This window comes from Pseudomonas sp. P4795 (assembly GCF_048822895.1).
In the GTDB taxonomy this organism is placed as follows: Bacteria; Pseudomonadota; Gammaproteobacteria; order Pseudomonadales; family Pseudomonadaceae; genus Aquipseudomonas.
In genome coordinates this window covers 915948-973618 of the sequence record NZ_JBMFBT010000001.1, presented here as the reverse complement: position 1 = coordinate 973618, position 57671 = coordinate 915948, and the positions used below count along the sequence as shown (strand labels likewise).

General features: G+C 60.2%; 42 protein-coding genes and 1 other RNA gene (2 of these 43 cut by a window edge). 27 read left to right on the top strand and 16 right to left on the bottom strand.

Annotated elements, in window-relative coordinates:
* Both acnD and prpF read left to right on the top strand, forming a co-directional pair.
* Positions 1-143, top strand: partial view of a Fe/S-dependent 2-methylisocitrate dehydratase AcnD gene (gene acnD, locus ACOI8A_RS04180; RefSeq protein ID WP_420648818.1) — the end only. The gene continues 2452 nt to the left of window position 1, outside the view; 143 of the gene's 2595 nt are visible here — the last part of the coding sequence; its start codon lies beyond the left edge, outside the window; the stop codon is at positions 141-143.
* A 56-nt stretch (positions 144-199) separates the two neighbouring features.
* A complete protein-coding gene (prpF, locus tag ACOI8A_RS04175) occupies positions 200-1390 on the top strand; it encodes a 2-methylaconitate cis-trans isomerase PrpF (protein ID WP_420648817.1) in 1191 nt (396 codons plus the stop codon).
* A gap of 52 nt (positions 1391-1442) precedes the next feature.
* Here prpF and ppsR read toward each other — a convergent pair whose 3' ends face one another.
* Positions 1443-2261 (bottom strand): pyruvate, water dikinase regulatory protein, encoded by an 819-nt coding sequence (ppsR, locus tag ACOI8A_RS04170; RefSeq protein WP_007951980.1) that lies wholly within the window; start codon positions 2259-2261, stop codon positions 1443-1445.
* Positions 2262-2435: 174 nt separating this feature from the next.
* Here ppsR and ppsA point away from each other — a divergent pair, with 174 nt between their 5' ends.
* From ppsA to ACOI8A_RS04130, 8 genes are all read left to right on the top strand, one after another.
* The gene (gene ppsA / locus ACOI8A_RS04165) at positions 2436-4811 is read left to right on the top strand and encodes a phosphoenolpyruvate synthase (protein WP_420648816.1); all 2376 of its coding nucleotides are present in this window, start codon (positions 2436-2438) and stop codon (positions 4809-4811) included.
* A gap of 94 nt (positions 4812-4905) precedes the next feature.
* Positions 4906-5895: an alpha/beta fold hydrolase gene (locus ACOI8A_RS04160; protein ID WP_420648815.1), complete on the top strand. Its 990-nt coding sequence runs from the start codon at positions 4906-4908 to the stop codon at positions 5893-5895.
* Positions 5896-6090: 195 nt separating this feature from the next.
* Positions 6091-6582: a ribonuclease E activity regulator RraA gene (gene rraA / locus ACOI8A_RS04155; RefSeq protein WP_420648814.1), complete on the top strand. Its 492-nt coding sequence runs from the start codon at positions 6091-6093 to the stop codon at positions 6580-6582.
* A gap of 25 nt (positions 6583-6607) precedes the next feature.
* Positions 6608-7603, top strand: coding sequence for a zinc transporter ZntB (locus ACOI8A_RS04150; protein ID WP_420648813.1), 996 nt, complete (start codon positions 6608-6610; stop codon positions 7601-7603).
* 63 nt (positions 7604-7666) lie between these two features.
* Complete coding sequence (locus tag ACOI8A_RS04145; RefSeq protein ID WP_420648812.1) at positions 7667-7915, top strand: CrfX protein; 249 nt, start codon at positions 7667-7669, stop codon at positions 7913-7915.
* A 2-nt stretch (positions 7916-7917) separates the two neighbouring features.
* Positions 7918-8742 (top strand): mechanosensitive ion channel family protein, encoded by an 825-nt coding sequence (locus ACOI8A_RS04140; RefSeq protein WP_007916401.1) that lies wholly within the window; start codon positions 7918-7920, stop codon positions 8740-8742.
* A gap of 90 nt (positions 8743-8832) precedes the next feature.
* Positions 8833-9423 (top strand): RNA polymerase sigma factor SigX, encoded by a 591-nt coding sequence (sigX, locus tag ACOI8A_RS04135; RefSeq protein WP_420648811.1) that lies wholly within the window; start codon positions 8833-8835, stop codon positions 9421-9423.
* Between the two features lie 107 nt (positions 9424-9530).
* Entirely contained in the window at positions 9531-10565 is a 1035-nt protein-coding gene (locus tag ACOI8A_RS04130; RefSeq protein ID WP_420648810.1) for an OmpA family protein, read from the top strand.
* A gap of 73 nt (positions 10566-10638) precedes the next feature.
* On the opposite strand, the gene cobA is transcribed toward ACOI8A_RS04130, so the two are convergent.
* From cobA to ACOI8A_RS04090, 8 genes are all read right to left on the bottom strand, one after another.
* Positions 10639-11418 carry a uroporphyrinogen-III C-methyltransferase gene (cobA, locus tag ACOI8A_RS04125; RefSeq protein WP_420648809.1) on the bottom strand — a complete coding sequence of 260 codons (780 nt, stop codon included), beginning with the start codon at positions 11416-11418 and terminating at the stop codon, positions 10639-10641.
* A gap of 12 nt (positions 11419-11430) precedes the next feature.
* Positions 11431-14145, bottom strand: coding sequence for a molybdopterin-dependent oxidoreductase (locus tag ACOI8A_RS04120; RefSeq protein WP_420648808.1), 2715 nt, complete (start codon positions 14143-14145; stop codon positions 11431-11433).
* Positions 14145-14462, bottom strand: a complete 318-nt coding sequence (gene nirD, locus ACOI8A_RS04115) for a nitrite reductase small subunit NirD (protein WP_034152866.1) — start codon at positions 14460-14462, stop codon at positions 14145-14147. The genes ACOI8A_RS04120 and nirD overlap by 1 nt, the downstream gene beginning before the upstream one ends.
* Positions 14459-16912 carry a nitrite reductase large subunit NirB gene (nirB, locus tag ACOI8A_RS04110; RefSeq protein WP_420648807.1) on the bottom strand — a complete coding sequence of 818 codons (2454 nt, stop codon included), beginning with the start codon at positions 16910-16912 and terminating at the stop codon, positions 14459-14461. The genes nirD and nirB overlap by 4 nt, the downstream gene beginning before the upstream one ends.
* 299 nt (positions 16913-17211) lie before the next feature.
* Positions 17212-18885 (bottom strand): protein kinase domain-containing protein, encoded by a 1674-nt coding sequence (locus ACOI8A_RS04105; RefSeq protein WP_420648806.1) that lies wholly within the window; start codon positions 18883-18885, stop codon positions 17212-17214.
* Between the two features lie 7 nt (positions 18886-18892).
* Positions 18893-20104, bottom strand: coding sequence for a nitrate/nitrite transporter (locus ACOI8A_RS04100; protein WP_420648805.1), 1212 nt, complete (start codon positions 20102-20104; stop codon positions 18893-18895).
* Positions 20105-20569: 465 nt separating this feature from the next.
* Positions 20570-21145 carry an ANTAR domain-containing response regulator gene (locus tag ACOI8A_RS04095; protein ID WP_420648804.1) on the bottom strand — a complete coding sequence of 192 codons (576 nt, stop codon included), beginning with the start codon at positions 21143-21145 and terminating at the stop codon, positions 20570-20572.
* A gap of 15 nt (positions 21146-21160) precedes the next feature.
* Positions 21161-22372 carry a CmpA/NrtA family ABC transporter substrate-binding protein gene (locus tag ACOI8A_RS04090; protein ID WP_420648803.1) on the bottom strand — a complete coding sequence of 404 codons (1212 nt, stop codon included), beginning with the start codon at positions 22370-22372 and terminating at the stop codon, positions 21161-21163.
* Between the two features lie 143 nt (positions 22373-22515).
* On the opposite strand from ACOI8A_RS04090, the gene ACOI8A_RS04085 reads away from it, so the two are divergent.
* A complete protein-coding gene (locus ACOI8A_RS04085; RefSeq protein WP_420648802.1) occupies positions 22516-23544 on the top strand; it encodes a quinone-dependent dihydroorotate dehydrogenase in 1029 nt (342 codons plus the stop codon).
* Positions 23545-23829: 285 nt separating this feature from the next.
* Here ACOI8A_RS04085 and rmf read toward each other — a convergent pair whose 3' ends face one another.
* Positions 23830-24045 carry a ribosome modulation factor gene (gene rmf, locus ACOI8A_RS04080; protein ID WP_003223300.1) on the bottom strand — a complete coding sequence of 72 codons (216 nt, stop codon included), beginning with the start codon at positions 24043-24045 and terminating at the stop codon, positions 23830-23832.
* A 532-nt stretch (positions 24046-24577) separates the two neighbouring features.
* On the opposite strand from rmf, the gene rlmKL reads away from it, so the two are divergent.
* Both rlmKL and ACOI8A_RS04070 read left to right on the top strand, forming a co-directional pair.
* Entirely contained in the window at positions 24578-26848 is a 2271-nt protein-coding gene (gene rlmKL, locus ACOI8A_RS04075) for a bifunctional 23S rRNA (guanine(2069)-N(7))-methyltransferase RlmK/23S rRNA (guanine(2445)-N(2))-methyltransferase RlmL (protein WP_420648801.1), read from the top strand.
* A 145-nt stretch (positions 26849-26993) separates the two neighbouring features.
* Positions 26994-29378: a sensor domain-containing diguanylate cyclase gene (locus ACOI8A_RS04070; RefSeq protein ID WP_420648800.1), complete on the top strand. Its 2385-nt coding sequence runs from the start codon at positions 26994-26996 to the stop codon at positions 29376-29378.
* A 127-nt stretch (positions 29379-29505) separates the two neighbouring features.
* Here the strand turns inward: ACOI8A_RS04070 and dacB are convergent, their stop codons facing one another.
* Positions 29506-30966, bottom strand: coding sequence for a D-alanyl-D-alanine carboxypeptidase/D-alanyl-D-alanine endopeptidase (gene dacB / locus ACOI8A_RS04065; RefSeq protein ID WP_420648799.1), 1461 nt, complete (start codon positions 30964-30966; stop codon positions 29506-29508).
* Between the two features lie 234 nt (positions 30967-31200).
* Here dacB and ACOI8A_RS04060 point away from each other — a divergent pair, with 234 nt between their 5' ends.
* On the top strand, positions 31201-31545 hold the full coding sequence (locus ACOI8A_RS04060) for a YggL family protein (protein ID WP_420648798.1): 345 nt from the start codon (positions 31201-31203) through the stop codon (positions 31543-31545).
* Between the two features lie 56 nt (positions 31546-31601).
* Here the strand turns inward: ACOI8A_RS04060 and ACOI8A_RS04055 are convergent, their stop codons facing one another.
* Complete coding sequence (locus ACOI8A_RS04055) at positions 31602-32792, bottom strand: benzoate/H(+) symporter BenE family transporter (protein ID WP_420648797.1); 1191 nt, start codon at positions 32790-32792, stop codon at positions 31602-31604.
* A 332-nt stretch (positions 32793-33124) separates the two neighbouring features.
* On the opposite strand from ACOI8A_RS04055, the gene ACOI8A_RS04050 reads away from it, so the two are divergent.
* A complete protein-coding gene (locus ACOI8A_RS04050) occupies positions 33125-33889 on the top strand; it encodes a GntR family transcriptional regulator (protein WP_420648796.1) in 765 nt (254 codons plus the stop codon).
* A 180-nt stretch (positions 33890-34069) separates the two neighbouring features.
* Here the strand turns inward: ACOI8A_RS04050 and guaD are convergent, their stop codons facing one another.
* From guaD to xdhA, 4 genes are all read right to left on the bottom strand, one after another.
* The gene (gene guaD, locus ACOI8A_RS04045; protein ID WP_420648795.1) at positions 34070-35374 is read right to left on the bottom strand and encodes a guanine deaminase; all 1305 of its coding nucleotides are present in this window, start codon (positions 35372-35374) and stop codon (positions 34070-34072) included.
* A 24-nt stretch (positions 35375-35398) separates the two neighbouring features.
* A complete protein-coding gene (gene xdhC / locus ACOI8A_RS04040) occupies positions 35399-36256 on the bottom strand; it encodes a xanthine dehydrogenase accessory protein XdhC (protein ID WP_420648794.1) in 858 nt (285 codons plus the stop codon).
* Between the two features lie 141 nt (positions 36257-36397).
* A complete protein-coding gene (gene xdhB / locus ACOI8A_RS04035; protein WP_420651329.1) occupies positions 36398-38797 on the bottom strand; it encodes a xanthine dehydrogenase molybdopterin binding subunit in 2400 nt (799 codons plus the stop codon).
* Positions 38790-40244, bottom strand: coding sequence for a xanthine dehydrogenase small subunit (gene xdhA, locus ACOI8A_RS04030; RefSeq protein WP_420648792.1), 1455 nt, complete (start codon positions 40242-40244; stop codon positions 38790-38792). The genes xdhB and xdhA overlap by 8 nt, the downstream gene beginning before the upstream one ends.
* Before the next feature lie 266 nt (positions 40245-40510).
* Between xdhA and ACOI8A_RS04025 the strand changes: the two genes are divergently transcribed.
* From ACOI8A_RS04025 to ACOI8A_RS03970, 12 genes are all read left to right on the top strand, one after another.
* Positions 40511-41170: a GntR family transcriptional regulator gene (locus tag ACOI8A_RS04025; protein WP_420648791.1), complete on the top strand. Its 660-nt coding sequence runs from the start codon at positions 40511-40513 to the stop codon at positions 41168-41170.
* Positions 41171-41172: 2 nt separating this feature from the next.
* On the top strand, positions 41173-44661 hold the full coding sequence (gene smc / locus ACOI8A_RS04020) for a chromosome segregation protein SMC (protein ID WP_420648790.1): 3489 nt from the start codon (positions 41173-41175) through the stop codon (positions 44659-44661).
* 260 nt (positions 44662-44921) lie between these two features.
* Positions 44922-45785, top strand: coding sequence for a cell division protein ZipA (zipA, locus tag ACOI8A_RS04015; RefSeq protein WP_420648789.1), 864 nt, complete (start codon positions 44922-44924; stop codon positions 45783-45785).
* A gap of 167 nt (positions 45786-45952) precedes the next feature.
* Entirely contained in the window at positions 45953-48310 is a 2358-nt protein-coding gene (ligA, locus tag ACOI8A_RS04010; RefSeq protein ID WP_420648788.1) for an NAD-dependent DNA ligase LigA, read from the top strand.
* 151 nt (positions 48311-48461) lie between these two features.
* Entirely contained in the window at positions 48462-49628 is a 1167-nt protein-coding gene (locus ACOI8A_RS04005; protein WP_420648787.1) for a zinc-binding metallopeptidase family protein, read from the top strand.
* A 111-nt stretch (positions 49629-49739) separates the two neighbouring features.
* Positions 49740-49836: signal recognition particle sRNA small type (gene ffs / locus ACOI8A_RS04000), an RNA gene on the top strand.
* Between the two features lie 139 nt (positions 49837-49975).
* The gene (locus ACOI8A_RS03995; protein ID WP_420651330.1) at positions 49976-51943 is read left to right on the top strand and encodes a hypothetical protein; all 1968 of its coding nucleotides are present in this window, start codon (positions 49976-49978) and stop codon (positions 51941-51943) included.
* Between the two features lie 185 nt (positions 51944-52128).
* Entirely contained in the window at positions 52129-54195 is a 2067-nt protein-coding gene (gene dnaX / locus ACOI8A_RS03990) for a DNA polymerase III subunit gamma/tau (protein WP_420648785.1), read from the top strand.
* 67 nt (positions 54196-54262) lie between these two features.
* The gene (locus ACOI8A_RS03985; RefSeq protein WP_420648784.1) at positions 54263-54601 is read left to right on the top strand and encodes a YbaB/EbfC family nucleoid-associated protein; all 339 of its coding nucleotides are present in this window, start codon (positions 54263-54265) and stop codon (positions 54599-54601) included.
* 179 nt (positions 54602-54780) lie between these two features.
* Positions 54781-55815, top strand: coding sequence for an NADP-dependent oxidoreductase (locus ACOI8A_RS03980; RefSeq protein WP_420648783.1), 1035 nt, complete (start codon positions 54781-54783; stop codon positions 55813-55815).
* 66 nt (positions 55816-55881) lie between these two features.
* Positions 55882-56484 (top strand): recombination mediator RecR, encoded by a 603-nt coding sequence (recR, locus tag ACOI8A_RS03975; RefSeq protein WP_420648782.1) that lies wholly within the window; start codon positions 55882-55884, stop codon positions 56482-56484.
* 174 nt (positions 56485-56658) lie between these two features.
* Positions 56659-57671: the 5' portion of an acyl-CoA dehydrogenase family protein gene (locus ACOI8A_RS03970; RefSeq protein ID WP_420648781.1), read on the top strand. 136 nt of this gene lie beyond the right edge of the window; only the first 1013 of its 1149 coding nucleotides appear in the window; it begins with the start codon at positions 56659-56661; the stop codon falls past the right edge of the window.

Below are 57671 nucleotides of genomic sequence, written 5' to 3'. Positions count from 1 at the left end.
TCCACCGCAAGAACGGCGAGCGCGTCGATGTGCCGGTCACCTGCCGCCTCGATACCGCCGAAGAAGTGTCGATCTACGAAGCCGGCGGCGTGTTGCAGCGCTTTGCTCAGGACTTCCTCGAAGAATCGGCGGTTGCCGTTTAAAACAAGTTAAGCGACCAAAGGATGATGAGTCCTTTGGCCGCTTTGAAGGAGCAGTCATGGCTCACGCAGCACAAATCAAAATCCCCGCCACTTATATGCGTGGCGGCACCAGCAAAGGCGTGTTCTTCAGCCTGAAAGATCTGCCAGAAGCCGCACAGGTCGCAGGCCCGGCCCGCGATGCTTTGTTATTGCGCGTGATCGGCAGTCCCGACCCTTACGACAAGCAGATCGACGGCATGGGCGGTGCGACCTCCAGCACCAGCAAAACCGTGATCCTGTCGAAGAGCACCAAGGCCGATCACGATGTGGATTACCTGTTTGGTCAGGTCTCCATCGATAAACCGTTCGTGGACTGGAGCGGCAACTGCGGCAACCTGTCGGCGGCGGTCGGTTCGTTCGCCATCAGCAATGGATTGGTGGATGCCGAGCGCATTCCGCACAACGGCGTCGCCGTGGTGCGCGTGTGGCAGGCCAACATTGGAAAAACCATCATCGCGCACGTGCCGATCACCAACGGCGAAGTGCAGGAAACCGGTGATTTCGAGCTCGACGGCGTGACCTTTCCAGCGGCTGAAGTGCAGGTCGAATTCATGGATCCGGCGGCGGAAGAAGAGGGCGGCGCTGGTTCGATGTTTCCCACCGGCAACCTGATCGATGACCTCGACGTGCCTGGCGTCGGCACCTTCAAAGCGACCATGATCAACGCCGGTATTCCAACGATTTTCGTCAACGCTGAAGACATCGGCTACACCGGCACCGAGCTGCAAGGCGCGATCAACGGTGACCTGAAAGCGCTGGCGATGTTTGAAACCATTCGGGCTCACGGCGCATTGCGCATGGGCCTGATTTCCGATCTCAACGAAGCGGCCAAACGGCAACACACGCCGAAAGTCGCATTCGTCGCCAAGCCTGCGGATTACGTGGCCTCCAGCGGGAAGGCGATTGCGGCGGGGGATGTAGATCTGCTGGTGCGCGCCTTGTCGATGGGCAAGCTGCATCACGCGATGATGGGCACGGCGGCTGTGGCGATTGGCACGGCGGCGGCGATTTCCGGCACCTTGGTGAACCTCGCTGCCGGTGGTGTTGAGCGTAATGCGGTGCGGTTCGGGCATCCGTCCGGAACCCTACGCGTCGGGGCTGAGGCCAGTCTGGAGAACGGCGAATGGGTGGTGAAGAAAGCCATCATGAGCCGTAGTGCGCGGGTGTTGATGGAGGGCTACGTCCGCGTTCCGGGCGATTCCTTCTGACACAACACACCCCGTGTAGGAGCCTGCGGCAGCTCCTACAAGGGGCAATTGGTTATTTGAAGCGCCGCTCGACGCCTTTCTCTACGAGAATTTTCGCGGAAATCTCTTCCACCGAAAAATGCGTGGAATTGATGTTGGGGATGTTCTCGCGGCGGAACAGGTTTTCCACTTCGCGCACTTCGAATTCGCACTGGGCGTAGCTCGAGTAGCGGCTGTTGGGTTTGCGCTCGTTGCGGATCGCAGTAAGGCGATCCGGGTCGATGGTCAGTCCGAACAGCTTGTGTTGATGGGCGCGCAGGGCGGCCGGCAGTTGCAGGCGTTCCATGTCGTCTTCGGTCAGCGGGTAGTTGGCCGCGCGGATGCCGAATTGCATCGCCATGTACAGACACGTCGGCGTCTTACCACAGCGCGACACACCCACTAGTATCAGATCGGCCTTGTCGTAATAGTGGGTGCGGGCGCCGTCGTCGTTGTCCAGGGCGAAGTTCACCGCCTCGATGCGCTCCATGTAATTGGAGTTGTGGCCGATGGAATGCGACTTGCCGACGGTGTAGGAAGAATGCTCGGTCAGTTCCTGCTCAAGCGGTGCAAGAAAGGTCGAGAAAATGTCGATCATGAAACCATTGGACGTTGCGAGAATCTCACGAATGTCCTGATTGACGATGGTGTCGAAGATGATCGGCCGGAAGCCGTCGGTTTCGGCGGCTTTGTTGATTTGTTGTACCATGGCCCGCGCTTTTTCCACGCTGTCGATGTACGGTCGCGTGAATTTGCTGAAGGTAATGTTTTCGAACTGCGCCAGGAGGCTTTGACCCAGGGTTTCGGCAGTAATGCCGGTGCCATCGGAGATAAAGAAAGCAGATCGTTTCATTTGCACCTTGGGCCTTAAGCTAATAGTCATTCTTGGATATGATAGGCGCGATTTGCCGGCCGCCAGTGGCCAGCATTCTCACTTATTTTCCAGGTCCAGGCCATACAGCCGGCCAACGCTCCCCCGAGCAGCCGGTTTCTGAGCTTTTCCAACACAGTTAGTGGAGAGATCACCTTGGTAGAGTACGTAGTTTCCCTCGATAAGCTCGGCAAACACGATGTTGAGCATGTGGGGGGCAAGAACGCATCCCTGGGCGAGATGATCAGCAACCTGGCCGGCGCCGGTGTTTCGGTCCCCGGCGGCTTTGCCACCACCGCGCAGGCCTATCGTGACTTCCTGGAACTGAGCGGTCTGAACCAGCAGATCCACGACGCGCTCGACGCCCTCGACGTTGACGACGTCAACGCCCTGGCCAAGACCGGTGCGCAGATCCGTCAATGGATCATGGACGCCGAATTCCCTGAAAAGCTCAACGCCGAGATCCGCACCGCGTTCGCCGCGCTGTCGGCCGGCAATCCTGACATGGCCGTGGCCGTGCGCTCTTCCGCCACCGCCGAAGACTTGCCGGACGCATCGTTCGCCGGTCAGCAGGAAACCTTCCTGAACATTCGTGGCGTGGAAAACGTTATCCGCGCTGCCAAAGAAGTATTCGCCTCCTTGTTCAACGACCGTGCGATTTCCTACCGCGTGCACCAGGGCTTCGACCACAAACTGGTCGCCTTGTCTGCCGGCGTGCAGCGCATGGTGCGTTCGGAAACCGGTACCGCCGGCGTGATGTTCACCCTCGACACCGAATCCGGTTTCCGTGACGTGGTGTTCATTACCGGCGCTTACGGTCTGGGCGAAACCGTTGTGCAAGGCGCGGTGAACCCGGATGAATTCTACGTCCACAAAGGCACGCTGGAGGCCGGTCGTCCGGCGATCCTGCGCCGTAACCTGGGCAGCAAAGCCATCAAGATGATCTACGGCGAAGTCGCCACGGCCGGCAAATCGGTCAAGACCATCGATGTGGACAAGGCTGATCGCGCGCGTTTCTGTCTGTCCGACGCTGAAGTCAGCGAATTGGCCAAGCAAGCGATGATCATCGAGAAGCACTACGGCTGCCCGATGGACATCGAGTGGGCCAAGGACGGTGACGACGGCAAGCTGTACATCGTGCAGGCGCGTCCGGAAACCGTGAAAAGCCGCACCCAGGCCAACGTCATGGAACGTTACCTGCTGAAAGAAACCGGCACTGTGCTGGTGGAAGGTCGTGCGATCGGCCAGCGCATCGGCGCCGGCAAGGTGCGGATCATCAAGGACGTCTCGGAAATGGACAAGGTCCAGCCGGGCGACGTGCTGGTTTCCGACATGACCGACCCGGACTGGGAACCGGTCATGAAGCGCGCCAGCGCCATCGTCACCAACCGGGGCGGCCGTACCTGCCACGCGGCGATCATCGCCCGCGAGCTGGGTATTCCGGCAGTCGTGGGTTGCGGCAACGCCACTCAGTTGCTGAAAGATGGCCAGGGCGTGACCGTTTCCTGCGCCGAAGGCGACACCGGTTACATCTTCGAAGGTGAGCTTGGCTTCGATATCAAGAAAAACTCCGTGGACGCCATGCCTGATCTGCCGTTCAAGATCATGATGAACGTCGGCAACCCGGACCGCGCCTTCGACTTCGCGCAACTGCCGAACGCCGGTGTGGGCCTGGCCCGCCTGGAGTTCATCATCAACCGCATGATCGGCGTGCACCCGAAAGCACTGCTGAACTACGACGGTCTGCCGCAGGAAATCAAGGACAGCGTCGACAAGCGCATCGCCGGTTACGACGATCCGGTCGGCTTCTATGTCGATAAACTGGTCGAAGGTATCAGCACCCTGGCCGCTGCGTTCACCCCGAAAAAGGTCATCGTGCGTCTGTCGGACTTCAAGTCCAACGAATACGCCAACCTGATCGGCGGCAAGCTGTACGAGCCGGAAGAAGAAAACCCGATGCTGGGTTTCCGTGGCGCTTCGCGTTACATCAGCGAATCGTTCCGTGACTGCTTCGAACTCGAGTGCCGTGCGCTGAAACGTGTGCGCAACGAGATGGGCCTGACCAACGTCGAAATCATGGTGCCGTTCGTTCGAACCTTGGGCGAAGCCAGCCAGGTTGTTGATCTGCTCGCAGAGAACGGCTTGAAGCGCGGCGAGAACGGTCTGCGCGTGATCATGATGTGCGAACTGCCATCCAACGCGATTCTGGCGGAAGAATTCCTCGAATTCTTCGACGGTTTCTCGATCGGCTCCAACGATCTGACTCAACTCACGCTGGGTCTGGATCGCGACTCCGGGATCATCGCGCACCTGTTCGACGAGCGTAATCCAGCGGTCAAGAAGCTGCTGTCGAACGCGATTCAGGCGTGCAACAAGGCTGGCAAGTACATCGGCATCTGCGGTCAGGGTCCTTCGGACCACCCGGATCTGGCGCGCTGGCTGATGGAGCAGGGCATCGAAAGCGTGTCGCTGAACCCGGATTCCGTGCTGGAAACCTGGTTCTTCCTGGCTGAGGGTCAGGCTCAGGCTTGATCGGTGAGTGAAGCGGCCGGTCACTGACCGGTCGCTTTATGATTGAAACAGGGCGGGCTCCTCTGGACGCCGCCCTTTTTTGTGCAAGAGCATTATGCAAAGCAGCAGCAACCTATTTCCTGTCGCCCTGATCAGCGCCGAGCGGCGCGGCGATCTGAGCGAAGACGTGTATCGCCTGAAACCCGGCAACAGCCCCGACTGGTCGGTGGAAATCGCCGTGACCCGTCTGGGCATGGCCGATGAATCGCTGGCGCGCGGCGTGCCGGTGATTCTGCTGCATGGCAGTTTTTCCAATCGACGCTTCTGGTTTTCGCCCAAGGGTCTTGGCCTCGGCGCCTATCTGGCGCGATTGGGCTACGACGTGTGGATTCCGGAAATGCGCGGGCATGGCTTGTCCCAGCGCAACCAGAACTACCGCAAAAACCGCGTCGCCGATTACGCGCGCTACGATCTGCCGGCGATTGCTGCGTTTGTGCGCGAGCAGAGCGGGCAGATTCCGCACTGGATCGGTCACTCGCTGGGCGGCATCACGCTGGCTGCGGCGCTTGGCGGGGAATACCTCGGTGAGCCTGCGGTGGCGTCAGCGGCATTTTTCGGAACGCAGGTCAGCCGCACCTATTGGCCGCTGAAAATCCCGCCGGTGGAGTGGAGCGGGCGCTTCATTCTCAAGCGCTTTGCGCAACTCTCAGGTTCGCGGCTCAAGCGTGGCCCGGAGGACGAGCCGATCGGTCTGGCGCTGGAAAGCATGCGCTGGTACGGCCTGTTCGGGCGTTTCGGCGACAAGGACAAGGACTGGTGGGCGGGTCTGGCCGAGGTTCAGGTGCCGGTACTGGCAGTGAGCGCGGCGGGCGATCATCAGGATCCGACGTGGGCCTGCCAGAAACTGTTCGAGCAGATCGGCTCCGAGCACAAGCAGTTCATCAATCTTGGGCGCGAGCAGGGCTTCAAAGATAATTTTGGCCACGTCGAAATGCTGGTCAGTAAAGCCGCGCAGGCTGAGGTCTGGCCGTTGGTGGCGCGTTGGCTGGCTGATCAGCAGACACCGTTACTAGGTGAGGCGGCGAGTCTGGCGAAAGCTGTTTGAACTGACGAAGGCATTTCGTTCAGGCTTGCTTGCGGCTAAGATATGACGGATTCAGTGGTTCTGGTCATTTTTAGTGGCCATTTGGCTATTACGTTTCAGCGTTTGTTCAGGTGCTGTCGGCGACCATGCCATGGGCTAAGGTGAACAGCGACCGTTCGACATCCTTGATCGTCTTCCTTTGACAGGAGTTTTTCGATGAACCATTACCTTACGCCTGACCTGTGCGATGCGTATCCGGAGCTGGTGCAGGTGCTGGAACCGATGTTCAGCAATTTCGGCGGCCGTGATTCCTTCGGCGGCGAGATCGTGACCATCAAATGCTTCGAAGACAACTCGCTGGTCAAGGAACAAGCGGAACTCAAGGGCAACGGCAAGGTGCTGGTGGTCGACGGCGGCGGTTCCCTGCGTCGGGCGCTGTTGGGCGACCTGATCGCCGAGAAGGCGGCGAAAAACGGCTGGGAAGGGCTGGTGATCTACGGTTGCATCCGTGATGTCGATGTCATCGCTCAGACCGATCTCGGGGTGCAGGCACTGGCCAGCCACCCGATGAAGACTGACAAACGCGGTATCGGCGATCTGAATGTCGCCGTCACCTTTGCCGGTGTGACGTTCCATCCGGGCCACTACATCTATGCGGATAACAATGGCGTGATCATCTCGCCAAGCCCGCTGCAAATGCCTGAATAAATCGCGGTAATCATTAGGGGTGAGGATGTTCGAGGAAGAAAACGCGCAATGGGGGCTGGTGCATGCCCTGGTGCTTGACGGTAAAGGCGGCGCGCGTTCGATAGCCCGGACTGATCTCGACGATTTGCAACTGCAGGCCCACGAGAGCCTGTGGTTGCATTGGGATCGCAGTCACCCGCAAACCCAGACCTGGTTGCGTAAATCCAGTGGGCTAAATGAGTTCACCTGCGACCTGTTGCTGGAAGAAAACACCCGGCCACGCCTGTTGCCGCTGCCGGATTCCGAGCTTTTGCTGTTTTTGCGCGGGGTCAATCTGAACCCCGGCGCTGAGCCGGAAGACATGGTCTCGGTGCGCATTTTTGCCTCGGCGCAGCGAGTTATTTCCCTGCGTTTGCGCCCGTTGCGCGCAACCGATGAGTTGTTGGTGGATTTGGCAGAGGGCAAAGGCCCGAAAACGTCGTCTGAACTGATCCTGTATCTGGCGCAGTTCCTCACCAATAAAGTGCAGGACCTGGTGACTTGCCTCTCGGAAATCGCCGATGAGGAAGAAGAAAAGATGGATGCCGACGAACGGTATACCCCCGAGCATGGCTCGATTTTGCACATCCGTCGTCGGGCTGCCGGGCTGAAGCGTTTCCTCGCTCCGCAACGGGATATTTTCGGCCAACTGACGCGGATAAAACTGCCATGGTTTGTCGACGACGACGCTGACTACTGGAACGAATTGAATAACAGCCTGACGCGCTATCTCGAAGAGCTCGAATTGACTCGAGAGCGCGTGGGGCTTGTGCTGGAGGCCGAAGACCGGCGCTTGAGCGTGCGTATGAACCGCACCATGTACCGCTTCGGGATCATCACCGGGATCTTTTTGCCGATGAGTTTTCTCACCGGTCTGCTGGGCATCAATGTCGGCGGAATACCGTTCTCGGAAAGTCCCTACGGATTCATGCTGGCATGCCTGCTGATGGCCTCGGTGGCACTCGGGCAATGGTGGTTGTTCCGCCGTTTGCGCTGGGTATGAATATGCAGCATGTGACCCGACCAAATTTGCCCGCGTCTTTCACAGACATCACGAGAGGTGCGTATGCACGATCCGTTTGAACAGTCTCTGCGCGACATGCTCAACGCCTCGCCGTCCGCTCGCGACGACGATGCGGCCCTTGGGCGTGTGCTTAAAACCGCCAACCGCCAGGTCGGCGCCGGCGATCTGTTCAGCCTGCTGGGCCGCTGGCTGCCCGCGCTGATGATCGCTTTGAATAATGGATCGGCGCATGTCTCGCCGGTTTCCCGTCTTCGTAAACCTGTTGCTCGCACTGCTGATAAGGCTGATTGAATATGGAACTTGATCTCTGGACTCAGAGCCTCGTCACTGCAATGACTGCGTTGTGGACCAAAGTCGCCAATTTCATCCCGAACCTGTTCGGCGCACTGGTGGTGCTGCTGTTGGGCTTCGTGGTGGCCAAGTTGCTCGACACGTTGCTGTCCAAATTGCTGGCCAAACTCGGTCTTGACCGCTTGATGGGCGGCACCGGTTTGACTAAATTAATGTCCCGTGCGGGGCTGCAAGTACCGATCTCGACGCTGATCGGAAAAATTGTGTATTGGTTCGTTCTGCTGATATTTTTGGTTTCTGCGGCAGAATCCCTTGGCCTTGAGCGAGTTTCAGCTACGCTCGACATGCTGGCGTTGTATTTGCCGAAAGTTTTTGGCGCCGCGCTGGTGTTGTTGGTGGGTGTTCTGCTCGCACAATTGGCCAACGGGCTGGTGCGCGGGGCGGCAGAAGGCGTAGGGCTGGACTACGCTTCAGGACTTGGGCGAATTGCCCAGGGCCTGGTTATCATCATCAGCATCTCGGTCGCGATCAGTCAGCTTGAGGTCAAGACCGACCTGCTGAACCATGTGATTGTCATCGTTTTGATTACCGTTGGTCTGGCAGTTGCGCTGGCCATGGGCTTGGGAAGCCGGGAAATTGCCGGTCAGATTCTTGCGGGAATCTATGTGCGTGAGTTGTATCAGGTTGGGCAACAAGTGCGTGTTGGCGAGGTCGAAGGCCAGATCGAAGAGATCGGCACGGTTAAAACCACATTGCTGACCGATGAGGGTGAGCTAGTCTCTCTTTCCAATCGGATCCTGCTGGAACAGCATGTGAGTAGCCGCTAACCCGGCAAACCCTGCTAATGTATGCCGCCGCGAAATGCCAGCTGATGCTGGTTGCGGCGGACATTGACCTGACTGTCGGCACGACTTGTTTTGAATAAAGCCCATACGCTATCTACGCGCTACGACCCCCGCGAGCTCTCTGATGAGGAGTTGGTCGCGCGCTCGCACACCGAGCTGTTTCACGTGACGCGCGCCTATGAAGAGCTGATGCGGCGTTACCAACGAACATTATTTAACGTTTGTGCGCGATATCTTGGGAACGATCGCGACGCAGACGATGTCTGTCAGGAAGTGATGTTGAAGGTGCTGTACGGCTTGAAGAACTTCGAGGGGAAATCGAAGTTCAAAACCTGGCTGTACAGCATCACTTACAACGAATGCATCACGCAGTATCGGAAGGAACGGCGAAAGCGTCGCTTGATGGACGCATTGAGTCTTGACCCCCTCGAGGAAGCGTCTGAAGAGAAGACGCCGAACCCCGAGGACAAGGGCGGGCTTGATCGCTGGCTGGTGTATGTGAACCCGATTGACCGCGAAATTCTGGTGCTACGATTTGTCGCAGAGCTGGAGTTTCAGGAGATCGCAGACATCATGCACATGGGTTTGAGTGCGACAAAAATGCGTTACAAACGTGCTCTAGATAAATTGCGTGAGAAATTTGCAGGCATTGCTGAAACTTAGTTCGGCGCAAATATCTCTTACGTGTAGGCAAGTTCTGATAGACTTGCCGCCGAGTTGTCCCCCGGTTTGCGGGACTGCTTCACAATCACCAGATGGGGATTTAACGGATGAAACTGAAAAACACCTTGGGCTTGGCCATTGGTTCTTTGATTGCCGCCACTTCGTTCGGCGCTCTGGCACAAGGCCAAGGCGCAGTTGAAATCGAAGGCTTCGCTAAGAAAGAACAATTCGACAGCGCTCGTAACTTCAAGAACAACGGCAACCTGTTCGGCGGCTCTGTTGGTTACTTCCTGACCGACGACGTTGAACTGCGTCTGGGCTACGATGAAGTGCACAACGTACGTGCCAACGACGGCAAGAACGTAAAGGGCGCTAACACCGCTCTGGACGCTCTGTACCACTTCAACAACCCGGGCGACATGCTGCGTCCGTACGTTTCGGCCGGTTTCTCTGACCAGAGCATCGACCAGAACGGTTCGAACGGTCGCAACCGTTCCACCTTCGCCAACGTTGGCGGCGGTGCCAAGCTGTACTTCACCGAGAACTTCTACGCCCGTGCTGGCGTTGAAGCTCAATACAATATCGACCAGGGCGACACCGAGTGGGCTCCTAGCGTTGGTATCGGTGTGAACTTCGGTGGTGGCTCCAAGCCTGCTGCTGCTCCAGTTCCAGCACCAGCTGAAGTCTGCTCCGACAGCGACAACGACGGCGTATGCGACAACGTTGACAAGTGCCCGGACACCCCAGCCAACGTAACTGTTGACGCTGATGGCTGCCCAGCAGTTGCTGAAGTTGTACGTGTAGAGCTGGACGTTAAATTTGACTTCGACAAATCTGTTGTTAAAACCAACAGCTACGGCGACATCAAAAACCTGGCTGACTTCATGAAGCAGTACCCATCCACCACCACTACTGTTGAAGGTCACACTGACTCCGTCGGTCCTGACGCTTACAACCAGAAACTGTCCGAGCGTCGTGCAAACGCCGTTAAGCAAGTTCTGACCAACCAGTACGGTGTTGAATCGTCCCGCGTTCAGTCTGTTGGCTACGGCGAAACTCGCCCAGTTGCTGACAACAAAACTGACGCTGGCCGCGCTGTAAACCGTCGCGTAGAAGCGCAGGTTGAAGCTCAAGCTAAGTAATTAGCTGCCGCTCTGAGGAAAGCCCGGCTTAGGCCGGGCTTTTCTTTGTCTGCGATTTGACTGCCGGTATTTGCTACCGGGCGATCGCGCTCTGAATGTAGGAGCTGCCGCAGGCTCGGGCCGCGATCGGACGATCTTTTGATCCTGCCCGCCAGGCAACGGCACCGATGACCAAAATTGCCGGGCTTTTCAACTGAAATCTGCAAGCATCCTCCTCCATAGCCGTCAGATCACTGCGACATTCGCGCTGCTCCGGCAGGGAAGCGTTTTCGATCATCGCCACCGGCGTAGCCGCCGCCATGCCGCCAGCCAACAGCTGCTCACGAATTTCGCTGAGCTTGGCCACACCCATGTAAATCACCAGTGTCGTCCCGCCCTGCGCCAGCGCCTGCCAGTTCAACTGACTGTCGTCCTGCGTGTGCGCCGTGACCAGCGTCACACCACGCGCCACGCCGCGTAACGTCAGCGGAATATCGCATTGCGTCGCCCCGGCCAGCCCGGCGGTGATGCCATTCACCAGTTCCACTTCAATCTCACGCTCACGCAGCCACTGCGCTTCCTCACCACCACGGCCGAAAATACACGGATCGCCGCCCTTGAGCCGCACCACGCATTTGCCTTGGCGCGCGTAGCGCAGCATCAGTCGATGAATGAATGCCTGTGGCGTTGAACGACAGCCACCGCGCTTGCCGACGGCAATGATCCGCGCGCCGGGGCAGTGTTCCAGCACTGCTGCGTTGACCAGATCATCAATCAGCACCACATCTGCCTCGCGCAGCGCACGCACGGCTTTGAGCGTGAGCAATTCCGGATCGCCAGGGCCTGCGCCCACCAGCCAGACTTTCGCGTTCATGGTGTTTCCTCTTCAGATGACGGCAACCGGCTGCACATTGGCCGCCAGCAAACGCTTGATTTCCGGGACGCAGGAGCCGCATTGCGTGCCGCAACCCAATTCTTGTTTCAGCCCCGGCAAGTCCAGACCCCGGTGGATGCCGGCGCAGACTGCGCTTTGACTGACGTTGTTGCAGTTGCACAGGGTTTTATCCGCAGCGAGCTGCGTTCCGGTGCTGCCCGGTGGCGCACTCATCGGTGCCAGCAGCCAGCGCCGCAACTGCTCGTCCGCGCGGCCCTCCAGCCACAGGCCTTGCAACCAATGTTGCGCAAGGGTTTCGCCAGCGAGGCGAATGGCGGTGATCCGGCCGTTTTCGATGCGTACTCGTTTGCCAATGGCGCGGCGCGGGTCGTCGTAAGCCAGTACCGGCCCGTCAATCAAGCTCAAACATTCGTCAATCTGCCGCAGTAACTGCGGATCTGGCGCAACCGCGCTGGCGGCGCGTATCAGCAATGCAGGGCGTTCCCGGCCGACAAGGCTGAGGCTGACGTAGGAAAACGCCTCACACAGCGGTCGAAGTGTCTCGAAATGCCGTTGAACATCGCCCTCAATCAGAGCGAAAAGCTGCCAAGGCAAATCCACCGTTTCAAGGCGTACGCCGCTGTGCTTGAGTTCGGGTTGTTTCGAGAGGGGGTCAAAGGCCGGCAGGGTCAACGTGTTCACGCCGCCCTTGAGGAATCGGTCACCCCAGTGCATCGGCAGGAAAGCCTGGCCCGGACGCACACTGTCGTCGCTGCCGACCGCGACAATCACTGTGCCACGACGGCTTTTCAGATTGACCAGATCACCCGGCTGCAACCGGTGCCGACGCAGTTCGTCCGGGTGCAGACTCAGCACGGCTTCGCTGACATGCCCGAACAACTGCGCGGCGGTGCCGGTGCGGCTCATCCCGTGCCATTGATCGCGCAGGCGGCCGGTGATCAGCGTTAGCGGGAAACGTGCATCGCGCTGTTCTTTGGCTGCGCGATAAGGATCGGCGACAAATTGCGCGCGACCGCTGGCCGTAGGAAATATGCCGTCAACGTAGAGGCGTGTTGTGCCTTGACGCGCTCCGTCAGGAAACGGCCACTGCTGCGGCCCGAGTTCATCGATCAAAGCATGGCTGATCCCGGACAAATCCAAATCGCGGCCACGGGTCAGCAGTTTGTATTCGTCGAACAGCTGCGCAGGGCGATCGAACGCAAACAGGCTTGGTTGTTGCGGGCGCAGACGTTTCTCCAGACGTTGTGCGAAATCCACCGTGATCGCCCAGTCCGGCCGTGCTTCACCCGGTGCGACAATGGCTTGGCGCACGTGGGAAATCCGCCGCTCGGAATTGGTCACCGAGCCTTCCTTTTCGCCCCAGCTCGCAGCTGGCAAAAGCAGATCGGCAAACGCAGCAGTTTCAGTGGTGCGAAAGGCTTCCTGCAGCACCACGAACGGACATGCTTCAAGCGCTGCGCGCACGGAAGTCTGATCCGGCATCGATTGCGCGGGGTTGGTGCAGGCGATCCACAACGCCTTGATCTTGCCACTGCGCACTTGCTCAAACAGCTCAATCGCACTGAGGCCGGAATTTTCTGGCAACGAATCCACGCCCCAATACTCGGCCACTTCGGCGCGATGCTCAGGGTTGGTCGCATCGCGATGGCCGGGCAGCAGATTGGACAAACTGCCGGTTTCCCGTCCGCCCATGGCATTCGGCTGACCGGTCAGCGAGAAAGGTCCTGCGCCGGGCCGGCCGATTTGTCCGGTGGCCAGGTGCAGATTGATCAGCGCGCTGTTTTTCGCGCTGCCAGCGGTGGACTGATTCAGGCCCATGCACCACAACGACAGAAAACTCGGCGCGGTGCCGACCCACTCGGCGCACTGCTGCAATTGCTCGACACTGATTCCGCACAGCTGGGAAACCGTGGTCGGGGTGTAATCGCGCACCAGATTCTTCAGCTCGGCAAGGCCTTCGGTATGTGCGTTGACGAAGTCGCGGTCGATCCAGTCTTCCCACAACAGCAGATGCAAAATCCCATGAAACAACGCGACATCGGTGCCCGGCAGGATCGCCAGATGCAGATCGGCAAGGTCGCAGGTGTCGGTGCGCCGTGGATCGATAACGATGACTTTCATCTGCGGGCGGCGCGACTTGGCTTCTTCGAGGCGACGAAAAAGTACCGGATGGGCGTAGGCCATGTTACTGCCGACGATCATCACGCAATCGCTCAGGTCCAGATCTTCGTAACTGCACGGCGGCGCATCGGCGCCGAGGCTGCGCTTGTAGCCGACCACTGCCGATGACATGCACAGCCGCGAATTGCTGTCGATGTTGTTGGTGCCGACCAGTGCCCGCGCCAGTTTGTTGAAGGCGTAATAGTCCTCGGTCAGCAACTGTCCAGAGATGTAGAACGCCACGCTGTCCGGGCCGTGTTCGGCGATGGTCTCGGCGAACACCTGAGTCGCGTGATCGAGCGCGGTGTCCCAGTCACAACGGCTGCGCGCCAGGCTTTTGCCCAGCCGCAGTTCCGGGTACAACGCGCGCGCCGCCAGGTCGCCGGTCAGGTGCAGGGTCGAGCCTTTGCTGCACAGTTTTCCGAAGTTGGCCGGGTGCGCCGGATCGCCGCTGACGCCGAGGATGCGCTCGCCGTCATGCTCGATCAGGACGCCGCAGCCGACCCCGCAATAGCAGCAGGTCGAGGCGGTCGTCTGGCGGTTCATCAGACGGCGTCCCGCAGGGCCAGTTGCACCCGACCATTTTCCACTCGCGCCGGGTGGTGGTGCGCGCAGCCGATATCCGGGGCCTGGGCTTCGCCGGACTCCAGGTCGATCTGCCAGTTGTGCAGCGGGCAGGCCACGCGTTTGCCGTAGATCAGACCTTGTGACAGTGGCCCGCCCTTATGCGGGCAGCGGTCATCGAGGGCGAAAACCTCATCGTCGCTTGTACGAAAAATCGCGATGTCACCTTTCGGCCCGGCAATGATCCGCGAACCGAGGGCGTTGATTTCATCCAGCGCACAGATATCGAGCCAGTTCATGCCGGCACCTCCAGGTTCTTCACAGGAATGACATCGAATTCTTTCTTCAAGTGCGGCTGCGCGAGGCGCTCTTTCCACGGATCCTGCTCGAACGACAAGGAGAATTGCAGACGCTCGTTCAGCGCCTTGCGGCGTTCCGGATCTTCCCGCACGGCCTTCTTGATGTGCTCCATGCCAACGCGCTGCATGTAGTGCACGGTGCGTTCGAGGTAGAAGGCTTCTTCGCGGTACAGCTGCAAAAACGCGCCGTTGTATTCGCGCACTTCCTCGGCGGTCTTGAGCTTGACGAAGAACTCGGCGACTTCGGTTTTGATCCCGCCGTTGCCACCGATGTACATCTCCCAACCGGAATCGACGCCGATAATTCCTACGTCTTTGATACCCGCTTCCGAGCAGTTGCGTGGGCAACCGGAGACCGCCAGTTTCACTTTATGCGGCGACCACATGTTGAACAGATCGTGCTCAAGCTCAATGCCCAGTTGCGTCGAGTTCTGCGTGCCGAAGCGGCAGAACTCGCTGCCGACGCAGGTTTTAACGGTGCGGATGGATTTGCCGTAGGCGTGGCCGGATGGCATATCGAGGTCTTTCCAGACACCCGGCAAGTCCTGCTTCTTGATCCCCAGCAAATCGATTCGCTGGCCACCGGTGACCTTGACCATCGGCACGTTGTACTTGTCGGCGACATCGGCAATCCGCCGCAGCTCGGACGGATTGGTCACACCGCCCCACATGCGTGGCACCACCGAGTAGGTGCCGTCTTTCTGAATGTTGGCGTGCGCGCGTTCGTTGATCAGGCGCGATTGCGGATCGTCCTTGGCTTCGCCCGGCCAGGTTGAGATCAGGTAGTAGTTGAGCGCCGGGCGGCAGGTGGCGCAACCGTTCGGGGTGCGCCAGTTGAGGTAGCTCATGCTGCCGGCGATGGTCAGCAAGTGTTGCTCGCGAATGGCCTGACGAATCTGCCCGTGGTTGAGGTCGCTGCAACCGCAGATGGCTTTTTCACTTTTCGGTTTGACGTCGGCCGCGCCGCCCACGGTGTTAATCAGGATCTGCTCGACCAGTCCCGCACAGGATCCGCATGAGCTGGCAGCTTTGGTGTGCTTCTTCACTTCATCGACGCTGAACAATCCATGTTCCTGAATCGCTTTGACGATGGTGCCTTTGCACACGCCGTTGCAGCCGCAGACTTCGGCGTTGTCGGCCATGACCATGGCTTTGTCCTGGCCTTGGTGTCCTACGTCGCCCAGTGCGTTTTCTCCGAACATCAGATGATCACGGATCTCGCCGATGGCGTGATTCTCACGAATCTGTCGGAAATACCAACCGCCATCCGCCGTATCGCCGTACAGACAGGCGCCGACCAGCACGTCATCCTTGATCACCAGCTTTTTGTACACCCCGCCGATCGGGTCGGAGAGGGTGATGGTTTCGGTGCCTTCGCCGCCCATGAAATCGCCGGCGGAAAACAGGTCGATGCCGGTGACTTTCAATTTGGTCGAAGTCACTGAACCTTGATAACGGGCGAAGCCCAGTTGTGCCAGGTGATTGGCGCAGACCTTGGCCTGTTCGAACAGCGGCGCCACCAGTCCGTAGGCGATGCCACGGTGGCTGGCGCATTCGCCGATGGCGTAGATGCGCGGGTCGTAGGTTTGCAGGGTGTCGTTGACCAGAATCCCGCGGCTGCACGGGATGCCGGATTTCTCCGCGAGTTCGGTATTGGGACGGATGCCTGCGGCCATGACCACCAGATCGGCGGGGATGATCTCGCCGTTGTTGAACTGCACCGAGCCGACCCGGCCATTGCCGGCGTCGTGCAGGGCTTGAGTCTGTTCGCAAAGGCGAAAGTGCAGGCCATGGGATTCGAGGGCGGTTTGCAGGAGTTGGCCGCTGGTCTTGTCCAGTTGCCGTTCCAGCAGCCACTCGCCGATGTGCACCACGGTGACGTGCATGCCGCGCAGCATCAAACCATTGGCGGCTTCGAGGCCGAGCAGGCCACCGCCGATCACCACGGAGTGTTTGTGGGTTTTCGCGGTGTCGATCATCGCCTGGGTGTCGGCGATGTCGCGGTAACCGATCACGCCCTGCAAAGTGTTGCCGGGTATCGGCAGGATGAACGGGGTCGAACCGGTGGCGATCAGCAGGCGATCGTATTCAGCTTCGGTGCCGTCTTCTGCGATCACGCGACGCTTGACCCGGTCGATCTCGACCACTTTGCGGTTGAGCAATAACTTGATGTTGTTTTCCAGGTACCAATCGAGATCGTTGAGCACGATGTCTTCGAAAGTTTGCTCACCGGCCAGCACCGGCGACAGCAGGATGCGGTTGTAGTTGGTGTGCGGTTCGGCGCCGAAGACCGTGATGTCGTAAAGCTCGTCGCTCAGCTTGAGCAGTTCTTCCAGGGTGCGGACCCCGGCCATGCCGTTGCCGATCATCACCAGTTTGAGTTTTTTCATCAGGTTCTCCGGGAGCTTGGGGCTTGCCTCTTGTGGGCAGTCAGGCCTTGCTCGACAAATAATGCGCAAACAAAAAAAGGCGTCCCGCTAGTTGCCTAGCGAGGACGCCTTTGTCCTGGTCCCGTTCTCTCGGGAAGCCCGGCCTTCGTCGTTGAAGGTTGGGCTTTATGTAAGTTGAAACAGGTAATGCAGTGGTTGTGCCAAGTGGTGAGGGTGCCGTGATTAAAGGGGTTTGGCTGCGGGAGCAGGGTTTTCGATGCACCGTCGCGAGGCATCGCGCTCGGTTTTGAAGCGTCGGATCAAGGCTGATGAAACAGCAAATACAGCAGCACCAGATTCCCCAACAACGCCACCAGCGCCAATGTCCGCCAGACCTTCAGCGGCTCACGCTCGAGCAATGGCCTCGGTCGCACCGTCAAACTGTGGCGTTCACCTTGCTCCAGCACCAGCAACCATTCCTCCGCCGTTTCAAAACGCTGCAAAGGGTCCGCCGCCACGCCGCGCTCCAGACTTTGCGCCAGCCACTCCGGCAGATCCGGTCGATAGCGACTGGCACTCACTGATACGCCGAATCGCGGACGCTGAAACGCCTCAATCTCGCCGTAGGGAAAATGCCCGGTAAGCAGGAAATACAAGGTCACGCCCAGCGCATACAAATCCTGCTGCGCAGCGGGCGCATCCCCGAGAAAGGCTTCCGGCGCGATGAAGCTCGGCGTGCCCGGCAAAGTTGACGGCGTGTCTTCGGACAATCCCTGGCAATACGCCAGACCAAAATCCAGCAGCCGCAACTCGCCGTCATCGCCCAGCAGCAGATTCTCCGGTTTGATGTCGCGGTGCAGGATCTGCCGCCGATGCAGCAGGCCAACCGCGCGCAGCAGCCGTTCAGCCAAATCCTGCCATTGCGCCAACGGGAGCGGGCCGCTTTGCTCGAACAGTTGCGCGAGAGTCGATCCGGAATATTCACGCATCACGTAATACAAATGCTGACGTTGAGTCAGCGCGTGCACTTCAGGAAAATGCCGTCCGGCGACCCTTTTCAGAAACCATTCTTCCGACAATAACGCCTGACCTGCCTGCGCATCATCGGCCAGGCGCACAGGCAAGGTTTTCAACAGCCACGCCTGGCCTTGTCCATCGAGTACCCGATACAGCAGCGATTGCTGACTCTGAGCGACGATCCCCTGCACCTGCCAGCCTTCAAAGCTCTGGCCCGGTTTCAAGAGTGGAGGCAGCGGCCATTGCTGCAGATGCATCAACGCATCGCCAATATTTGCCTCACCCAGCGCATCGACCCGCACCAGCAATGCGCTGGCGTTGTCCTGACTGCCCGCCAGATGCGCAGCGCCGACCAGTGTCTGCGCAGCTGCGGGCAGATCTGGCTGATCCCGCAGAACCGCCGCAATCGCCGTATCCCCCAGCGTCGACCACACGCCATCGCTGAGCAGCACAAAGCTCTCACCCTCGCGCAATTCACCGTCGCGAAAATCCAGCACCAGGTGTTGATCCAGTCCCAGGGCGCGCTTGAGCACATGCTGCATGCCCTGCTGATCCCAGACGTGATCGTCGGTGATGCGCTGCAAGGTGTCTGCATGCCAGCGATAAACCCGACAATCGCCCACATGCGCCAAGGTGAAACGCCTGCCGCGCATGACCAGAGCGCTGACCGTGGTCAGTAACGGCTGACCGCCGCCGTTGGCCTGCAACCAGCGATTTTGCGCGAGCAGCAGGCGATCCAGTGCCTGCGTCACGCTCCAGGTCTCCGGGGTGGCGTAGTAGTCCAGCGCCAGTGCCTGCAAGGTCGAGCGCGCGGCGAGTCCGCCATCGGCGCACTGGCTGACGCCGTCGGCGATGGCGAACAGAAAGCCCTTGCTCGCTGCCAGCGCGGGGGCTGGAGTGACCAGGCGCAAGGCGTCCTGATTCTCCGCCCGCGGGCCGGTGCCGCTGGCATCGGCGAAACTCAGTTGCAGCGCCATGCAGGCCTCAGACCCGCGCAGCGGTCACGGCCGCCGAGCCCCAAGTGGTTCTCCAGCGACGCTTCACGCCATGCAGGCCGAACCACGCCAGCACACCAAGGCTGGCAAACAACCACAGCGCCAGTTGATAGCTGCCGGTGCTCTGCTTGATCGCACCCATCCCCGCCGCCAGAGCAAAACCGCCGATACCGCCGGCCATGCCGATCAGCCCGGTCATCACCCCGATCTCGCGGCGAAAGCGCTGTGGCACCAGTTGGAACACTGCGCCGTTGCCTGCGCCTAAACCGAGCATGGTGCAGACGAAAAGTGCCAGCGCCGCGTAGGAACTTGGCAAGTTGAAACCGACCGCAGCAATGCAGATCGCCGCCACCGTGTACATCGCCAGCAGGGTGCGAATGCCGCCGAAACGATCGGCCAGCGCGCCGCCCAGCGGGCGCATCAGGCTGCCGCCGAACACGCAGGCAGCGGTGTAGTAACCGGCGGTTACCGGGTTCAGGCCGTATTGGTCGTTGAAGTAACCGGGCAGGGCGCTGGCCAGACCGATGAAGCCACCGAAGGTCACGCTGTAGAAAAACATGAACGACCAGCTGTCGCGGTCGCCCAAGGCCTTGAAGTAGTCGGCCATGGATTTGGCTTTCGGCCGCTCAGGAGCGTTTTTCGCCATCCATGCGAAGAGTACCAGCGTCAGGATCAATGGAATCACGGCGAAGCCGAAGACGTTGCTCCAGCCGAACGCGGCAGCCAGCACGGGTGCGATCAGCGCGGCGAGCACGGTGCCAGAGTTACCGGCGCCGGCAATGCCCAGCGCTTTGCCTTGATGTTCTTGCGGATACCATTGCGAGGCCAGCGGCAGGGCCACGGCGAACGACGCCCCAGCCATGCCGAGGAACAGCCCGAGGATCAGCGCCTGTTCGTAGCTGTGAATCCCCAGTTTCCACGCGCCGAACAGTGCGCAGATGACGATCACCTGGCCGATCAGCCCGGCGGTTTTTGGCGACAGGCGATCCGCGAGCATGCCCATCGCAAAGCGCAGCACGGCGCCAGCCAGGATTGGCGTTGCGACGACGAGGCCGCGCTGTTGCGTGGTCAGGTGCAGGTCGGCGGCGATCTGCACCGCGAGCGGGCCGAGCAGATACCAGACCATGAAGCTCAGGTCGAAATAGAGGAAGGCCGCGAACAGGGTCGGGGTATGGCCGGATTTCCAGAAGCTTTTATTCATCGCGCACCTCAGCTGTAAGAGTCTCGAGAAGGAGTCATTGACCAGCAAGTGGAGCGCCGCCACGGCCGCACCACCGGCCCCGGGCTGTGGGGCCAAAACGCAAAAACGCCGCTACCCGGATCGCTTGTGGGCGAGGAGGGTGAGCGACGTCTTTGTCGTAGGTGGGGCAACCGCCGTTGGTTACCTGTAGTGATTACTTAGCGAGAACTGTGCCAACAGCGGAAGAGCAAAAGCCCCTCACCCTAACCCTCCCGAAACGTCGGACCGCCCGGAGGGAGAGGGGACTGACCGAGGTGTCTGACGTCAAACATCGACCTGAAAGACCGAGTCGATTATGGATTCACAGCAGAAAACACAGGTCGGCGTGTTTCGCGAGCATCCCCCAATCAGTCCCCTCTCCCCCCGGGCGGTCCGACGTTTCGGGAGGGCTAGGGTGAGGGGCTTTTGCTCTTCAGTGAGGCAACCTCAGCCCAGCAACTCGCTCATGGCAATGATCTGTTCGGCAACCTGAATCAGTTTCTGCTGGCGGCTCATGGCCTGGCGGCGCATCAGCGTGTACGCCTCTTCCTCATTGCAGTCCTTCATCTTCATCAACAAGCCCTTGGCCAGTTCGATGCGCTTGCGCTCGGCCAGCTGCTGGTCGCGGGCATGCAGTTGCGCGCGCAACGCCTGATCGCTTTCGAACCGGGCCATCGCCACGTCGAGAATCGGCTGCAAACGTTGTGCGTGAATGCCTTCGACGATGTAGGCACTGACCCCGGACTTGATCGCCTGACGCATCACGCCGGGGTCATGTTCGTCGGTGAACATCACGATCGGCCGGGGCTGGTCGCGGCTGACCAGCACCACTTGTTCCAGCACATCGCGGCTCGGTGACTCGGTATCGATCAGAATCACGTCGGGGCGCACCGTTTCGACGCGCGCGGGCAGGTCGATGGTCAATCCCGATTCGTCGATCACCTCGAAACCGGCCTCGGTCAGCGCGGCTTTCAGGCGCCCGACTTTTTTCGCGGTGTCGTTGATCAGCAGAATGCGCAGCATGTTCGCGATCTCCTGTCAGCGGCGGGCGAGAAGGGCAGCGCTGTCACTCAGCGCGTGCAGCTTGAAACTGCGGGCGTAGGCTGCGGGGTCGCTGCCGTCCCAGATCTTGCCGTCGATCAACTGGCTGCTGCGCATATCGTCCACGCCCAGCGGCACACCGATGGCCGTCGCTGCGTCGCGGTATAGCGCCAGTTGCTGCACCTGACGGGCGACACTGAGGTAATCCGGGTCATCACGCAGCAAACCCCAGCGGCGGAACTGGGTCATGAACCACATGCCGTCCGACAGGTACGGCAGATTGACCGCGCCGTCGCCGTGAAAGCGTAGCGCGTGCGGGTCTTGCCAGCGATTGCCGAGACCGTCGGCGTAGTCGCCGGTAAACCGCGGTTCGATACAGGCAACCGGCGCGTCGAGATATTCCGGCGCGCTCAGCAACTGTGCGGTGCTGCGGCGGTTTTCCGGGCTTGCTTCGATGAAACGGCTGGCTTCGAGAATCGCCATCACCAGCGCCCGTGCGGTATTCGGATACTGCTCGACGAAAGCGCGGGTGCAGCCGAGGACTTTTTCCGGGTGATCGGGCCAGATGGTCTGGCTGGTCGCCAACGTAAAGCCGAGATCCTGTTGTACCGCGCTGGCTGCCCATGGCTCGCCGACGCAGAAACCGTCGATACGCCCGGCCTGCAAGTGCGCGACCATTTGCGGCGGTGGTACCACCACGCTATCGACATCGCGCAGTGGATGAATGCCTTGGCTCGCCAGCCAGTAATACAGCCACATCGCGTGAGTGCCGGTGGGGAAAGTCTGCGCGAAGGTGAGTTTTGCGCGCGAATGGTGCACATGGCGGTCGAGCGCTTCAGGACTGGTCACACCGAGCCGTTGCAAGCCGTGGGACAGGTTGAGGCTCTGACCGTTCTGGTTGAGGCCCATCAACACCGCCATGTCGGTCGGCGCCACGCCGCCGATGCCCAGATGCACCGCGTAGATCAGGCCATACAGACTGTGCGCGGCATCCAGTTCACCGCTGACCAGTTTGTCGCGCAGATTGGCCCACGAGGTCTGACGCTTGAGGTTGAGGGTCAGGCCATAAGGTTGAGCGAAGCCCTGCGTGGCGGCGACCACCAGCGAGGCGCAGTCGCTCAGGGCCATGAAGCCGAGATTGATTGCGCTTTTTTCCGGGGCGTCGCTGCCGTTGACCCAGGCCAGCGGCCCGGCAGAAGGTTGAGTCATTGCATGCACCTGCAAAAGCGATCGTGAAATACCGGGGTGCAAGGCATATGCCACGCACATGGATTTGCGCGTGCGCCTCGCGCCGCAGGGTCATGCCCGGCTATAATCGCCGCCTCTTTTCGCCGCCCGAGTCATCGCCGCCCATGTACACCCTGGCCCGTCAGCTGTTGTTCAAACTCTCCCCGGAAACCTCCCACGACCTGTCGCTGGATCTGATCGGCGCGGGCGGACGTTTGGGCCTCAACGGCTTGCTGTGCAAGGCCCCGGCGCACGTGCCGGTGAACGTCATGGGTCTGGACTTCCCGAACCCGGTGGGTCTGGCCGCAGGTCTGGACAAGAACGGCGCGGCTATCGACGGCTTTGCGCAGTTGGGTTTCGGTTTCGTCGAGATCGGCACCATCACCCCGCGTCCGCAGCCGGGCAACCCGAAACCACGGATCTTCCGCTTGCCAGAAGCCGAGGCGATCATCAATCGCATGGGGTTCAATAACCTTGGCGTTGATCACCTGTTGGCGCGGGTTGCTGCCGCCAAATATAAAGGCGTGCTTGGGATCAATATCGGCAAGAATTTCGACACCCCGGTCGAGCGCGCAGTCGACGACTACCTGATCTGCCTGGACAAGGTTTACGCCCACGCCAGTTACATCACGGTCAACGTCAGCTCGCCGAACACCCCGGGCCTGCGCAGCCTGCAATTCGGTGATTCGCTCAAACAGTTGCTGGCGGACTTGGCCCTGCGTCGCGCCGAACTGGCGCTGCGTCACGGCAAGCATGTGCCGCTGGCGATCAAGATCGCCCCGGACATGACCGACGAAGAAACCGCGCAGGTTGCCCAGGCACTGATCGAAACCGGGATGGATGCGGTGATCGCCACCAACACCACCCTGAGTCGCGTTGGCGTCGAAGGCATGGAACATGGCGACGAGATGGGCGGTCTGTCCGGTGCGCCGGTGCGTGAGAAGAGCACGCACACGGTGAAAGTGCTGGCGGCGGAGCTGGGCGGTCGTCTGCCGATCATCGCGGCGGGCGGGATTACCGAAGGCAAGCATGCAGCCGAGAAGATTGCTGCCGGCGCGAGCCTTGTGCAGATCTACTCCGGCTTCATCTATAAAGGCCCGGCGCTGATTCGTGAATCGGTGGACGCCATCGCCGCAATGAAAGTCGGACGCTGAATCTGGCAAGGGGCTCTTGTGGCGAGGGGATTTATCCCCGCTCGGCTGCGCAGCAGTCGTCGTTTCTGATCTTTTGATTTATCTGGGGCACCGAGGTGACAGGTTTTGGGGCCGCTGCGCGACCCAACGGGGATAAATCCCCTCGCCACAGGAATAGTGTTGAATGTGATGCATAAAAAAGGGCTCCTCGAAGGAGCCCCTGGGCCGCAGCCCGCCGTCCGGGAGGGACGTGCGTGGTTAAGGTGTTACATGTTCAGATTGTCGTGTCGGAATTAATGCCCTGTGTCAGCCGACGGCGTGAAGTTCGTTGAGTCTGTGGATTCCCGCAGTGCCGGTCATACCGTCCCAGTTGTCGCCGCGTCCTTCTCGCCAGCCGTTGATCCAGGCTTGACGTACCGACGGTAGAGTAAATGGGCAAAGCTCACGGGATTTGCCACCAACGCCATATTGATATCCGCGCAAAAATGCTCTTTCCAACGGATCACGCTTAAGTCTTCTCATAGGGTGTTTCCCTCACTTGTTGACTGTATATGTCGCGTCGACCTCAATTGAGGTCTGGCAGAAAAAAGATCTGCCGTTGGCGGCCCGCTGCCGGCGTGGCGAGCCAAGGTGTTGACGCCGTTGGGACGTCAACCTGAGACAAGTTCTAACCAAAGCGTCACATCGAGGGAATGACCGTTTTGTAATAAGGACGTAACGAAAAAGATGCTATGGCCATAAGTAACAGCGCATTTGCTGAGCGCTTCGTGGCCAAACCCCGGTATGATCGGCACCGCGCTGCATAATGAGGTTAATCCTTTAGTGAGAATGACCCACGTTTACACTGGGGCATTATTCGACGAAGGGTTGCTTTGAGTCATTTTGTTGCTTCAACTTTTTTCTCTGTCCCGGCATCTAAGCTCTTTAATTCGAGCAGCAGGGATGGAACGGCACACCTTCGTGCCACGCGGGCGCTCTCACAGAAAAGCGCCTGATTGAAAACCGGATCGGCAATGCGTTGCCGGTTCACTCAGCCAAAGGCTCTGAAATTCCAATGTCCGATCAATTCGAAATCTTCCTCACTTGCCCCAAAGGCCTTGAAGGCCTGCTCATCGAGGAAGCCGTCGGGCTTGGCCTTGAAGACGCACGCGAGCACACCTCTGCTGTGCGTGGCATGGCGACCATGGAAACCGCCTATCGCCTGTGCCTGTGGTCGCGCCTGGCCAACCGCGTGTTGCTGGTGCTCAAGCGCTTCGCGATGAAAGACGCGGAAGACCTGTACCACGGCGTGCTCGACGTCGAGTGGCAGGATCACATGCTCAGCGACGGCACCCTGGCCGTCGAGTTCAGCGGCCACGGCTCGGGCATCGACAACACGCACTTCGGCGCGTTGAAAGTCAAAGACGCCATCGTCGACAAACTGCGCACCCCGCAAGGCGACCGTCCGTCGATTGACAAGCTCAATCCGGACCTGCGCATTCACCTGCGTCTGGATCGCGGCGAAGCGATTCTGTCCCTCGATCTGTCCGGCCACAGCCTGCACCAGCGCGGTTACCGCTTGCAGCAGGGCGCTGCACCGCTGAAGGAAAACCTCGCGGCCGCGATCCTGATCCGTTCCGGCTGGCCGCGCATTGCTGCCGATGGCGGCGCGCTGGCTGACCCGATGTGCGGTGTCGGTACGTTCCTCGTCGAAGCCGGCATGATTGCCGCCGACATGGCACCGAACCTGCGTCGCGAGCAGTGGGGCTTCACCGCATGGCTGGGTCACGTGCCGGCGCTGTGGAAAAAGCTGCACGAAGAAGCGAGTGAGCGCGCCGCTGCCGGTCTGGCCAAGCCACCGCTGTGGATTCGCGGTTATGAAGCCGACCCACGCCTGATTCAGCCAGGCCGTAACAACGTTGAACGTGCCGGCCTGAGCGAGTGGATCAAGATCTACCAGGGCGAAGTCGCGACCTTCGAGCCGCGCCCGGATCAGAATCAGAAAGGCCTGGTGATCTGCAACCCGCCGTACGGCGAGCGTCTGGGTGACGAAGCCAGCCTGCTGTATCTCTACCAGAATCTCGGCGAGCGTCTGCGTCAGGCCTGCCTGAACTGGGAGGCCGCGGTGTTCACCGGCGCGCCGGAACTGGGCAAGCGCATGGGCATTCGCAGCCACAAACAGTATTCGTTCTGGAACGGCGCGTTGCCGTGCAAGTTGCTATTGATCAAAGTCACGCCTGATCAGTTCGTCACTGGCGAGCGCCGCACCCCGGAGCAACGTCAGGCCGAACGCGAGCAAGCGGTTTACGATCAACTGCCGGACGAGCCGCAAGAGCGCAAATTCAACAAGAACGGCAACCCGATCAAACCTGTGCCGGCCCCGGCGCCAGTGGTCGAGCAGGCGCGTTTGAGTGAAGGCGGGCAGATGTTTGCCAACCGCCTGCAGAAAAATCTCAAGGCACTGGGCAAGTGGGTCAAGCGCGAAGGCATCGATTGCTACCGCGTCTACGATGCGGACATGCCGGAATACGCCATGGCCATCGACCTGTACCACGACTGGGTGCATGTGCAGGAATACGCTGCGCCGAAGTCGATTGATCCGGAAAAAGCTTCGATTCGCATGTTCGATGCACTGGCGGCCATTCCCCAGGCGCTGAACATCGACAAGAGCCGCGTGGTGGTCAAACGTCGCGAGCGTCAGAGCGGCACCAAGCAGTACGAGCGCCAGGCTGCTCAGGGCAAGTTCAATGAAGTGACCGAGGGTGGCGTCAAGTTGCTGGTCAACCTCACCGACTACCTCGACACCGGGCTGTTCCTCGACCACCGTGCGATGCGTCTGCGCATTCAGAAAGAGGCGGCCGGCAAGCGCTTCCTCAATCTGTATTGCTACACCGCGACCGCCAGTGTGCACGCGGCCAAGGGTGGCGCGCGCAGCACCACCAGCGTCGACCTGTCGAAAACCTACCTCGACTGGGCGCGCCGCAACCTGTCGCTGAACGGTTTTTCCGACAAGAATCGTCTGGAGCAGGGCGACGTGATGGCGTGGCTGGAGAGCTGCCGCGAAGAGTACGACCTGATCTTCATCGATCCGCCGACCTTCTCCAACTCCAAGCGCATGGAAGGCATTTTCGATGTGCAGCGCGATCAGGTGCAGTTGATCGATCTGGCGATGGCGCGCCTGGCGCCGGGCGGGGTGTTGTACTTCTCCAACAACTTCCGCAAGTTCCAGCTCGAAGAAAACCTCGCCGAGCGTTACGCGGTCGAGGAAATCAGCGCACAGACCATTGATCCGGATTTCGCGCGCAACACCAAGATCCACCGCGCCTGGAAAATCACGGCTCGTTGACACTCTGAGCACCTGGATCCACAGAGCCTTGATTCTTATAGGCTCGTGGATCCGTTCAGTGCTAGCAAAGTTAGTGGCTAATAGCTATAAATCTACTCACGGCCTAGGGGGTTTCTCCGAAACTCTGGCGTAGTGAGTTGCCTTTATGTCGTTGCACCCCGTACGCCCGAAGATTCTGGGTTTTATCAGTGAAGACGTCTCGGCCTGGCTGGTCGCGCTGCTGGTATTGCTCGCCGGCGGGATTCTTACGGGGCTGCTCGCCTGGGCCACGCTCAATCAATTCAATCAACAATTGCGTCAGCGCTTTCAGCTACTGGCGAATGAGCGTTACAGCCGCATCGAAGAGCGTTTTCAGGATCAGGAGCAGCGGCTCGACAGCCTGCGCCGGTTCTTCGCCAACTCCAAATCGGTGTCCCGCGCCGAGTTCGACGGTTACACCCATCCTTTATTACTGCGTACCCAAGCCTATTCGTTCGCTCTGCGAGTGAGCGGTGCCGAGCGCGCGCAATTCGAGCAGCAGGTGCGCGACGAAGGTTTGAGCAACTTCAGCGTGCGTGAGCTCGATGCTCAAGGGGCGCTGCAAATTGCCGCTGCCCGTGATGAATACGTGGTCGTGCTGTACAGCCAGACCCAGAGTCGGCTCGGCTCGCCGCTGGGTTATGACCTGCTGGCGCAGCCGCTGCGCCGCTCGACCCTGGAACGCGCCGATCACCTCGGTAGCCTGGCGGTGTCGCAGCCGATGCATCTGGTGAGCATCGAACCGGCCTACGCGCGCGGCGTGCTGCTGGTGGCGCCGGTGATTCGCGAAGGCGAGCAGAAGTCGTTCGGCTACGTGATGGCGGTGATCAGCATGCGTCAGTTGCTCGCCGATGGACTGCCGGATGCGTTCCACGATTACCTGTCGGTGCGCATTCTCGATCTGTCCACCAGCGACGAGCATGAAGCGCTGTTCGAATCGAGCAACGCGCCGGCCCCGAGTGATCTGTCGGCCACGCGCCTGTTGCGCATGGCCGATCACGACTATCAGGTGGATATCGCGCCGAGCGAGGCGTTCGTTCAGGCCAATCATTCGTCGATCAGCAGTGTGGTGGTGCTCGGCGGCTTGCTCAGTCTGCTGCTCAGCGCGCTGTTATATGTGCTGGTCAGCCAGCGCCAGCGCGCCTTGCGGCTGGTCGAGCAGCGCACGCAAGAGCTGCACGCCAGCGAACAGGAACTGCGCGGCACCCACGGCCAACTACGCGGCGTGCTGAACGCGGCGACCCAAGTGGCAATCATCGCCACCGACCTGCGCGGGGTGATCAGCACCTTCAACCCCGGCGCCGAACAGATGCTCGGCTATCGCAGCGAAGAAGTGGTCGGCCGCATGACCTTGGAGAACCTGCATTTTCCCCGTGAGCTGATTGCGCGCGCGGCGGAGTTGAGCGCGCGTTATGGCAAGAACATTCCGACCTGTCAGGCGATGCTGGTCGAGGGCGGCGAAGTCGGCGGCCATGAGGCGCGCGAGTGGACGCTGATCTGCAGTGACGGCAGCCATCTACCGGTGAACATGCTCGCCACTCCGCTGCTGGATGAGCAGGGTTTGTGGGTCGGGCATCTGGCGATCTGCATCGACATCACCGAGCGCAAGCGCGTACACGAAGCCCTGGCGGCGCGCGATGTGCTGCTGAAAAAGCTCAGCGCTCACGTGCCGGGCGGCATCTACCAGTTCAAAATGGAGTTCGACGGGCGCTTCAGCGTGATCTACGCCAGCGACGGCATCCGCGAGATCTACGAGCTGGAACCGGACGTGTTGCTGTTCGACGCCGAGGCGATCTTCACCCGCATTCATCCGCAGGACACCGTGCGCGTGCGTTCCTCGATCCGCACCTCGGCGGCGAACCTCAGCCCGTGGCGCGAGGAATATCGCGTGCAACTACCGAGTCGCGGCCTGCGCTGGGTGCGCGGCGAGGCGACCCCGGAAGAACTGCCGGGTGGCGGCGTGTTGTGGCATGGCTATATCTCGGACATCTCTGACCTGAAACGCGTGGAGGAAGAACTGCGCGCGTTGTCGGTGACTGATTCGCTGACCGGGATTCACAACCGCCGGTATTTTCAGGAGCGCCTGACCACGGAAATGGCGCGGGTCGAGCGTGGTGGCGGCGAACTGTCGGTGATCATGCTCGATATCGACCACTTCAAGCGCATCAACGATCAGTACGGACATGCCGTGGGTGACCGAGTGTTGCAAGCGGTGTGCGAGCGCATTGGCCATCGGCTGCGCCGGACCGATGTGTTCTGCCGCTTGGGTGGCGAGGAATTCATGGTGTTGTGCCCGGATATCGATGGCGAGCATGCATACATGCTGGCGGTGGAGTTGTGGCAGGGGTTGCGCAGCGAGCCGGTCGATGTGGTCGGGGTGGTGACGGCGAGTTTCGGCATCGCCAGTTGGCGAGTGGGTGAGGGCGCGGATGCGTTGTTGCTGCGCGCCGACTCCGGCGTGTATGCCGCCAAGCAGCACGGGCGGGATCGGGTTGAGCGGGAGATGAATTGAAATTGAGCACGGCGCAAATCCTGTGGGAGCTGGCTTGCCAGCGATAGCGTCCGTCCAGCCAGCACATGTAGTGACTGACAAACCGCCATCGCGGGCAAGCCCGCTCCCACAGTGTTTTGTGGTGTGGTTACAGGACCGAAGCCGTCTGTGCCAATCGCGGCTGTTTATACAGATCCAGCAGCACCTGATCCAGCACCGACGACGCACCAAACGGGGCTTTGTCGTTAAGGATCGCCACCACCGCCCAGGTGTTGCCATTCACATCACGGCTGAAACCGGCAATCGCCCGCACGGTGTTCAAAGTGCCGGTCTTGACGTGGGCTTCGCCGCGCATCGCCGTGGTTTTCAGGCGTTTGCGCATGGTGCCGTCAGTGCCGGCAATCGGCAGCGAGCTGATGTACTCGGCGGCGTACGGGCTGTGCCACGCGGCTTGCAGCATGGCCGCCATCTCACGCGCGCTGACCCGTTCGGCGCGGGACAGCCCGGAACCGTTTTCCATCACCAGATGCGGCGCGGTGATGCCTTTCTTCGCCAGCCACTGGCGTACTACACGCTGCGCAGCCTTGGCATCATCGCCATCGGCATCGTTGCGGAATTTCTGGCCGAGGCTGAGGAACAGCTGCTGGGCCATGGTGTTGTTACTGTATTTGTTGATGTCGCGGATGATCTCCGCCAGATCCGGCGAGAACGCGCGGGCCAGCACTTTGGCGCTGCTCGGGGTTGGCGCCAGACGATCGCGGCCCTGAATGCTGCCGCCCAGTTCCTTCCAGATCGCGCGCACGGCGCCAGCGGTGTAAGTCGCGTGGTCGAGCAGCGACAGGTAAGTCTGCGAGCTGCAGCCATCGCCCAACTGACCGGCCACGGTCACGGTCACGCTGCCATCGGCTTGCGGCACCGGGTTGTAGCGCACGCCGCCAGTGCATTGCTTGGAGTTGATCGCTTTGACGGTGTTTTCAATTTTGATGCTTGCAATCGGCGGCTCGACCGAAATCAGCACGCGGCCGCCGTCATTGCGCGCAACAAAGCGCAGAGCCTTGAGGTTGACCAGCAGCGAATCCGGTTTGACCAGGAACGGTTTGTTCTCGTCATTGCCGTCGTCGTTGAATTCCGGCAACTGCGGCTGCACGAAGAAACTGCGATCGAGCACCAGATCGCCGGTAATCTGCGTCACGCCGTTGGCGCGCAGGTCGCGCATCAGCAGCCAGAGTTTTTCCATGTTGAGCTTCGGATCACCGCCACCCTTGAGGTAGAGGTTGCCGTTGAGGATGCCGCCGCTCAGATCGCCGTCGGTGTAGAACTCGGTTTTCCACTGGTGATTGGGGCCGAGCATTTCCAGCGCCGCGTAAGTGGTGACCAGTTTCATGGTCGAGGCCGGGTTGACCGAAACGTCGGCGTTGTACACGGTCGGGTTGCCCGGACCATCGAGTGGCACCATCACCAGCGACAGCGCATTGGGCTGCAGCTTGCTGGCTTTCAGGGCTTTTTCGACGTTGGGGGTCAGGGCAGTATTGATAGTGGCAGCGGAGACAGACAGGGCCAGCGGCAGAAGAAGGCCGGCGAGGAGCAGAGGACGCAACGATTTGATCATATGAAATAAAACCCTACAGCCGAGGGGAAAAAAGACGAGGACATGGATGAAAAAGCCCTCAGTGGTCATGAAAGTGTCGGCATTATGCCCCAAGGTGTTACCGCTTGTGCCCGATCCGAGGGGGCTAATCGGCGATTTTTTTACCGGCGGTCACACGCACGTCCCACAGAGACGGGCAAAACGCGGCTTAAACTGCTAAAGTGCCGGCCGTTATTACTTAAGAGGATTGTTCCAATGGCGACTAACCGTTCCCAGCGTCTGCGCAAAAAACTGTGCGTCGATGAATTTCAAGAGCTGGGTTTCGAACTGAACCTGGACTTCAAAGAAGACTTGTCCGAAGAAGCCATTGACGCTTTCCTCGAAGCATTCATCAAAGAAGCCATGGAAGCCAACGGTCTGGGTTATGTTGGCGGCGATGACTTCGGTCTGGTTTGCCTGCAGAAGCGTGGCTCGGTCAACGAAGAGCAGCGCGCTGCTGTTGAAGCCTGGCTGAAATCCCGCACTGAGCTGACCGGTATGACCGTCAGCCCGCTGCTGGACGTGTGGTACCCGGAAACACCGGTCAACGCGGCAAAGTGATGTAATGAAAAACGGCGACCCAAGGGTCGCCGTTTTTTTTGCTGGATCTTTGGTTTTCAGGCTTTACGCCAATTCAGAATCACCAGCGTCAACACCCCCGCAACAATCCCCCAGAACGCCGAACCGATGGAAAACAGCGTCAGCCCCGACGCCGTGACCATAAAGGTAATCACCGCCGCTTCCCGCTCCTTGACCTCGGTCATGGCAATGCTCAAGCCATTGATGATCGAACCGAACAGCGCCAGCGCGGCAATCGACAGCACCAGTTCTTTCGGCAGCGCAGCAAACAGCGCCGCCAATGTTGCGCCGAACACCCCGGCGATCCCGTAGAAAATCCCGCACCACACCGCAGCGGTGTAACGCTTGTTGCGATCCTCGTGAGCATGCGGCCCGGTGCAGATCGCCGCACTGATCGCCGCGAGGTTGATGCCATGTGAGCCAAACGGCGCAAGCAGCAGAGAAGCAATGCCGGTGGTGGTGATCAATGGCGAGGCCTGGACGTTGTAGCCGTCGGCGCGCAATACGGCGATGCCGGGCATGTTCTGCGAGGTCATCGCCACCACGAACAGCGGGATGCCGATGCTGATGGTCGCCGCGAGCGAGAAGTGCGGCGTGGTCCACACCGGCGTCGCCACTTCCAGATGAAAAGCGCTGAAGTCCAGCAGCCCCATGAAGCCCGACAGCGCGGTGCCGATCAGCAACGCGGCGAGCACTGCATAGCGCGGCGACAGGCGCTTGACCACCAGATAAGTGAAGAACATCCCCAGCACCAGCCCGGTGCGGTGCTGCGCGGCAACGAAGATTTCGCTGCCGATCTTGAACAGAATCCCCGCCAGTAACGCGGCCGCCAGCGATGCCGGAATCTTTTTCACCAGCCGTTCGAAACTGCCGGTCATACCGCAAATGGTCACCAGCACCGCGCAGGTGACATAGGCGCCAATCGCTTCGCCATAGCTCACGCCGCCGAGGCTGGTGATCAGCAATGCAGCGCCAGGCGTCGACCAGGCAATGGTGATCGGCGTGCGGTAGCGCAGCGACAGGCCGATCGAGCACACCGCCATGCCGATCGAAATCGCCCAGATCCACGAGGAAATCTGCCCGCTGCTCAGGCCCGCCGCTTGCCCGGCCTGGAACATCAGCACCAGCGAACTGGTGTAACCGGTCATCATCGCAATGAACCCGGCGACGATGGCCGAGGGCGAAGTGTCCGCGAAAGGGCGCAGGCGCGTGTGGGTGATGTCGTTCATGACAGCGGTGTTCCTTATACAGAAGACAGTTTTCCCCTGTAGGAGCTGCCGAAGGCTGCGATCTTTTGATCTTGTTGTTTAGAAGCAACATCAAAAGATCGCAGCCTTCGGCAGCTCCTACATAGAGCGAAGCAGCGGATTCTGCGATCAAGCCTAAACTCAAACGTAACGGAGCGTTGCAATACAGCGGAAGTCACAAACAGCCGTACAGTCGTGTTGCCACCATCCATTGTGTACAATCGGCGTGTTTTTTACGCGATACTTGCCAGCGACCGACTGTGCCGTATTACAGTCACGGTCTATTCGCCGCAGTTCTTCCGACTCGAGTGCCCATGAACGAACAGTTGCAACCCCTCAAGAAACAACCGCGAGCAGGCAAAGCCGGCCGCACCGGCACCCAGGACGATATTGTCTACGCGCATATCTTCGAGGCCATTCTCGAACAGCGCCTGGCGCCCGGCACCAAGTTGAGCGAAGAAGCGCTGGGGGAAATTTTCGGGGTCAGCCGCACCATCATTCGCCGCGCACTCTCGCGTCTGGCCCATGAAGGCGTGGTGTTGTTGCGGCCGAACCGTGGCGCGGTGGTTGCCAGCCCGAGCGTCGAAGAGGCGCGCCAAGTGTTCCTCGCCCGCCGTCTGGTAGAGCGCGCGATCACTGAACTGGCGGTGCAACACGCGACGGCTGAAGAAATTGCCGAACTGCGGCAGATGGTCAACGACGAACGCGACAGCTTCTCCCGTGGTGATCGCGGCGCCGGTATCCGTCTGTCGGGCGAATTCCACCTGAAGCTGGCCGAAGCGGCGAAGAACGCGCCACTGATCAGCTTTCAGCGCAGCCTGGTGTCGCAGACTTCGTTGATCATCGCGCAGTATGAAAGTGGCAACCGCTCGCACTGTTCCTACGACGAACACACCCAGTTGATCGACGCTATCGAAGCGCGCAACGGCGAGTTGGCGGTGGACCTGATGATGCATCACATGGATCACATCGACAGCAAACTCAACCTCGATGAGGAAAGTGCGTCGGATGATCTGCATGCGGTGTTCTCGCATTTGTTGCAGACCAAGAAGCCAGGGCGGCCAGCCGCCAAGCTTTAAAGTAGACCGAGTTGGCCCCAATCGCTGGCAAGCCAGCTCCCACAGGATTTGCGGTGTTGCGCAAACTTGGTGAACACCATAAAACCCTGTGGGAGCTGGCTTGCCAGCGATGACAATCCAACAGGCACAAAAAATCCCCCGGACTGAGCAGTACCGGGGGATTTTTTTGTCCGCAGAAAACTAGCGCTGATGCACCAACGCACCCGCGGCATAGGTCTGGGCAACCGTCCGGTCATCGCCCAGCGTCATCAACACAAACAACGTCTCGGCAATGTTGTTGGCCTGCTTCAAGCGATAGCTCAGCAGCGGCGTAGCGTTGTAATCGAGCACCAGGAAGTCGGCGTCGCTGCCCGGCTGCAGATTACCGATCTTGTCCTCCAGACGCAGCGCACGCGCACCGCCCAAAGTCGCCAGATACAACGATTTGAACGGGCTCAAACGCGCACCCTGCAACTGCATCACTTTGTACGCTTCGTTCAGGGTTTGCAGCAGCGAAAAACTGGTGCCGCCGCCAACGTCAGTCCCAAGGCCGACATTGACCTTGTGCTTCTCGGCCATCGGCAAATTAAACAAACCGCTGCCGAGGAACAGATTCGAGGTCGGGCAGAAGGCGATCGCCGAACCGGTCTCTGCCAGGCGCGCGCATTCGTCGTCGCACAGATGTACGCCGTGGGCAAACACCGATCGCTCGCCGAGCAATTTGTAGTGATCGTAGACGTCGAGATAGCCCTTGCGCTCCGGGAACAGCTCCTTGACCCACTCGACTTCCTTGAGGTTTTCGCTGATGTGGGTCTGCATGTACAGATCCGGGTATTCGTTGAGCAACTGGCCGGCGAGGGTCAGCTGTTCCGGGGTGCTGGTCGGGGCGAAGCGCGGCGTCACCGCGTAGTGCAGACGACCTTTGCCGTGCCAGCGCTCGATCAGCGCCTTGCTGTCGACGTAGCTCGATTCCGGGGTGTCAGTCAGATAGTCCGGCGCGTTGCGGTCCATCATCACCTTGCCGGCGATCATGCGCAGGTCGAGCTTCTCGGCGGCTTCGAAGAACGAGTTCACTGACTGCGGATGCATGCTGCCGAACACCAGCGCAGTGGTGGTGCCGTTGCGCAAGAGTTCCTTGATGAAAATGTCGGCAACTTCGTCGGCGTGGGCCTTGTCGGCGAACTGGCTTTCGCACGGGAAGGTGTAGGTATTCAGCCAATCGAGCAGTTGCTCGCCGTAGGCACCGACCATGCCTGTTTGCGGAAAATGGATGTGCGTGTCGATGAAGCCGGGGGTGATCAGCGCATCCTGATAGTGGTTGATCTCGATGTCCGCCGGCAGGGTCGGCAGCAGGTCACTGGCGTGGCCGAGGGCGCTGATCTTGCCGTCATCGACCACCAGCAGGCCGTCCTCGAAATATTCGTAGGAGGCTTCGATGCCGACCTCGGCGGGGTCGGCGATGCTGTGCAGGATGGCGGCGCGGTAGGCTTTACGAGTCAGAGGCATGTCGTTCTCTATATGTGAGGCTAATCAATTTGAGGCTTTGAGTTGGGTGGCCTGACTGCGCCGGGAGGCCGGCAGCAGTTTGGCGATCGGTTCGGCGCTGGCAGTGTGCTGGCCGAAATTCGCGTTATAAGTGGCGATGATTTCGCCAGCGATGGAGATGGCGATTTCCACCGGCAATTTGCCTTTGACTTCGCCAATGCCCATCGGGCAACGCATGCGCTGCACGACGCTGGCATCGAAGCCACGGTCGCGTAAACGGTGTTCGAACTTGGCGCGTTTGGTCTTCGAGCCGATCAGGCCGAACCAAGTGAAATCGTTGCGCTTGAGGATCGCGGCAGTCAGTTCCAGATCCAGTTGATGGTTGTGGGTCATGACGATGCAATAGCTGCCGGCGGGCAGGTCATCGACTTCATCCACCGGTTCTTCGCTGACGATTTTGCGCACGCCGTGGGGGATCTGCGCGGGGAATTCGTCCTCGCGCGAATCGATCCAGCGCACCCGGCATGGCAGGCTGGCGAGCAAGGGTACCAGCGCGCGGCCGACGTGGCCCGCACCGAATACGCAGATTTGTGCCTGCACCTGACCCATCGGTTCGAACAGCAACACCGTGGCGCCGCCGCAGCACTGGCCCAGGCTGGCGCCGAGGCTGAAGCGCTCCAGATGCGTGTCTTGCTTGCCGCTGGCGAGCATCTCGCGGGCGATCTGCATGGCTTTGTATTCCAGGTGTCCGCCACCGATGGTGTCGAAAGTCTGGCGAGCGCTGATGACCATCTTCGAGCCGGCGTTGCGCGGCGTCGAGCCAAGCTCTTCGATGATCGTCACCAGAACGCAGGGCTCGCCCTGATTCTGCAGGTCGGCGAGGGCGTCGATCCAGTTGTACATATTCACCTCGACATCTTCGTTGTCTGTTCGGGCCTCATCGCTGGCAAGCCAGCTCCCACAGTGTTTTATGGTGTCCACAAAATTGGGATTCCACGCCAAACCTGTGGGAGCTGGCTTGCCAGCGATGGCCGCGATGCGGTTTTAGAGCGAAGCCAACTCAGCTTCAGCCTCAACAGCTTTCGCCACCTTCAACTGTCGCATCTGCTCACACCCCCACAACACCCGCTCCGGCGTCGCCGGCGCATCAATCTTCGGCTGATGCTTATAGTCACCGAGACTGGCCACCGCATCCTTGAGCGCACACCACGCCGCAATCCCGAGCATGAACGGCGGCTCACCGACAGCCTTGGAATGGAACACCGTGTCTTCCGGGTTCTTGCGGTTTTCCACCAGCTTCACCCGCAGGTCGAGCGGCATGTCGGCTACCGCCGGGATCTTGTAGCTGGCCGGGCCGTTGGTCATCAGCTTGCCCTTGTTGTTCCACACCAGTTCTTCCATGGTCAGCCAGCCCATGCCCTGCACGAAGCCGCCCTCGACCTGGCCGATGTCGATGGCCGGATTCAGCGAGGCGCCGACGTCGTGCAGGATGTCGGTGCGCAGCATTTTGTACTCGCCGGTCAGGGTGTCGACGATCACTTCACAGCACGCCGCACCGAAGGCGAAATAGTAGAACGGCCGACCACGTGCCTGGCTGCGGTCGTAGTAGATTTTCGGGGTCTTGTAGAACCCGGTGCTCGACAGCGACACCTGATTGAAATACGCCAACTGGATCAGCGCTTCAAAGGTCAGGATGTGATCGCGAACCCGTACGTGACCGTTGTGGAACTCCACGTCTTCTTCGCTGACTTTGAAGTGGCGTGCGGCGAATTCGACCAGACGCTGCTTGATGATTTCTGCCGCATTCTGCGCGGCTTTACCGTTGAGGTCGGCACCGCTGGAAGCTGCAGTCGGCGAAGTGTTCGGCACCTTGTCAGTGTTGGTCGCGGTGATCTGCACCCGATCCATTTCCACCTGGAAAACCTCGGCCACAACTTGCGCGACTTTGGTGTTCAGACCCTGGCCCATCTCGGTGCCGCCGTGGTTCAGATGGATGCTGCCGTCGGTGTAGACGTGGATCAGCGCGCCGGCCTGATTGAGGAAGCTCGCGGTGAAGGAAATACCGAATTTCACCGGGGTCAGCGCGAGCCCTTTTTTCAGAATCGGGCTGTTGGCGTTGTAGCGACGGATCGCTTCGCGGCGCTCGTAATACTGGCTGCTTTCTTCCAGTTCGGCGGTCATCTCTTCGAGCATATTGTGCTCGACGGTCTGGTAGTAATGCGTGACGTTGCGCTCGGTCTTGCCGTAGTAGTTGGCCTTGCGCACCGCCAGTGGGTCGAGGTTCAAGTGGCGGGCAATTGCGTCCATCACTTCTTCGATGGCGACCATGCCTTGCGGGCCGCCGAAGCCACGGTACGCGGTATTCGACGCGGTGTTGGTCTTGCAGCGATGACCGTTGATGGTCGCGTCACCGAGGTAGTACGAGTTGTCCGAGTGGAACATCGCGCGGTCGACAATCGACGCCGATAAGTCCGGCGAGCAACCGCAGTTGCCGGCCAGGTCCATGTTGATCCCGTGCAGGCGCCCGGTGCTGTCAAAGCCGACGTCGTACTCGACGTAAAACGGGTGACGCTTGCCGGTCATCAGCATGTCTTCAACCCGTGGCAGGCGCATCTTGGTCGGCTGGCCAGTGAGGTGCGCGACCACCGCGCACAGGCACGCCGGGCTGGCGGCCTGAGTTTCCTTGCCGCCGAAACCGCCGCCCATGCGGCGCATGTCGACGACGATTTTGTTCATGGATACGTCGAGGACTTCGGCCACCAGTTTCTGCACTTCGGTGGGGTTTTGCGTTGAGCAGTAGACGATCATGCCGCCGTCTTCGGTCGGCATCACCGAAGATATCTGCGTCTCCAGATAAAAGTGTTCCTGGCCGCCGATGTGCAGCGTGCCCTGGATGCGATGTTCGGCAGTCGCCAAAGCCGTGGCCGAGTCGCCGCGCTGATGGGTGTGGCTGTCGAGCACGAAATGGCGTTTGCGCAGGGCTTCGACCACGTCGAGCACTGGCTCCAGATCTTCGTATTCGATGATCGCGGCCATCGCGGCTTTGCGCGCGGTCTCCAGATCTTTCGCGGCCACGGCGAGTACCGGTTGACCGACGAATTGCACGTCGTCAATCGCCAGCAGCGGATCGCCCGGCAGCAGCGGGCCGATGTCTTTCAGACCCGGCACGTCTTTGTGGGTGATGGCGATGCGCACGCCTTCGAAGGCGTAGCACGGCGTGGTGTCGATGCTGATGATTTTCGCGTGGGCGCGATCCGACATGCGTGCATAAAGGTGCAACTGGTTTGGAAATTCGAGCCGGTCATCGATGTACTGCGCTTCACCGGACACATGCTTGGCCGCGCTGTCGTGCTTGACGCTGCGGCCGACGCCGCTGGTCAGATCCTGGGCAAACAGTTCGGCCAGTTCAGCCTGAGTTTTCTCTACGCCGTGATGATTAGACATAAGCGGTCACCCGAGTTTCGATGTGCGGTGTTTGCAGTTCGATGAAGTATTTGCGCAGCAGATTCTGCGCGCTGAGCAGGCGATATTCCTTGCTGGCGCGGAAGTCCGAGAGCGGGGTGAAATCTTCTGCCAGCGCGGCGCAGGCGCGTTCGATCACGGCGTTGTTGAATGGCTGGCCGAGCAGCACGGCTTCGCAATGTGCTGCGCGTTTCGGAATTGCTGCCATGCCACCGTAGGCAACGCGCGCATCGGCGATCACACCATTTTCGATGCGCAGATTGAACGCGGCGCAGACGGCGGAGATGTCATCGTCCAGGCGCTTGGAAACCTTGTAGGCGCGGAACAGTTGTTCAGCGCTGGCACGCGGCACGATGATCTTCTCGATGAACTCGCTTTCCTGACGCGCAGTGACGCGGTAGTCGATGAAATAGTCTTCGAGGTTGAGCGTGCGACGCACTTCGCCCTTGCACAGCACGATCTGCGCGCCGAGGGCGATCAGCAGCGGCGGTGAGTCACCGATCGGCGACGCGTTGCCGATGTTGCCGCCGAGGGTGCCCTGGTTGCGGATCTGCAGCGAGGCGAAACGATGCAGCAATTCGCCGAAATCCGGGTACTCGGTGTTCAACGCTTCGTAGCAGTCGGAGAGGGCGGCGGCAGCGCCGATTTCAATGCGGTCGTCGAAGGTCTCGATGCGCTTCATTTCGGCGACGTTGCCGACGTAGATCATCACCGGCAGCGTGCGGTGAAACTGGGTGACTTCCAGCGCAAGGTCGGTGCCGCCAGCCAGCAGACGGGCTTGTGGATAGGCGTCGTAGAGGTCAGCCAGATCGGCGACGGTCAGCGGCACCAGGCAGCGCTTGTCGCCGCTGTTGAGTTCGCCGATATCGGTGGGCGCGATGGCTTTGAGGCGGGCGATGGTCTCGGCTTCGCGAGCATCGAATTGATCGGGTTGCTTGCCGCAGCAGGATTGTTCGGCGGCGGCCAGGATCGGTCGATAGCCAGTGCAGCGGCAGAGGTTGCCGGCCAGCGCTTCGTGGGCCTTGGCATGATCCGGCGCATCGCTGTTCTTCTGCAGTGCGAACAGCGACATCACAAAACCGGGTGTGCAGAAGCCGCACTGCGAACCGTGGCACTCGACCATGGCTTTCTGCACGCTGTGCAGTTCGCCCTGATGCTTGAGGTCTTCGACGCTGATCAATTGCTTGCCGTGCAGCGACGAAACGAAGGTCAGGCACGAATTGAGGCTGCGATAGCGAATGTGCTCGCGACCGTCGTCATCCGTTTGCAACTCGCCGACCACCACGGTGCAGGCGCCGCAGTCACCGCTGGCGCAGCCTTCTTTGGTGCCGGATTTGCCCACGTGTTCACGCAGGTAATTGAGCACGGTCAGGTTCGGGTCCAGGGCGTGCTCGCTACGGAGTTCCTGGTTAAGTAAAAACTGGATCACGGAGGGCCTCGCAAACTCATTATTGTTGTTAAGCGACTTCAGCCGAATTTAGCAGCTCTGACTTTTCGGTCAATGGTTTTCTGACTTAAAGGTCAAGAAAGTCAGTTTTGTCGATCAACAACCTGCGTATTCAGTATTGACCTTGTATCGATCCCCTGCTTTTTTGCGGGATTCGTGCCAAAAACCGCTGTGCGGGCACTCCGCCATGACCGCGCATTGCGCTACACTGCGCCGCTTGTGCAGATCGAAGAGTTTGAAGGACAACCATGACGTTCAAGGCGCCGGACAGCCTCGCCGAGCAAATTGCTCACCACCTCGCCGAACGAATCATTCGTGGCGAAATGAAGCCGGGAGAGCGCATCCAGGAACAGAAGGTCACGCTGGCGCTCAACGTCAGTCGCGGTTCCGTCCGTGAGGCCTTGCTGATCCTCGAACGCCGGCACCTGATCGCGATCCTGCCGCGCCGTGGCGCGCACGTCACCGAACTCACGGCGCACAAGGTGCAGAGCCTGTGCACGCTGATGAGCGAGCTGTACATCCTGCTCGGCAACTCGGTGGCCAACGGCTGGCAAGTCCAGTCCGACATGGCGCCGTTCGTGCAGATCCAGCAGCGTCTGGCCGCGAGCTACGAGCGTCAGGACATCCGCACCTTCGTTGACGACAGCTTCAACGTGATGCGCGCCGCGTACCCGTTCGCCAACAATCCGTATCTGCAGGAAACCGTCGAGAACCTGCAACCGGCCATGAGCCGCGCGTATTTCCTCGCCCTCGAGCAGCGCAAAGCCGAGATGAGCGAATTCCTCGAATTGTTCGAACGCTTGCTCGCCGCCGTACTGGCCCGTGATTTGCCGCAGATCCGCATCGTGCTGACGGCTTACGCCCAGCGCAGCTGCGATCTGGTGGTGTCTGCCCTGACGGTTGCCTGACCTTGCGGCTCAAGTGCATCAAACTGGCGGGGTTCAAATCCTTCGTCGATCCGACCACGGTGAACTTCCCCAGTAACATGGCGGCGGTCGTCGGGCCGAACGGTTGCGGCAAGTCGAACATCATCGACGCCGTACGTTGGGTGATGGGCGAAAGTTCGGCGAAAAATCTGCGTGGCGAATCGATGACCGACGTCATCTTCAACGGTTCGACCAGTCGCAAACCGGTGAGCCAGGCGAGCATTGAACTGGTCTTCGATAACTCCGACGGCACGCTGATCGGCGCCTACGCGGCATACGCCGAGATTTCGATCCGGCGTAAAGTCACCCGCGACAGCCAGACCACTTATTACCTCAACGGCACCAAATGCCGGCGCCGCGACATCACCGATATCTTCCTCGGCACCGGCCTCGGCCCGCGCAGCTACTCGATCATCGAGCAGGGGATGATCTCCAAGCTGATCGAATCCAAACCGGAAGACTTGCGCAACTTCATCGAAGAAGCGGCGGGGATCTCCAAGTACAAGGAGCGGCGGCGCGAGACTGAAAACCGTATCCGCCGCACCCACGAAAACCTCGCCCGTCTGACTGACCTGCGCGATGAACTTGAGCGCCAACTCGAACGCTTGCACCGCCAGGCCGAGGCCGCGAAGAAGTATCAGGAATTCAAGGGCGAAGAGCGTCAGCTCAAGGCGCAACTGTCGGCGCTGCGCTGGCAGGACCTGAACGATCAGGTCGGTCAGCGCGAAGCGATCATCGGCACCCAAGAAATCAGTTTCGAAGCGCTGGTCGCCGAGCAACGCAATGCCGATGCGGCCATCGAACGCCTGCGCGACGGGCACCATGATCTGTCGGAGCGCTTCAATCTGGTGCAGGGGCGCTTCTATTCGGTCGGTGGCGACATCGCCCGCGTCGAACAGAGCATCCAGCACGGCCAGCAGCGTTTGCGCCAGTTGCAGGACGACCTGAAAGAAGCCGAGCGCGCGCGACTCGAAACCGAATCGCATCTGGGCCACGACCGTACGTTGCTGCTGACCCTCGGCGAAGAGCTGGATCAACTGACGCCCGAGCAGGAAATCACCAGCGCCGCTGCTGAAGAAGCCGCCGCCGCGCTGGAAGATGCCGAAACCACCATGCATGGCTGGCAGGAGCAATGGGACACCTTCAACCTGACCGCCGCCGAGCCACGGCGTCAGGCCGAAGTGCAGCAGTCGCGCATCCAGCAGTTGGAAACCAGCATGGAGCGCCTGGCCGATCGGCAGAAACGTCTCGGTGAAGAACGCGCGTTGCTCTCGGCCGATCCGGAAGACGCGGCGATCATGGAACTCAGCGAACAACTCGCCGAGTCCGAAGCCACCCTTGAAGATTTGCAGACCAGCGAAGAAGCCCAGGTCGAAAAACTCGAACAACTGCGTCAGGAATTGCAACAAGCGCTGACCGCGCAGCAGCAGGCGCAAGGCGATTTGCAGCGGCTCAACGGTCGCCTCGCATCGCTCGAAGCCTTGCAGCAAGCCGCGCTTGATCCGGGCACCGGCACCGCCGAGTGGCTGAAGGAACACAACCTCGCCGAGCGTCCGCGTCTGGCTGAAGGTCTGAAGGTCGAGGCCGGTTGGGAACTGGCGGTGGAAACCGTGCTCGGCGCCGATCTGCAAGCGGTGCTGGTGGATGATTTCGACGGCTTCGATCTGTCCGGTTTCAGTCAAGGCGATTTGCGTCTGCTCAGCCCGGGCAACGACGGCGTGCGCGTGCCCGGCAGTCTGCTCGACAAGGTCGAAGCACAGATCGACCTGTCGCCGTGGCTGGGCCAGGTCAAGCCGGTCGACAGTCTTGAGCAGGCGTTGGCCCTGCGCGGGCAATTAGCGGCCGGGCAGAGCCTGATCAGTCGCGACGGTTACTGGATCGGCCGGCATTTTCTGCGGGTGCGCCGTGCCAGCGAAGCCGAAAGCGGCATGCTCGCGCGCGGTCAGGAAATCCAGGATCTGCATCTGGAACGCGAAGAGCGCGAAGCCACGGTCGAGGCCATGGAAAACCGCTTGCAGACCTTGCGCGCGCAACAGCGTCAGCAGGAAAACGGTCGTGAACATTTGCGCCGCTTGCTGCAAGACGAAGCGCGTCAGCAAGGTGAATTGAAAGCCCAGTTGTCCGCCGGTAAAGCCAAGGCTGAGCAACTGACGCTGCGTCGCAAACGTCTCGATGAAGAGCTTGTCGAGCTGGGTGAACAGCGCGCGCTGGAACACGAAAACGTCGGCGAAGCGCGCATTCAATTGCAGGACGCCCTCGACGCCATGGCGCTGGATACCGAGCAACGCGAATTGCTGCTGGCCCAGCGCGACAGCCTGCGCGAACGCCTCGACCGCGTGCGGCAGGAAGCGCGTCAGCACAAGGATCACGCCCATCAATTGGCCGTGCGTCTCGGTTCGTTGCGCGCGCAACACGACTCCACACGTCAGGCGCTTGAGCGTCTGGAAATGCAGGCTGAGCGCCTCACCGAAAAACGCGAACAGCTCAGTCTGAACCTGGAGGAGGGCGAGGCGCCGCTGGAAGAGCTGCGCCTCAAACTCGAGGAACTGCTCGACAAACGCATGAGCGTCGACGAAGAACTCAAGACCGCGCAAATCGCCATGGAAGATGCCGATCGCGAATTGCGCGACGCGGAAAAACGCCGGACTCAGGCCGAACAACAATCGCAATTGATCCGTGGTCAGCTCGAACAGCAGCGCATGGAATGGCAAGCCCTGACCGTGCGCCGCAAGGCCTTGCAGGATCAGTTACTCGAAGACGGTTATGACTTGCACGGCGTGCTCAATACGCTGACCGCCGAGGTCAGTGAAAAGGACGCCGAAGAAGAACTTGAACGGATCAATGCGCGGATTCAACGGCTGGGCGCGATCAACCTCGCGGCCATCGACGAATACACGCAACAGTCCGAGCGTAAACGTTATCTGGATGCGCAAAACGCCGATCTGGTGGAGGCGCTGGAAACGCTGGAAAACGTCATTCGCAAGATCGACAAGGAAACCCGTAACCGTTTCAAAGATACCTTTGATCAGATCAATGGCGGCTTACAGGCGCTTTTCCCGAAAGTTTTCGGTGGTGGCCGCGCGTATTTGGAACTGACGGGCGAAGATCTACTCGATACAGGGGTGACGATCATGGCGCAGCCGCCCGGAAAGAAGAACAGCACCATCCATTTACTCTCCGGCGGCGAAAAAGCCCTGACTGCATTGGCACTGGTATTTGCGATCTTTAAATTGAATCCGGCGCCGTTCTGCATGCTCGACGAAGTTGACGCACCGCTGGATGACGCTAACGTTGGACGTTATGCACGCTTGGTCAAAGAGATGTCTCAGACCGTGCAGTTCATCTATATCACCCACAACAAGATCGCCATGGAAATGGCTGATCAACTGATGGGCGTGACGATGCATGAGCCGGGCTGTTCACGGCTGGTGGCGGTGGATGTCGAGGAGGCGATGGCGATGGTGGATGCCTGAGCCGGCGCGCTGTCGGAAAAGGTATTTGAGGTTTGTAGGACTTTTTTACCGCATTCGACTGGCTGGCCAATCGACATATTCGCGCAAGCCAATGAGACAGACGGTGTAAAGTTGCCTTTGGTCGTGCTAGTTTAATGTCAATTTTTCGTATACGTGGGCAAAACGCCTGTCAGAACATAGAGTTGGCGCCACGTTTTAAAGCGGTTTACGCAGTGTAAACCCCTTATTTTTCAGCATTTTTTATAGAGGCACGGGATTAAATGGAAATCGGTCTGCGCGAGTGGCTGATCGTCATCGGCATCATAGTGATTGCCGGTATTCTTTTCGATGGCTGGCGCCGTATGCGCGGCGGCAAGGGAAAACTGAAGTTCCGTCTTGACCGAAGTCTGTCCAATTTGCCGGACGAGGACACCAGCGCCGAGCTGTTGGGCCCGTCTCGCGTATTGGATAACCATAAAGAGCCGCAACTGGACGAGCATGATCTGCCGTCGGTGAGCATGCCTGCCCGTGAAGCGCGCGAGCCACGTGAATCCGCTTCCAAGCGTGGCAAACGCGGCGCCAATGGCCCGGCGCAGGGCGACCTGAATCTTGATCTGGATCTGAACGACGGCCCGAGCTTCAGCAGCCGTGATGACGACTTCGTCCACGACGCCAAGCCAGCGCCGGCCGTTGCCGAAAAAGATCAGCCGCAAGCTGAAGAAGTCTTGGTGATCAGCGTGATCTGCCGCGACGCCGCTGGTTTCAGAGGCCCGGCGCTGTTGCAGAACATTCTGGAAAGCGGTCTGCGTTTCGGCGAGATGGATATTTTCCACCGTCACGAAAGCATGGCCGGCAACGGCGAAGTGCTGTTCTCGATGGCCAATGCGGTCAAGCCGGGTATTTTCGATCTGGACGACATCGACCATTTCAGCACTCCGGCAGTGAGTTTCTTCCTCGGCCTGCCAGGCCCGCGTCATCCGAAGCAAGCCTTCGACGTGATGGTCGCTGCAGCACGCAAGCTGTCGCAAGAACTCAACGGCGAACTGAAAGATGACCAGCGCAGCGTACTGACCGCGCAGACCATCGAGCACTACCGCCAGCGCATCGTCGAATTCGAACGCCGCGCCCTGACCCAGAAGCGCTGAGGCGAAAAGATCAAAAGATCGCAGCCCCGTTGCACTCGACAGCTCCTACAGGGATACGCGATTTTTGTAGGAGCTGCCGAAGGCTGCGATCTTTTGATTCTGCTGCCAAATGAAGTATTGAGATAGGAGCAGCCTCGGCTGCTCTTTTGCTTTATGAGAGAACACCCATGACCGCCGCCAAAAACCGCATTCTAGAGCTGCGCGCTGAGCTGGATCAGCACAACTACCGATACCACGTCCTCGACGAGCCGAGCATTCCGGACGCCGAGTACGACCGGTTGTTCCACGAGCTCAAGGCGCTGGAAGCGGCCAACCCGGAACTGATCACCAGCGACTCGCCGACCCAGCGCGTCGGCAGCGTGGCGCTGACCGCATTCACTCAAGTGCGTCACGAAGTGCCGATGCTCAGCCTCGGCAACGCCTTCGAAGAAACCGACATGCGCGAGTTCGACCGGCGGGTGACCGAAGTTCTGGATCTGCCGGTCGGCGATCTGTTTGGCGGCAGCGCGGCGGTGGAATACAGCTGCGAACCGAAACTCGATGGCCTGGCGGTCAGCCTGCTCTATCAGGACGGCGTGCTGGTACGCGGCGCCACGCGCGGCGACGGCACCACAGGTGAAGACATCAGCGTCAACGTGCGCACCGTGCGCAACATTCCGCTGAAACTGCACGGCACAGGCTGGCCGGCGACCCTGGAAGTACGCGGCGAAGTGTTCATGTCCAAGGCCGGTTTCGAGCGTCTCAACGCCTCGCAACTGGAAGTCGGTGGCAAAACCTTCGCCAATCCGCGTAATGCGGCTGCCGGCAGCCTGCGTCAGCTCGATTCGAAGATCACCGCCAACCGGCCGCTGGAATTCTGCTGCTACGGCATCGGCCAGGTTTCTCACGATATTTCCGACACGCACATCGGCAACCTCAAGCAACTGCAAACCTGGGGCATGCCGATCAGTCATGAGTTGAAACTGGCCAAAGGCATCGACGAATGCCTCGACTACTACCGCGACATCGGCGCCCGGCGCAACGCGCTGACTTACGAAATCGACGGCGTGGTGTTCAAGGTCAACAGCATTGCCGACCAGCGCGAATTGGGCTTCCGTGCGCGCGAACCGCGCTGGGCCATCGCGCACAAATTCCCGGCCATGGAAGAACTCACCGAACTGCTCGACGTGGAATTCCAGGTCGGCCGCACCGGCGCGGTCACCCCGGTTGCGCGGCTGAAACCGGTCAAGGTGGCTGGCGTCACCGTGGCCAATGCCACGCTGCACAATATGGACGAAGTCGCGCGTCTCGGCCTGATGATTGGCGACACGGTGATCATTCGTCGCGCCGGTGACGTGATCCCGCAAGTGGTGCAGGTGGTCACCGAGCGCCGGCCCGAAGATGCGCGGCCGGTGCAGATTCCCGAAAGCTGCCCGGTCTGTGGCTCGCACGTCGAGCGCACGCAACTGGTCAAGCGCAGCAAGGGCAAAGAGACCATCAGCGAAGGTGCGGTGTATCGCTGCGTCGGCCGGCTGGCCTGCGGTGCGCAGCTCAAGCAAGCGATCATTCACTTCGTGTCGCGGCGTGCGATGGACATTGAAGGCCTTGGTGATAAGAGCGTCGAGCAACTGGTCGACGAAGGGTTGGTCAGTTCGCCGGCCGATCTGTATGCGCTGAAGTTCGACGACATCGTCGACCTGGAAGGCTTTGCCGAGGTCTCGAGCAACAAACTGCTCGCTGCGATTGAAGACAGTAAAAAACCCGGGCTGGCGCGTTTCATCTATGCGCTGGGGATTCCCGATGTCGGCGAGGAGACGGCCAAGGTGTTGGCGCGCTCGTTGGGTTCGCTGGAGCGCGTGCAGCAGGCTCTGCCGCAGGTCCTGACTTATCTGCCGGACGTGGGTCTGGAAGTGGCGCACGAGATTCACAGCTTCTTCGAAGATGCGCACAACCAGCAGGTGATCACCGAGCTGCTCGGTCACGGTTTGCAGATTCAGGATCAGGGCGAGTTGGGCGCGGAGTTTGCAGCCAGCACCACGCTGGGCGGCTTCCTCGACAAGCTGCACATCCCTTCGGTCGGACCGGGCGGGGCGCAGAAACTGGCGGACAAGTTTGGTTCGCTGCAAGGCGTGATGGACGCCGATTGGCTGGACATGCGCCAAGCGCTGCCGGAGAAACAGGCCAATTCGGTTCGCGAGTTTTTCGCTGTGCCCGAGCATCGTCAGCTTGCCGAGTCTGCTGAAAAGCAACTGCGTGATTTCGGCATGCACTGGGAAAGCGAAAAGAAAGTCGTCGAAGGCTTGCCGCTGGCCGGGGAGACTTGGGTGCTGACAGGCAAGGTCGAATTGATGAGTCGCGACGTGGCCAAGGATCACCTTGAAAGCCTCGGCGCCAAAGTTGCCGGTTCCGTTTCCGCCAAAACCCATTGCGTGGTCGCGGGGCCGGGCGCCGGGTCGAAATTGACCAAGGCCAATGAGCTGGGCATTAAAGTCATGGATGAAGAAGCGTTTATCGCATTCCTCAAAAGCCACGGCGTCAGTGCATAAGATCAAAAGATCGCAGCCTTCGGCAGCTCCTACAGGGATCAATGTAGGAGCTGCGGCACGCTGCGATCTTTTGATTTTGCTCCTTCACTGCGTGGGAACGATCTGTGCAGGCGAATGATCTAGTCTTGGCCAGCCCCAGGGAGAGATCGCCATGTACCGCTTTTTCGAGCAGCTCAGTTCTCGCATCGTCGCGCCGTTCATGGGCGAGCCTTCGCGCAACAGCAAAATCTGGCCGTGTCGCTGCGGCCAGTCGTTGTTCTTCCGTAACAGCCAATGTCTGGCGTGCAACGCAGTGCTCGGTTATCAACCGGAACACAGTCGCCTGACATCGCTGCAACCTGGCCCACAGGAAGGCACCTGGACGCTCGACGTTGACCCTGACAGCGGGCTATTCCGTCGCTGCGCCAACCTCGACACCCCGGCCGCCTGCAACTGGCTGCTGCCAGCCAACGAGCACGCCACGCTGTGCGCCGCGTGTAGTCTGAATCGCACCATCCCAGACCTGTCCGTCGCGGAAAACCCCGAACGCTGGCGCAAAGTCGAAATCGCCAAACGCCGACTGGTCGCGCAACTGATCAGCCTCGGCCTGCCAGTGATCTCGAAAACCGACGACGAAGACACCGGCCTGGCTTTCGACTTCATCGGCGTCGACCTCGAAGGCAACGCGCCGGTGACCGGCCACGCCAACGGCCTGATCACCCTCGATATCAAAGAAGCCGACGACGCCCACCGCGAACAGGTGCGTGCGCAGATGCACGAACCCTATCGCACCTTGCTTGGGCACTTTCGCCATGAGGTCGGGCATTACTATTGGGATCGCCTGATCGACAACGGCCCGTGGCTCGGCGCCTTCCGTAATCTGTTCGGCGACGAGCGCGCCAGTTACGCCGAAGCGCTGGATCGGCATTATCAGCAGGGTGCGCCCGTGGATTGGCCGCAGCACTACGTCAGCGCCTACGCGACCATGCACCCGTGGGAAGACTGGGCGGAAACCTGGGCGCACTACTTGCACATGATGGACGCGGTGGACACTGCGCTGGGTTTTGGCATGAGCGCGCGCGAGATGGATCTCGACTACCAGCCGTTTCCGCCGAGCACCCTGTATGACCCGGAGCATCCGGGCGGCGCGGCGTTCCTGTCGTTCGTCAACGCGTGGATCGAACTGGCCGGCATGCTCAACGAACTGTCACGCAGCATGGGTCAGCCGGATTTCTATCCGTTCGTGCTCCCGCCGGCGGCGATTGCCAAGCTGCACTTCATTCATCTGGTGATCCAGCAAGAGGGCGGCCGGGCGGACGAGGTGTTGCAAGCGCAATAGCAAGTGCTTGAGTCGCTTCATATTTTTAATCTGAAACCAACGGTTGTAACTTCGTCTCAGATAGGTACAATGGCGCGGCTCGCCGACAGGCAAGCGTCGTTATGGTGACCCCATCGGTCCCCCCGCAACGATTACCCGTGAACCTGGTCAGATCCGGAAGGAAGCAGCCACAGCGGGAACATTGTGTGCCGGGGTGTGGCTGGTGGGGTCGCCACCTTAACGAAAAATCGCACCAAACCTGAACTGCATGGGTTTCGCCCACTGCGGTTTTTTTGTGTCTGCGATTTCTCACTCGATACGAAATGCCCTATGGTAGCCGGCCTGTCCTCCCGCGGCTGCGAGGTTGTATGCACCCGGAACATCTCGAATTATCCAATCCCGTTTTTTTGCCCGTCACCGACGAAGTCTGCGCGAGCCTGCTGCTGCCCGATGGCGCAGCTGCGCTCGACGCCCTGACAGACCCGGAGCTGGCGGCGGTGTTGGTCATTCAGAATCTGGAGCAAGCGACGGAGGCCGACCAGAACGCCGCTGCGGCAGAAAAGGTTCTCGCCAAGCTTATTGGTTGGGCGGTCGATACTCGGCGCGCGACTGGCGCAGGATTGTTGGCCGAGGCGCATCGGCTGTTCGATCAGCGCAAGCTGTACTTCGGTTTGCAAGCCATCAAGGGTTTGAACCTGCGCTTTCTACTGGCCGATGAAGTGGCCGCGCGCAATTATCTGCTGTCCGATGGTAAATGGGACTTTGACTACAAGGTCCGCCATCATATCGGCAACAACTCGTTCAGCCAGCAGATGGTCACGCCCAAACATCGCGAGCGCTGGTTGAGCGCTGCGCAAGACAAACTGGTCAGAACCTTTCGCGCCAATCTCGATGAAGACCTGCACGTTCAGGGTTACGCGGGCATCGGCAAGAGTCATCTGCTGGTCGCCTTGCTCGAGCACTTGCGCCCCGAGCGCACGCTGTTGCTGGCGCACACCGATGCAAAACTGGACAACCTGCGCAAGCGCATGAAAGGCGTGATCGAGAAGAAGGCCGGCCGGACCTTTCAGCAATTTGCTCAATCGCTATTGCTTGGCCGCCGCCCGCAGTTCGCCAATACCCCGGCGCGGGTTGCGAGCAAGCAGGCCGTGGCGCAGGAACTGAACATCTTCGGGTTTCGTCACCACGATGGGCAAGCGACGCTGGACGTCTGCCTGCAGGTCATCGAGCGCTATTGCCGCTCGCGCGAACACAGTTTCTCGACCAACCATCTGCCGCATTTCACTCAGGCATTGTCCCGTTCGGACGCCAGCGTGCTGCTCGAATATTCCAGTCGCCTGTGGGGTTACCTTGAGCTGAATCCGGCATGGGGCAGCCAGACTGGATTCGACGCGTTGTTGCTGTTGAAGCGCGCAAACCTGGCCGATTGCCTGGTGCCGCCGCGCTACACGCATGTGCTGATCGACGAAAGCCAGGACATTCCCGCGCCGCTGCTGCAGATCATCGAGCGCGGCCGTCAGGTGCTGATCACCCTCGGCGATGAATACCAGCAGGCCAGCGGCGTGGTGGTCAAACGCAAGCGTGAAGTTCGTCAGAGTGATATCAGCTTCTCCGTGCGCTCCGGCCGTGCTGTCGAGCGGCTGGTCAATCCGCTGATCTCGCGCCATTCGCAGAAGAGCAAAATTCCCTTCGAAGGCGCGCGGGATGCCGATGTCGCTATCGAGGAATACCCGACGGGTTTCGTCCCGCCCGAAGGCTGCGTGGTGCTGACGGCGTCGCGTTGGGACACGATGAGGTGGGCAATCGAGCTACACAAATCCAACTGTGCGTTCAGTTTTCCGGACAAAACGGCGCAGGAGGATTTCAAGCAGTTCATGGGTTCAGCCATCGCCATGTTCAAACCGGACTTCTATAGCACTGAATACAGCGAAAAAGGCTCGCACCGTTATTTCAGCGACATGCCCGACTGGCAAGCCGTATGCGACGCCAATCAATTCGATGAGTCGTTTCACTGGGTCAGGGAGGAGCTGGAAAAAGGCTTCAAAGTTGCCGATCTGACGCTGCTGAACCGGATGCTCGGCAACCCGGCTAATCCCTGCGTACTGATGCTGGCAGAGGAAGCGGGCGGAATGGAGTTCGAGCTGGCGCTGCTGACTCCCGAGTTACTCACCACTGTGATGTTCAAGGACGCCTATGAGTTCGACCAGCGGATCTGCGCGGTGTACATCGCGATCTCTCGCGCCAAGCGCAAGCTGTACGTTCCGATCGATGTGGTGGAGTGGGTTGACTATCACCAAAGCCGAGAACCGAAATTCCGCGAATCGCATGGGCACTGACTGGCCGCTTTCGCGCTCATGCCCCCACAGCCCATCGCATAAACGCTTCGGTCATTCACGCTCCCGAGCCGATAACAGCCCCCGCTGAAGCAGCTTAGCCAGATTAGACGACTACACCGGATGCAATTTTGCCCTTGCTCCGCTAGCATTAGCCGCTTCTGCTTCCCTTGCCGCGACGGTTTTCGATGAGTTATCAGGTTCTTGCACGTAAATGGCGTCCGCGCTCGTTCCGCGAAATGGTCGGCCAGACCCATGTGCTCAAGGCTCTGATCAATGCCTTGGACAGCCAGCGCCTGCACCACGCCTACCTTTTCACCGGTACGCGCGGCGTCGGCAAGACCACGATTGCGCGGATCATCGCCAAATGCCTGAACTGTGAGACAGGTATCACTTCCACCCCGTGTGGCGAGTGTTCGGTGTGCCGCGAGATCGACGAAGGGCGTTTTGTCGACCTGATCGAGATCGACGCCGCCAGCCGCACCAAGGTCGAAGACACCCGCGAGCTGCTCGACAACGTGCAGTACGCGCCGAGCCGCGGGCGCTTCAAGGTCTACCTGATCGACGAAGTGCACATGCTCTCCAGCCATTCCTTCAATGCGCTGCTGAAAACCCTCGAAGAGCCGCCGCCGTACGTCAAGTTCATCCTGGCGACCACTGACCCGCAGAAACTTCCGGCAACGATTCTTTCGCGCTGCCTGCAATTCTCCCTGAAGAACATGACCCCGGAACGCGTGGTCGAGCATTTGACCCACGTACTCGGCGCGGAAAACGTTCCGTTCGAAGACGACGCGCTGTGGTTGCTCGGTCGCGCGGCTGACGGTTCGATGCGTGACGCCATGAGCCTGACCGATCAGGCCATCGCCTTCGGTGAAGGCAAGGTGTTGGCGGCGGATGTGCGGGCGATGCTCGGCACACTCGATCACGGTCAGGTCTTCGATGTACTGCACCGACTGATCGAAGGCGACGCCAAGGGCTTGCTCGAAGCCGTGCGCCATCTGGCCGAGCAAGGCCCGGACTGGAACGGCGTACTCTCGGAAATTCTCAACGTGCTGCACCGTGTGGCCATCGCTCAGGCGCTGCCGGACGGTGTCGACAATGGCCATGGCGACCGTGACCGGGTGTTGGCCCTGGCTCAGGCGCTGCCGGCCGAAGACGTGCAGTTCTACTACCAGATGGGCCTGATCGGGCGCCGCGACTTGCCGCTGGCACCGGATCCGCGCGGCGGTTTCGAAATGGTCTTGCTGCGCATGCTGGCATTCCGGCCGGCAGACACGGCGGACGCCCCGAGGCAACCGCTAAAGCCAGTGGGGATCAGCCAGGCCACAGTTGATTCCGCAAACTCAGTGGCTGCCGCGCCGAAACCTGCGCCGGTGGTTGCTGCTGTAGTCGAGCCGACGCCTGCGCCAGTGGTGGCGCCGGCGCCTGAGCCAGCAGCTGTGGTTGTCGCTGAGCCTGAACCGACGCCCGAACCCGAGCCAGTCGCCATCGAAGCCGTCGTCGACCTGCCATGGAACGATCCGATCGAGCCTGCGCCGGTGCAGCAGCCGGCCGTCGAACCCGTGCTGGAAACCGCCGCCGAGCAGCCAGAACTGCCGCCGATGCCGCTGCCGATCCCTGACAGCGTGGTGCCGGATGCACCGGAGTGGGCCGCCGCGCCGATTTCCGAGCCGTCCGTGGCCGACGTCGATGCCGCGACTCCGGGCAGCGACGACGATGAGCCGCCGCTGGACGAGGATTACATCGAGCCGGACATGGATTCGGCCTACAGCTATCTCGACGAACTGGCCAGCGAACACGCCGCTGACCCTGAGCCGGAACCCGAGCCTGAACCGGCGGCGATGCCGGCCACCGGGCTGGCCCTGCAATGGCTGGAGCTGTTCCCGAAATTGCCGATCTCCGGCATGACCGGCAGCATCGCTGCCAACTGCACGCTGATCGCGGTCGATGGCGACCACTGGTTGCTGCACCTCGACCCGGCGCACAGCGCGCTGTTCAACAGCACCCAGCAGCGTCGTCTCAACGATGCGCTGAACCAGTTTCACGGGCGCACCCTGACCCTGACCATGGAGCTGATCAAGCCCGAGCAGGAAACCCCGGCGCAGGCCGCATCGCGCCGCCGGGTCAATCGCCAGCGCGAAGCCGAAGAGTCGATCCACGGCGACCCGTTCATCCAGCAGATGGTGCAGCAGTTTGGCGCGGTCGTGCGAAGCGATACTATTGAACCTGTCGACGCTCTGGTCAGTCAGGGCTAATAACTGAAGGCGCTCGGTTGCAATCGCCGGGCGCTGTTTTGATCCAAGTACTTTTGAGGTGATTCCCATGATGAAAGGTGGCATGGCCGGCCTGATGAAGCAGGCACAGCAGATGCAGGAAAAAATGGCCAAGATGCAGGAAGAACTGGCCAGCGCTGAAGTCACCGGCAAGGCTGGCGGTGATCTGGTCAGCGTGGTGATGACCGGTCGTCATGACCTGAAAAAAGTCAGCATCGACCCGAGCCTGGTCCCGGGTCTGGACGAAGACGACCGCGAAGTGATCGAAGACCTGGTCGCCGCCGCCATCAACGACGCCGTGCGCAAGATCGAAGCCAACAGCCAGGAAAAAATGGGCGGCATGACCGCCGGCATGGGTCTGCCAGCGGGCATGAAACTGCCATTCTGATTCGCCTTCGGGTGACAGATGAGCTACAAAAAGTGCCAGGCATTGCGCCTGGCATTTTTTTGTCTGCTTTACAGGTATGACTTATGGCGAGGGGGCAGTGGAGAAACATCGAACCCGATACCCATACAAAGGTCTGCTCCCTATACCCGCCAAATTCTTCACTTCAAGGAGACGCTGACATGTCCGACCCTCTGACCCTCAACCAGCGCATCGTGCTGGCCTCACGTCCGGTTGGCGCGCCGACCCCGGAAAACTTCCGTCTCGAACGCGAGGCGCTGCCCGATCTCGAAGATGGCCAGGTCCTGCTGAAAACCCAATATCTGTCTCTTGATCCCTACATGCGCGGGCGTATGAGTGACGCACCGTCCTACGCCGCGCCGGTAGAAATCGGCGAAGTGATGACCGGTGGCGCTGTCAGCCGCGTCGAGCGCTCGCGTCATCCGAAATTCCACGAAGGTGATCTGGTGGTCGGCGCGACCGGTTGGCAGAGCCACAGCATCAGCGACGGGCGCAACATCATTCCGATCCCGTCCGGGCTGCCGAGCCCTTCGATGGCCCTCGGTGTGCTGGGCATGCCGGGGATGACCGCGTACATGGGCCTGATGGACATCGGTCAGCCGAAAGAAGGCGAGACATTGGTGGTGGCCGCCGCGTCCGGCGCTGTAGGTTCGGTCGTCGGCCAGGTGGCGAAGATCAAAGGCCTGCGCGCAGTCGGCGTGGCGGGCGGCGCCGAGAAGTGCAAGTACGTGGTCGAGGAGTTGGGTTTCGACGCCTGTATCGATCACAAAGCGCCTGACTTTGCCGAACAACTGGCCAAAGCCTGCCCCGATGGCATCGACATCTACTACGAAAACGTCGGTGGCCATGTGTTCGACGCGGTCGTGCCGCTGCTCAACCCCAAGGCGCGGATTCCATTGTGCGGTCTGATCGCCGGCTATAACGCTTCCGAAGCGCCGACAGGTCCGGATCGTCTGCCGATGTTGCAGCGCACTCTGCTGACCAAGCGTGTGCGGATTCAGGGCTTTATCGTGTTCGACGACTACGGTGATCGTCAGCCGGAATTCATCAGCGCGATGGTGCCGTACGTGCGCGACGGCAAGGTCAAGTTCCGCGAAGACGTGGTCGATGGCCTGGAGCAGGCACCTGAAGCCTTTATCGGGCTGCTGGAGGGGCGCAACTTCGGCAAACTGGTGGTGCGGGTCGCCCAGGATTGAGCATTTGACGCTGGCCGGAGGCGCGGGTATAAACCGCGTCTCGTTGTTTTGTCGGACTTTTTACCCATGAGCTTCAGCCCTTTGATTCGCCAACTGATCGACGCCCTGCGAATTCTGCCGGGCGTGGGTCAGAAAACTGCCCAGCGCATGGCGTTGCAGTTGCTCGAACGCGACCGCAGCGGCGGCACGCGCCTGTCTCAAGCGCTGGGTCAGGCCATGGAAGGGGTCGGACACTGCCGCCAATGCCGTACGCTGACCGAAGACGACCTCTGCCCGCAATGCGCCGACACCCGCCGCGACGACACGCTGCTGTGTGTGGTGGAAGGGCCGATGGACGTCTACGCGGTCGAGCAGACCGGATTCCGGGGGCGCTATTTTGTGCTCAAGGGGCACTTATCGCCGCTGGATGGCCTCGGCCCGGAGGCGATCGGCATTCCGCAACTGCTGGCGCGGATCGAAGAGGCGGGGACTTTCACCGAAGTGATTCTCGCGACCAACCCAACTGTTGAAGGCGAAGCAACCGCGCACTACATCGCGCAGCTGTTGCAGCACAAAGGGCTGATCGCCTCGCGCATCGCTCATGGCGTGCCGTTGGGTGGCGAGCTGGAGTTGGTGGATGGCGGGACCCTGGCGCATTCGTTTGCCGGGCGTAAACCGATATCCCTTTAAAATCAAAAGATCGTCCGAACGCGGCCCGAGCCTTCGGCAGCTCCTACAGTTGAAATGCAAATCTTGTGTAGGAGCTGCCGAAGGCTGCGATCTTTTGATCTTCCGCCCTTCTTAGGGTTGAAAACCAAGCAAGCGCTCGGTTAACGTCGGTGAACCCCCCAGTGGAGTTCGCCGATGCCTGCCTTCCAGGAATACTTCGACCCCAGCCACCAAATGGTCCGCGACAGTGTCAGACGTTTCGTCGAGCGCGAGATCCTGCCGGACATTGACGCGTGGGAAGAATCCGAAAGCTTCCCCCGCGAGCTGTACCAGAAGGCCGGCGCCGCCGGCATTCTTGGCATCGGCTATCCCGAAGCGCTCGGTGGCAGCCACGAAGGCGACCTGTTCGCCAAAGTCGCCGCCAGCGAAGAGCTGATGCGCTGCGGCTCTGGCGGATTGGTCGCGGGCCTGGGTTCTCTGGATATTGGCCTGCCACCGATCGTCAAATGGGCGCGCCCCGAAATTCGCGACCGCGTAGTGCCACAAGTGCTCAGCGGCGAGAAGATCAGCGCGTTGGCCGTCACCGAGCCAAGTGGCGGCTCCGACGTCGCCAACCTGCAAACCCGCGCCGTGCGGGACGGCGAGCATTACCGCGTCAGCGGCAGCAAAACCTTCATCACCAGCGGCATCCGCGCGGATTACTACACCGTCGCGGTGCGCACCGGCGCGCCGGGTTTCGGCGGTATCAGTCTGTTGCTGATCGAGAAGGGCACGCCGGGTTTCAGCGTCGGCCGGCAATTGAAGAAAATGGGCTGGTGGGCGTCGGACACGGCTGAATTGTTCTTCGACGATTGCCGTGTGCCTGTAGGAAATCTGATCGGCGCAGAAAACATGGGATTCGCCTGCATCATGGGCAACTTCCAAAGCGAACGCCTGGCGCTGGCATTGATGGCCAACATGACTTCACAGCTAGCGCTGGAGGAAAGCCTGAAGTGGGCGCGCGAGCGTGAAGCCTTTGGCAAACCGATTGGCAAGTTTCAGGTGATCAAACATCGCCTCGCCGAAATGGCCACGGCGCTGGAAGTGTCGCGGGAGTTCACTTACCGGCAGGCGGCGAAGATGGCGGCGGGCAAGAGTGTGATCAAGGAGATTTCCATGGCCAAGAATTTCGCTACGGACACCTCGGATCGTATCACCACGGAGGCGGT

What these genes read in the sequence shown, in the direction of transcription:
- prpF (WP_420648817.1), top strand. Translation starts at nt 200, where the DNA reads ATGGCTCACGCAGCACAAATCAAAATCCCCGCCACTTATATGCGTGGC.
- ppsR (WP_007951980.1), bottom strand. Translation starts at nt 2,261, where the DNA reads ATGAAACGATCTGCTTTCTTTATCTCCGATGGCACCGGCATTACTGCC.
- ACOI8A_RS04160 (WP_420648815.1), top strand. Translation starts at nt 4,906, where the DNA reads ATGCAAAGCAGCAGCAACCTATTTCCTGTCGCCCTGATCAGCGCCGAG.
- rraA (WP_420648814.1), top strand. Translation starts at nt 6,091, where the DNA reads ATGAACCATTACCTTACGCCTGACCTGTGCGATGCGTATCCGGAGCTG.
- ACOI8A_RS04150 (WP_420648813.1), top strand. Translation starts at nt 6,608, where the DNA reads ATGTTCGAGGAAGAAAACGCGCAATGGGGGCTGGTGCATGCCCTGGTG.
- ACOI8A_RS04145 (WP_420648812.1), top strand. Translation starts at nt 7,667, where the DNA reads ATGCACGATCCGTTTGAACAGTCTCTGCGCGACATGCTCAACGCCTCG.
- ACOI8A_RS04140 (WP_007916401.1), top strand. Translation starts at nt 7,918, where the DNA reads ATGGAACTTGATCTCTGGACTCAGAGCCTCGTCACTGCAATGACTGCG.
- ACOI8A_RS04130 (WP_420648810.1), top strand. Translation starts at nt 9,531, where the DNA reads ATGAAACTGAAAAACACCTTGGGCTTGGCCATTGGTTCTTTGATTGCC.
- cobA (WP_420648809.1), bottom strand. Translation starts at nt 11,418, where the DNA reads ATGAACGCGAAAGTCTGGCTGGTGGGCGCAGGCCCTGGCGATCCGGAA.
- ACOI8A_RS04120 (WP_420648808.1), bottom strand. Translation starts at nt 14,145, where the DNA reads ATGAACCGCCAGACGACCGCCTCGACCTGCTGCTATTGCGGGGTCGGC.
- nirD (WP_034152866.1), bottom strand. Translation starts at nt 14,462, where the DNA reads ATGAACTGGCTCGATATCTGTGCGCTGGATGAAATCAACGCCCTCGGT.
- nirB (WP_420648807.1), bottom strand. Translation starts at nt 16,912, where the DNA reads ATGAAAAAACTCAAACTGGTGATGATCGGCAACGGCATGGCCGGGGTC.
- ACOI8A_RS04105 (WP_420648806.1), bottom strand. Translation starts at nt 18,885, where the DNA reads ATGGCGCTGCAACTGAGTTTCGCCGATGCCAGCGGCACCGGCCCGCGG.
- ACOI8A_RS04100 (WP_420648805.1), bottom strand. Translation starts at nt 20,104, where the DNA reads ATGAATAAAAGCTTCTGGAAATCCGGCCATACCCCGACCCTGTTCGCG.
- ACOI8A_RS04095 (WP_420648804.1), bottom strand. Translation starts at nt 21,145, where the DNA reads ATGCTGCGCATTCTGCTGATCAACGACACCGCGAAAAAAGTCGGGCGC.
- ACOI8A_RS04090 (WP_420648803.1), bottom strand. Translation starts at nt 22,372, where the DNA reads ATGACTCAACCTTCTGCCGGGCCGCTGGCCTGGGTCAACGGCAGCGAC.
- ACOI8A_RS04085 (WP_420648802.1), top strand. Translation starts at nt 22,516, where the DNA reads ATGTACACCCTGGCCCGTCAGCTGTTGTTCAAACTCTCCCCGGAAACC.
- rmf (WP_003223300.1), bottom strand. Translation starts at nt 24,045, where the DNA reads ATGAGAAGACTTAAGCGTGATCCGTTGGAAAGAGCATTTTTGCGCGGA.
- rlmKL (WP_420648801.1), top strand. Translation starts at nt 24,578, where the DNA reads ATGTCCGATCAATTCGAAATCTTCCTCACTTGCCCCAAAGGCCTTGAA.
- ACOI8A_RS04070 (WP_420648800.1), top strand. Translation starts at nt 26,994, where the DNA reads ATGTCGTTGCACCCCGTACGCCCGAAGATTCTGGGTTTTATCAGTGAA.
- dacB (WP_420648799.1), bottom strand. Translation starts at nt 30,966, where the DNA reads ATGATCAAATCGTTGCGTCCTCTGCTCCTCGCCGGCCTTCTTCTGCCG.
- ACOI8A_RS04060 (WP_420648798.1), top strand. Translation starts at nt 31,201, where the DNA reads ATGGCGACTAACCGTTCCCAGCGTCTGCGCAAAAAACTGTGCGTCGAT.
- ACOI8A_RS04055 (WP_420648797.1), bottom strand. Translation starts at nt 32,792, where the DNA reads ATGAACGACATCACCCACACGCGCCTGCGCCCTTTCGCGGACACTTCG.
- ACOI8A_RS04050 (WP_420648796.1), top strand. Translation starts at nt 33,125, where the DNA reads ATGAACGAACAGTTGCAACCCCTCAAGAAACAACCGCGAGCAGGCAAA.
- guaD (WP_420648795.1), bottom strand. Translation starts at nt 35,374, where the DNA reads ATGCCTCTGACTCGTAAAGCCTACCGCGCCGCCATCCTGCACAGCATC.
- xdhC (WP_420648794.1), bottom strand. Translation starts at nt 36,256, where the DNA reads ATGTACAACTGGATCGACGCCCTCGCCGACCTGCAGAATCAGGGCGAG.
- xdhB (WP_420651329.1), bottom strand. Translation starts at nt 38,797, where the DNA reads ATGTCTAATCATCACGGCGTAGAGAAAACTCAGGCTGAACTGGCCGAA.
- ACOI8A_RS04025 (WP_420648791.1), top strand. Translation starts at nt 40,511, where the DNA reads ATGACGTTCAAGGCGCCGGACAGCCTCGCCGAGCAAATTGCTCACCAC.
- zipA (WP_420648789.1), top strand. Translation starts at nt 44,922, where the DNA reads ATGGAAATCGGTCTGCGCGAGTGGCTGATCGTCATCGGCATCATAGTG.
- ligA (WP_420648788.1), top strand. Translation starts at nt 45,953, where the DNA reads ATGACCGCCGCCAAAAACCGCATTCTAGAGCTGCGCGCTGAGCTGGAT.
- ACOI8A_RS04005 (WP_420648787.1), top strand. Translation starts at nt 48,462, where the DNA reads ATGTACCGCTTTTTCGAGCAGCTCAGTTCTCGCATCGTCGCGCCGTTC.
- ACOI8A_RS03995 (WP_420651330.1), top strand. Translation starts at nt 49,976, where the DNA reads ATGCACCCGGAACATCTCGAATTATCCAATCCCGTTTTTTTGCCCGTC.
- dnaX (WP_420648785.1), top strand. Translation starts at nt 52,129, where the DNA reads ATGAGTTATCAGGTTCTTGCACGTAAATGGCGTCCGCGCTCGTTCCGC.
- ACOI8A_RS03985 (WP_420648784.1), top strand. Translation starts at nt 54,263, where the DNA reads ATGATGAAAGGTGGCATGGCCGGCCTGATGAAGCAGGCACAGCAGATG.
- ACOI8A_RS03980 (WP_420648783.1), top strand. Translation starts at nt 54,781, where the DNA reads ATGTCCGACCCTCTGACCCTCAACCAGCGCATCGTGCTGGCCTCACGT.
- recR (WP_420648782.1), top strand. Translation starts at nt 55,882, where the DNA reads ATGAGCTTCAGCCCTTTGATTCGCCAACTGATCGACGCCCTGCGAATT.